General features: G+C 57.3%; 50 protein-coding genes (2 of these 50 only partly in view). 35 read left to right on the plus strand and 15 right to left on the minus strand.

Annotated features, from left to right (window positions below):
• A protein-coding gene (locus tag ACQCLF_RS10355) for a mechanosensitive ion channel domain-containing protein (RefSeq protein ID WP_426986938.1) crosses the window boundary here: on the plus strand, positions 1-87 show its 3' portion. It extends 822 nt beyond the left edge of the window; 87 of the gene's 909 nt are visible here — the last part of the coding sequence; its start codon lies off the left edge, out of view; the stop codon is at positions 85-87.
• A gap of 16 nt (positions 88-103) precedes the next feature.
• Here the strand turns inward: ACQCLF_RS10355 and mtnN are convergent, their stop codons facing one another.
• On the minus strand, positions 104-946 hold the full coding sequence (gene mtnN / locus ACQCLF_RS10360; RefSeq protein ID WP_426986939.1) for a 5'-methylthioadenosine/S-adenosylhomocysteine nucleosidase: 843 nt from the start codon (positions 944-946) through the stop codon (positions 104-106).
• 362 nt (positions 947-1308) lie between these two features.
• Between mtnN and ACQCLF_RS10365 the strand changes: the two genes are divergently transcribed.
• Positions 1309-2352 carry a purine nucleoside permease gene (locus tag ACQCLF_RS10365; protein ID WP_426986941.1) on the plus strand — a complete coding sequence of 348 codons (1044 nt, stop codon included), beginning with the start codon at positions 1309-1311 and terminating at the stop codon, positions 2350-2352.
• A 22-nt stretch (positions 2353-2374) separates the two neighbouring features.
• Here ACQCLF_RS10365 and ACQCLF_RS10370 read toward each other — a convergent pair whose 3' ends face one another.
• The 6 genes from ACQCLF_RS10370 to ACQCLF_RS10395 are packed head-to-tail and all read right to left on the minus strand — an operon-like array spanning position 2375 to position 9250.
• Positions 2375-3742 (minus strand): 8-oxoguanine deaminase, encoded by a 1368-nt coding sequence (locus ACQCLF_RS10370; protein ID WP_426986943.1) that lies wholly within the window; start codon positions 3740-3742, stop codon positions 2375-2377.
• Positions 3739-4455: a TetR/AcrR family transcriptional regulator gene (locus ACQCLF_RS10375; protein ID WP_426986945.1), complete on the minus strand. Its 717-nt coding sequence runs from the start codon at positions 4453-4455 to the stop codon at positions 3739-3741. The genes ACQCLF_RS10370 and ACQCLF_RS10375 overlap by 4 nt, the downstream gene beginning before the upstream one ends.
• 18 nt (positions 4456-4473) lie before the next feature.
• Positions 4474-5583: a BMP family ABC transporter substrate-binding protein gene (locus tag ACQCLF_RS10380; RefSeq protein WP_426986947.1), complete on the minus strand. Its 1110-nt coding sequence runs from the start codon at positions 5581-5583 to the stop codon at positions 4474-4476.
• 46 nt (positions 5584-5629) lie between these two features.
• Positions 5630-6556, minus strand: coding sequence for an ABC transporter permease (locus ACQCLF_RS10385; protein ID WP_426986949.1), 927 nt, complete (start codon positions 6554-6556; stop codon positions 5630-5632).
• A 41-nt stretch (positions 6557-6597) separates the two neighbouring features.
• Positions 6598-7680 (minus strand): ABC transporter permease, encoded by a 1083-nt coding sequence (locus ACQCLF_RS10390; RefSeq protein WP_426986951.1) that lies wholly within the window; start codon positions 7678-7680, stop codon positions 6598-6600.
• A complete protein-coding gene (locus tag ACQCLF_RS10395) occupies positions 7670-9250 on the minus strand; it encodes an ABC transporter ATP-binding protein (protein WP_426986953.1) in 1581 nt (526 codons plus the stop codon). Before ACQCLF_RS10395 ends, ACQCLF_RS10390 begins: the two co-directional genes overlap by 11 nt.
• Positions 9251-9431: 181 nt before the next feature.
• Here ACQCLF_RS10395 and xdhA point away from each other — a divergent pair, with 181 nt between their 5' ends.
• The 10 genes from xdhA (at position 9432) to ACQCLF_RS10445 (ending at position 22390) form a co-directional block, all read left to right on the plus strand.
• Positions 9432-10892: a xanthine dehydrogenase small subunit gene (gene xdhA / locus ACQCLF_RS10400; protein ID WP_426986955.1), complete on the plus strand. Its 1461-nt coding sequence runs from the start codon at positions 9432-9434 to the stop codon at positions 10890-10892.
• The gene (xdhB, locus tag ACQCLF_RS10405) at positions 10885-13248 is read left to right on the plus strand and encodes a xanthine dehydrogenase molybdopterin binding subunit (protein WP_426986956.1); all 2364 of its coding nucleotides are present in this window, start codon (positions 10885-10887) and stop codon (positions 13246-13248) included. Before xdhA ends, xdhB begins: the two co-directional genes overlap by 8 nt.
• Positions 13245-14177 carry a xanthine dehydrogenase accessory protein XdhC gene (gene xdhC / locus ACQCLF_RS10410; protein WP_426986958.1) on the plus strand — a complete coding sequence of 311 codons (933 nt, stop codon included), beginning with the start codon at positions 13245-13247 and terminating at the stop codon, positions 14175-14177. The genes xdhB and xdhC overlap by 4 nt, the downstream gene beginning before the upstream one ends.
• Positions 14174-14737 (plus strand): 2-oxo-4-hydroxy-4-carboxy-5-ureidoimidazoline decarboxylase, encoded by a 564-nt coding sequence (gene uraD / locus ACQCLF_RS10415; protein WP_426986960.1) that lies wholly within the window; start codon positions 14174-14176, stop codon positions 14735-14737. The genes xdhC and uraD overlap by 4 nt, the downstream gene beginning before the upstream one ends.
• Positions 14734-15072 (plus strand): hydroxyisourate hydrolase, encoded by a 339-nt coding sequence (gene uraH, locus ACQCLF_RS10420; RefSeq protein ID WP_426986962.1) that lies wholly within the window; start codon positions 14734-14736, stop codon positions 15070-15072. Before uraD ends, uraH begins: the two co-directional genes overlap by 4 nt.
• Positions 15073-15089: 17 nt before the next feature.
• Positions 15090-16445 (plus strand): guanine deaminase, encoded by a 1356-nt coding sequence (gene guaD / locus ACQCLF_RS10425; protein ID WP_426986964.1) that lies wholly within the window; start codon positions 15090-15092, stop codon positions 16443-16445.
• Positions 16442-17635 carry a urate hydroxylase PuuD gene (locus ACQCLF_RS10430; protein ID WP_426986966.1) on the plus strand — a complete coding sequence of 398 codons (1194 nt, stop codon included), beginning with the start codon at positions 16442-16444 and terminating at the stop codon, positions 17633-17635. Before guaD ends, ACQCLF_RS10430 begins: the two co-directional genes overlap by 4 nt.
• Positions 17636-17639: 4 nt before the next feature.
• On the plus strand, positions 17640-17948 hold the full coding sequence (locus tag ACQCLF_RS10435; RefSeq protein ID WP_426986968.1) for a DUF1330 domain-containing protein: 309 nt from the start codon (positions 17640-17642) through the stop codon (positions 17946-17948).
• A gap of 156 nt (positions 17949-18104) precedes the next feature.
• Positions 18105-21494 carry an ammonium transporter gene (gene amt, locus ACQCLF_RS10440; RefSeq protein WP_426986970.1) on the plus strand — a complete coding sequence of 1130 codons (3390 nt, stop codon included), beginning with the start codon at positions 18105-18107 and terminating at the stop codon, positions 21492-21494.
• 95 nt (positions 21495-21589) lie between these two features.
• Entirely contained in the window at positions 21590-22390 is an 801-nt protein-coding gene (locus tag ACQCLF_RS10445; protein ID WP_426986972.1) for an ATP-grasp domain-containing protein, read from the plus strand.
• A 39-nt stretch (positions 22391-22429) separates the two neighbouring features.
• On the opposite strand, the gene ACQCLF_RS10450 is transcribed toward ACQCLF_RS10445, so the two are convergent.
• The gene (locus ACQCLF_RS10450) at positions 22430-23053 is read right to left on the minus strand and encodes a cupin domain-containing protein (protein WP_426986974.1); all 624 of its coding nucleotides are present in this window, start codon (positions 23051-23053) and stop codon (positions 22430-22432) included.
• A gap of 100 nt (positions 23054-23153) precedes the next feature.
• Complete coding sequence (gene puuE, locus ACQCLF_RS10455; RefSeq protein ID WP_426986976.1) at positions 23154-24062, minus strand: allantoinase PuuE; 909 nt, start codon at positions 24060-24062, stop codon at positions 23154-23156.
• Between the two features lie 296 nt (positions 24063-24358).
• Between puuE and ACQCLF_RS10460 the strand changes: the two genes are divergently transcribed.
• The 16 genes from ACQCLF_RS10460 to ACQCLF_RS10535 all read left to right on the plus strand — a co-directional run bounded on the left by ACQCLF_RS10460 (position 24359) and on the right by ACQCLF_RS10535 (position 43284).
• Positions 24359-25813 (plus strand): adenosine deaminase family protein, encoded by a 1455-nt coding sequence (locus ACQCLF_RS10460; RefSeq protein ID WP_426986978.1) that lies wholly within the window; start codon positions 24359-24361, stop codon positions 25811-25813.
• A 471-nt stretch (positions 25814-26284) separates the two neighbouring features.
• Positions 26285-28711: a TonB-dependent siderophore receptor gene (locus ACQCLF_RS10465; RefSeq protein ID WP_426986980.1), complete on the plus strand. Its 2427-nt coding sequence runs from the start codon at positions 26285-26287 to the stop codon at positions 28709-28711.
• Positions 28712-28780: 69 nt separating this feature from the next.
• A complete protein-coding gene (locus ACQCLF_RS10470; protein WP_426986982.1) occupies positions 28781-29536 on the plus strand; it encodes a DUF3450 domain-containing protein in 756 nt (251 codons plus the stop codon).
• Between the two features lie 10 nt (positions 29537-29546).
• Positions 29547-30920, plus strand: coding sequence for a MotA/TolQ/ExbB proton channel family protein (locus ACQCLF_RS10475; protein ID WP_426986984.1), 1374 nt, complete (start codon positions 29547-29549; stop codon positions 30918-30920).
• 12 nt (positions 30921-30932) lie between these two features.
• Positions 30933-31448 carry a MotA/TolQ/ExbB proton channel family protein gene (locus ACQCLF_RS10480; RefSeq protein ID WP_426986986.1) on the plus strand — a complete coding sequence of 172 codons (516 nt, stop codon included), beginning with the start codon at positions 30933-30935 and terminating at the stop codon, positions 31446-31448.
• A gap of 21 nt (positions 31449-31469) precedes the next feature.
• Positions 31470-31877 carry an ExbD/TolR family protein gene (locus ACQCLF_RS10485; protein ID WP_426986988.1) on the plus strand — a complete coding sequence of 136 codons (408 nt, stop codon included), beginning with the start codon at positions 31470-31472 and terminating at the stop codon, positions 31875-31877.
• Positions 31877-32521 (plus strand): energy transducer TonB, encoded by a 645-nt coding sequence (locus ACQCLF_RS10490; RefSeq protein ID WP_426986990.1) that lies wholly within the window; start codon positions 31877-31879, stop codon positions 32519-32521. The genes ACQCLF_RS10485 and ACQCLF_RS10490 overlap by 1 nt, the downstream gene beginning before the upstream one ends.
• Before the next feature lie 5 nt (positions 32522-32526).
• Complete coding sequence (locus ACQCLF_RS10495) at positions 32527-33774, plus strand: tetratricopeptide repeat protein (protein ID WP_426986992.1); 1248 nt, start codon at positions 32527-32529, stop codon at positions 33772-33774.
• A 29-nt stretch (positions 33775-33803) separates the two neighbouring features.
• Positions 33804-34745 (plus strand): hypothetical protein, encoded by a 942-nt coding sequence (locus tag ACQCLF_RS10500; RefSeq protein ID WP_426986994.1) that lies wholly within the window; start codon positions 33804-33806, stop codon positions 34743-34745.
• Between the two features lie 51 nt (positions 34746-34796).
• Complete coding sequence (locus ACQCLF_RS10505) at positions 34797-35876, plus strand: purine nucleoside permease (RefSeq protein WP_426986996.1); 1080 nt, start codon at positions 34797-34799, stop codon at positions 35874-35876.
• A gap of 8 nt (positions 35877-35884) precedes the next feature.
• The gene (locus ACQCLF_RS10510) at positions 35885-37069 is read left to right on the plus strand and encodes an amidase (protein WP_426986998.1); all 1185 of its coding nucleotides are present in this window, start codon (positions 35885-35887) and stop codon (positions 37067-37069) included.
• Complete coding sequence (locus tag ACQCLF_RS10515; protein ID WP_426987000.1) at positions 37066-38646, plus strand: gamma-glutamyltransferase family protein; 1581 nt, start codon at positions 37066-37068, stop codon at positions 38644-38646. Before ACQCLF_RS10510 ends, ACQCLF_RS10515 begins: the two co-directional genes overlap by 4 nt.
• Positions 38643-39467, plus strand: a complete 825-nt coding sequence (locus tag ACQCLF_RS10520) for a sulfite exporter TauE/SafE family protein (RefSeq protein WP_426987002.1) — start codon at positions 38643-38645, stop codon at positions 39465-39467. The genes ACQCLF_RS10515 and ACQCLF_RS10520 overlap by 4 nt, the downstream gene beginning before the upstream one ends.
• A gap of 1 nt (position 39468) precedes the next feature.
• Positions 39469-40725, plus strand: coding sequence for a pyridoxal-phosphate-dependent aminotransferase family protein (locus tag ACQCLF_RS10525; RefSeq protein WP_426987004.1), 1257 nt, complete (start codon positions 39469-39471; stop codon positions 40723-40725).
• Positions 40722-41990, plus strand: a complete 1269-nt coding sequence (locus ACQCLF_RS10530) for an allantoate amidohydrolase (protein ID WP_426987006.1) — start codon at positions 40722-40724, stop codon at positions 41988-41990. The genes ACQCLF_RS10525 and ACQCLF_RS10530 overlap by 4 nt, the downstream gene beginning before the upstream one ends.
• A gap of 412 nt (positions 41991-42402) precedes the next feature.
• Positions 42403-43284, plus strand: a complete 882-nt coding sequence (locus ACQCLF_RS10535; RefSeq protein WP_426987008.1) for a lytic polysaccharide monooxygenase auxiliary activity family 9 protein — start codon at positions 42403-42405, stop codon at positions 43282-43284.
• Between the two features lie 122 nt (positions 43285-43406).
• Here ACQCLF_RS10535 and ACQCLF_RS10540 read toward each other — a convergent pair whose 3' ends face one another.
• A complete protein-coding gene (locus ACQCLF_RS10540; protein ID WP_426987010.1) occupies positions 43407-44738 on the minus strand; it encodes a methyl-accepting chemotaxis protein in 1332 nt (443 codons plus the stop codon).
• 456 nt (positions 44739-45194) lie between these two features.
• Between ACQCLF_RS10540 and ACQCLF_RS10545 the strand changes: the two genes are divergently transcribed.
• Complete coding sequence (locus tag ACQCLF_RS10545) at positions 45195-46322, plus strand: glycoside hydrolase family 19 protein (protein WP_426987012.1); 1128 nt, start codon at positions 45195-45197, stop codon at positions 46320-46322.
• A 62-nt stretch (positions 46323-46384) separates the two neighbouring features.
• Here ACQCLF_RS10545 and ACQCLF_RS10550 read toward each other — a convergent pair whose 3' ends face one another.
• Together ACQCLF_RS10550 and ACQCLF_RS10555 are read right to left on the minus strand one after the other, a co-directional pair.
• Positions 46385-46837 carry a hypothetical protein gene (locus ACQCLF_RS10550; RefSeq protein ID WP_426987014.1) on the minus strand — a complete coding sequence of 151 codons (453 nt, stop codon included), beginning with the start codon at positions 46835-46837 and terminating at the stop codon, positions 46385-46387.
• A 196-nt stretch (positions 46838-47033) separates the two neighbouring features.
• Positions 47034-48203, minus strand: coding sequence for a helix-turn-helix domain-containing protein (locus ACQCLF_RS10555; RefSeq protein WP_426987016.1), 1170 nt, complete (start codon positions 48201-48203; stop codon positions 47034-47036).
• A 246-nt stretch (positions 48204-48449) separates the two neighbouring features.
• Here ACQCLF_RS10555 and ACQCLF_RS10560 point away from each other — a divergent pair, with 246 nt between their 5' ends.
• Positions 48450-49652 (plus strand): YbfB/YjiJ family MFS transporter, encoded by a 1203-nt coding sequence (locus ACQCLF_RS10560; RefSeq protein WP_426987018.1) that lies wholly within the window; start codon positions 48450-48452, stop codon positions 49650-49652.
• 29 nt (positions 49653-49681) lie between these two features.
• On the opposite strand, the gene ACQCLF_RS10565 is transcribed toward ACQCLF_RS10560, so the two are convergent.
• On the minus strand, positions 49682-49903 hold the full coding sequence (locus ACQCLF_RS10565) for a hypothetical protein (protein ID WP_426987020.1): 222 nt from the start codon (positions 49901-49903) through the stop codon (positions 49682-49684).
• A gap of 189 nt (positions 49904-50092) precedes the next feature.
• A complete protein-coding gene (nudE, locus tag ACQCLF_RS10570) occupies positions 50093-50641 on the minus strand; it encodes an ADP compounds hydrolase NudE (protein WP_426987022.1) in 549 nt (182 codons plus the stop codon).
• A gap of 39 nt (positions 50642-50680) precedes the next feature.
• Between nudE and yrfG the strand changes: the two genes are divergently transcribed.
• From yrfG to ACQCLF_RS10590, 4 genes are all read left to right on the plus strand, one after another.
• Positions 50681-51331 carry a GMP/IMP nucleotidase gene (yrfG, locus tag ACQCLF_RS10575; protein ID WP_426987024.1) on the plus strand — a complete coding sequence of 217 codons (651 nt, stop codon included), beginning with the start codon at positions 50681-50683 and terminating at the stop codon, positions 51329-51331.
• Between the two features lie 12 nt (positions 51332-51343).
• Entirely contained in the window at positions 51344-51736 is a 393-nt protein-coding gene (locus ACQCLF_RS10580) for an RNA-binding S4 domain-containing protein (RefSeq protein ID WP_426987083.1), read from the plus strand.
• Positions 51737-51821: 85 nt separating this feature from the next.
• Complete coding sequence (gene hslO / locus ACQCLF_RS10585; RefSeq protein ID WP_426987025.1) at positions 51822-52697, plus strand: Hsp33 family molecular chaperone HslO; 876 nt, start codon at positions 51822-51824, stop codon at positions 52695-52697.
• A gap of 675 nt (positions 52698-53372) precedes the next feature.
• Positions 53373-54518: an AGE family epimerase/isomerase gene (locus ACQCLF_RS10590; RefSeq protein WP_426987027.1), complete on the plus strand. Its 1146-nt coding sequence runs from the start codon at positions 53373-53375 to the stop codon at positions 54516-54518.
• 25 nt (positions 54519-54543) lie between these two features.
• Here the strand turns inward: ACQCLF_RS10590 and ACQCLF_RS10595 are convergent, their stop codons facing one another.
• Positions 54544-55566, minus strand: coding sequence for a LacI family DNA-binding transcriptional regulator (locus tag ACQCLF_RS10595; RefSeq protein ID WP_426987029.1), 1023 nt, complete (start codon positions 55564-55566; stop codon positions 54544-54546).
• Between the two features lie 392 nt (positions 55567-55958).
• Here ACQCLF_RS10595 and ACQCLF_RS10600 point away from each other — a divergent pair, with 392 nt between their 5' ends.
• On the plus strand, positions 55959-57671 hold the 5' portion of the coding sequence (locus ACQCLF_RS10600; RefSeq protein ID WP_426987031.1) for a sodium:solute symporter family protein. Its footprint extends 159 nt past the window's final position; 1713 of the gene's 1872 nt are visible here — the first part of the coding sequence; its start codon is at positions 55959-55961; its stop codon lies beyond the right edge, outside the window.

Here is a 57671-nt window from a genome sequence, read left to right on the forward strand (position 1 = left end):
GCGGACGGAGATTACGCACCGGCCAAATCCGAAGGCTCGGAGGGCACATCGCTGCCCCTGTCTTCCGAGCCTTCAGCGTTATCCTAGATCATTCGATTGCCGCTTACAGGTATTGCAGTAAGTGTAATGAGAACTTCGCCGCTTCTTTGGCGGCGATGGGGCCCAGGCGAAGATAGTCGTCGTTTGGCGCTTCCTGCGCCTGGTTACTGCCGGAACGGACTATCAGATAAGGTACGCCAAAACTCTCGCACACATGGCCAAAAGGGCCGGACTCCATCTCCATAATGTCCGCTTTAAAACGATTACGCAGCGTATCGAGACGCTGCGCGGTGACACCAAACAAATCGGATGATGCCACCACACCCAGGCGTACGTGGTTCTGATAGGTTTTGCCATCGGCCTCAATGGTTTGCGCGGGATAGCGCTTCATGGCCTGCTCGGCCTTGGCGAGTAATTCCGGGGTGGGCGTAAATTCGTTTTCCACCTCATTACCGTCGTCAGGGCCGTTCATGGGGCGATAGACCATGCCTTCGGCGGTCAGGCTGCCGTAGTCGTGCTCGTAGGTGTGAGTGGCTACCACGACGTCGCCGGTTTTCAACTCAGGATTGACCCGCGCGCCCGTGCCGGTCATCAGTGCCAGGCGCGGCTGGAATTCCCGCAGGAACAGCGTCGTCGTCATCCCCGTATAGGTTTTGCCGATACCGGTAATGGCAATAACAACGGGCTTACCGTGCAGTTTGCCCTTCCAATACGGTACTCCCCAGAGATTTCCCGTTTCTGCCTCTTCCAGCGCATCCACCAGTACGGGTATTTCCTGGGGCACCGCGCCGAGGATCACAATGGTGTCGGTGGGCTGGTAGACCGGTTCACTGGCCTGGGCACCCAACCCGGTCAGACAAACGGCGAGCAAAATCAACACTGTCTGTAGAAATGAAAGGTTCCGCATAAGGACGTTTCCTGTGTTGGAGGATGGGGGCACGGGTAACGAAGGCGCTCCGTTGCCCAGGGCAGTAGGCGTAGCAGCAATATTTGTACCTGCTTTTCTATTTCCTGACTTTTAAGACAGGAAATGGAGGGCGGGGTGGCTAGAAAGAAAAAATCCCACGATAAAATGACCTAAAACAGGCTCTTTTCTCTGACAATGCTCTTTATTTGTGCGAATTATTTACAAACTTTACCCCTTGGTAAACGGAGGGCATCGTGACGGGCGCGGTTTAGCTAAGTTGTCCAGTTGGACAATATTTTGCATGGAGGAGTGTGAAATGTTCTTACGCTGTTAAACCCATCAATGACGAAACGAGGTAAATCGTGTTGAAACGACTGTTGCAAACCGGCCTGATATTGGCTCTTTTTAGTGTGGCCCTGGGGGCTAACGCGGCCACACCGATTAAAACGGTGGTGGTCACCATGTTCGAAAATGGCGAGGTGACCGGTGATCGGCCAGGTGAACTTCAGTTCTGGGTGGAACGCCTGGAACTGAAAAAAGTGGATTTCCCGCTGGGGGTTCACGACCTGTACACCAATGAGGATGGTCTCCTGGTCATCTGTACGGGCGGCGGCGTTACCAACGCGACGGCCTCCATTATGGCGCTCGGTATGGACGAGCGTTTCGATTTGTCCAAATCCTACTGGGTGATTGCCGGTATTGGCGGGGGTGATCCTGAGGATGTATCGCTGGGAACGGCGGTCTGGGCCAAACACGTCGTGGACGGCGACCTGTTGTATGAAATTGATGGCCGCGAAATTCCGGACAGCTGGGAATATGGTTTGATCCCGCTGGGCGCGAAAGAACCCAATCAGGAGTCCACCGGCTGGACCGTGGATACGATTGTGTATGACCTGAACCCGTCGCTGGTTGAGTGGGCGTATGAGCTGACCAAGGATCATCCCACGCAGGACACGCCGGCGCTCAAGGAATTCCGGTCGCATTACGAAGGTTATCCCAATGCCCAGAAAGCGCCCTTCGTGACCATCGGTGATACGCTCGGTTCAAGCACCTACTGGCACGGTGACCTGTTGAACAAGTGGGCGAACGACTGGGTAAAACTGCACGCGGGCGAGCAGGCCAATATGATGACCACCAATATGGAAGATAACGGTACGCTCACAGCGTTGCACCGTATGGCCAAGGTGGGACTGGTGGATACGGACCGGGTTTTGGTACTGCGCACCGTGAGTAACTATAGCGCACCACCCCCCGGAAAAACGGCCGCGTGGAGCACTACCGCTCCGTATCCGGATCAGGGTGGGCCCGCATTTGAAGCCGCGTTTGAACTGGGCAATCGTGTGGTGAAAACGATCAACGGTAACTGGAAGACATTTGAGAACACCATTCCGGGTGATGCTCAGTAGATAGCGAGAGTGCGAATTCGTTCTAGCGGGAATGCGTATTCCAGCGTTCCCGCAGGCGTTTAGCCTGTACACCATGGCGCGCCATAATGTCCTGGATATCCTGATCAACCATCGTCCCGTGGCGGACTTTCCAGTTGCCGCCCACCATCACGAAATCCGCACGGTGTGCTCCGCACAATAACAAGGCGGCCAACGGATCATCGTGTCCGGAAAAGCGTGGTTCATCCAGTTTGAACAGTGCCAAGTCGGCCTGCTGCCCGACGCCGAGGCTGCCCAGCTCCGGTCGGTGCAATAAGTCGGCACCGCCGCGTGTGGCCAGTGATAATGCATCGATATGGCTGCATTGATCCGAGCCGTACGTCAGCTTCTGCATCAGCATGGCCTGTCGGGCTTCCTGAATCATATTGGAGCCGTCGTTGGAAGCCGAGCCATCCACACCCAAACCGACGCGGACGCCCGCCCGGTTTAATTCCAGCGCGCGGCATTGTCCGGAGCCGAGCAGCATATTGGAGCTCGGGCAGTGGCACACGCCCACTTTTCCCCTGACCAGCTGTTCGATTTCCGCGTCATTAAAATGAATGCCGTGGGCCAGCCACACGCGTTCGTCCATCCAGCCCACCTCGGCCAGGTATTCCACAGGCCGTTGCCCGAACCGTTTCAGGCAGAAGTCGGTCTCGTCGGCGGTTTCCGCCAGATGGGTGTGCAGCAATACCTGTTCGCTGGCCGCCAGCCGGGCGCTTTCTTTCATTAATTCGGGCGTTACCGAAAAGGGCGAACAGGGGGCCAGGGCGATTTGGCAGAAGGACTCGGGAGACGCATCGTGGTAGTCGCGAATCAGGCGCTGGCTTTCCGAGAGGATGAGCGCTTCGGGCTCCACCACCGAATCCGGCGGGAGCCCGCCGGCGGACTCCCCTAAACTCATGGAGCCTCGAGTCAGCGTTACCCGGTTGCCGATGGTGCGTGCGGCCTCTACCTGAACATCAATGGCGCGGGGCAGAAGGTGACTGAACACGTAATGGTGATCGGCCGCCGTGGTACAGCCGGACAGTAACAGTTCGCTCAGCGCCAGCTGCGTGGACGCGTATATGGCTTCGTCATCCAGGTTTGCCCATACCGGATAGAGTGCCTGCAACCACGGAAACAGCGCCTTGTTCAGCGCTGGCTTCAACGCCCGGGTCAGTGTTTGATAAAAATGGTGATGGCCGTTAATCAGGCCGGGAATGAGCACATGGGCCGAGGCGTCGAACGTCTGATCACAGTCGGTGGCTGGAGTGTGACCGTGAGGCACTAGCTCGACCACGCGTGCGCCGTCAATCACGATGCCGTTGTCGGCATCCTCCCCAGTGCCGGTCCAGCAGGCGAGTGGGTGCCGCAGCCAGAGTCGGCTCATGCCGAAACGCCGTGTTCTGGCTGGCGGGAGCGTTCAGGCGGTTCCAGTCCACAACCGCGAAGAATGATCTGGCTGAGAAAGTTGGAGATGTCTTCAATCATATCCGGCTCGTACTCCGCCCGGTTCATGATGGTGAGCACCTGAACATCGAAGTCCGCGTAGTGTTGGGTAGACGACCAGATGAGAAAGATCAGTTGCACCGGGTCTACCGGTTTCATGCGGCCTTGTTGAATCCAGGTGTTGAGCACCGCCGCCTTGCGGCGCACCCATTGTCGCATCTCCGTCCGGATGTAATCTTTCAGGTGAGGCGCGCCCTGAATAATTTCCATGGCGAACAATTTTGACGCCCGGGGGTGAGTGTAAGACAGCTCCACTTTTTTGCGAATGAACTCATCGAGGACCACCGCCGGGTCGTCCCGCTCGGTGATCTCGTCAAAAAAGTTGTTCCACAGATGGATGAGGTTATCCAGCACGGCGATGTACAGGTTCGATTTACTCTTGAAATAGTAATGTACATTCGCTTTGGGGATCTGTGCACGGTCTGCAATCGCTTGAATGCTGGTGCCCCGATAGCCGTGTTGCACAAACTCTTCTTCGGCGGCTTTAATGATGTTAGTCAGATTCCGATCCCGGATTTTTCCCGCCCGGTATTTGCCGGTCGGGGTTTCATTGGGATCGAAATCGATAGCGTGTTCCAGTACTTTGCTAACCATTGTTATTACTATCTCCGGTTATGGGTTCAGTTTTCCGTCCACCCCATTGACAAACCATTCCTGCTCCAGAAGATCGCTATCGCTCAATGCATCGCCTTCCGCCACGACCTGTTCTCCGGCCTGGTTATAGAGGGGGCCCTGAAAAACCTGTCGGGTGCCTTCAATGATCTCCATTTTATACGCCGTAACTTTTTCAACAACCTCTTGTGGCACGACTTCATTAAACGGGGAGAGGTCCACCACCCCTTCCTTGAGACCGTGCCAGATCGCGGTTGATTCCCAGTTGCCGTCAAGCACGGCCTGAATCTTGTCGTGGTAAATGCTCTCCCAATGCATGGTAACCGCCGTCAAATGTGCATTGGGGCCATAGTGGCTCATGTCGGAGTTGAATCCCACCGCGTACACATTACGCGCCTCGGCCGCCTGAATGACAGCGGGCGAGTCGGAGTGCATGGTCAGCACATCGGCGCCTTGCAAAATCAGGCTGTCGGCCGCCTCCCGCTCGCGGGCGGGATCGTGCCAGGTGTTGATCCATACCACGCTGACCCGTGCGTCGGGATTGGTGGTTTGTACGCCCAGAGTGAATGCGTTGATGCCGCGAATGACCTCGGGAATGGGGAAGGCGGCCACATAGCCGATACGGCCGCTTTCGCTCATGGCGCCAGCGGTCATTCCCGCCAGGTAACGGCCCTGATAGGCCCGTGCCTGGTAATTGCCCACGTTGCGCGCGGTTTTATAGCCTGTGGCGTGTTCGTACTTCACGTTGGGAAAACGTCGGGCCACTTTGAGGGTCGGGTTCATATAGCCGAAGGAGGTGGTAAAGATCAGATCGTGTCCGCGCGCGGACAGGTTGCGGATCACCCGTTCGGAATCCGAGCCTTCCGCGACGCTTTCCACATAAGATGTCTCAATCTTATCTCCGAATTCTTCGGCAACGATTTGTCGCGCCTGGTCGTGCATGTAGGTCCAGCCCGCATCGCCGATCGGGCTGACGTACACAAATCCGACTTTCAGTGGTTCGTCGGTATAAGGCTCGTCCGCCTGGGTTGCCAGGCTACAACCGAGCAAAGCGAGCGCGGTGGCGGCAATGCGTTTTTTTAAAGCCATTAGCGCGTCATCTAAAGCCATTAGCGTGTCCTCTTCTGCGTATAATCAAATAGTTGAACCGCTTCGCTTACTGCGGTGGATAATAAGGCTGGCCCAGCGAGCGAGGCGCGAACAAACCGCGTGCGCCCTTGCGGCTCATCATGAAAACCAGTACGACGATGGTGATCGCGTAGGGCAGCATGGCCAGCAGGTTCGATGGCACGTCGTAGCCAAAACCCTGCAACAGCAGGTGCAGAATACTGGCGAAGCCAAACAGCCAGGCACCCAGCAGGATCCGCTCGGTACGCCAGCTGGCAAACACGACCAGTGCCAGTGCAATCCAGCCCCGACCGGCGGAAATGCCCTCGGCCCACATCGGGGTATAGGCCAGCGACAGGTAAGCACCTGCCAGCCCTGCCATGGCGCCGCCAAACACGACCGTGGCGTAGCGCACCAGCAGCACCTTGTAACCGAGAGCGTGTGCTACCTCGGGGTTTTCGCCGACGGCGCGAACAATCAGGCCCAGACGGGTGGAACGGAATACCCAAAAGACCAGGGCGAACAACACAAAACTCAAGTAGACCAGCGCATCCTGCCCGAACAGTGCCGGGCCGATCAGCGGGATATCACTCAGCAGGGGAATGGGCAGGCGGCCGAGCCCCGAAATGGACTGGCCTACATAATCGGCGCCCACAAATGCGCTTAGGCCCGTGCCGAAAATCGTCAGGGCCAAACCAGTGGCCACCTGATTGGAAATTAACGACAGGGCCACAAACGCGAATATCAGCGAAACCAGGCCGCCGGATAACACACCAATCATTACGCCGATGAGCATTGAATCGCTGAGGTAGGCCGCGATGAAAGCAAACGCCGCACCCACGAGAATCATCCCTTCTTGGCCCAGATTCAGGACACCGGAGCGCTCGGAAACCATGGCTCCGAGTGCCACCAGTAACAGCGGTGTACCGGTGCGTACCATGGCGAACAAAATATTTTCAATCAGTGCGAGATCCATACTTGTGTTTTACCTACAAACTCGGGTACAAAAACAGTCCGTCAGGCATTGGTCGCTGCCGTTGGGTTGAGGTGCTGGGTGAAGACCAGCCTGTAGTGAATCAACAGGTCGCAACCCAGCAGGAAAAACAGCAACATGCCTTGAAACAATCCGGTAATGGACTTCGGAAGCGAAAGATCCATTTGTGCCATCTCCCCGCCCAGATAAGTCAGTCCGAGCAACAGGCTGGCGAGCACAATACCAAACGGATGCATCCGTCCCATGAACACCACAATGATGGCGGCGTACCCGTAGCCGAGCGACAGCGTTGGGATCAACTGACCAACCGGCCCGTTGGTTTCTGAAACGCCGGCCAGGCCTGCCATGGCACCGCTGAATAGCAGCATGAACCAGATAATCCGTTTACCGTTGAATCCCGAGGTGTGAGCGGCGTTTCGGTTTTCACCCATGACGCGCAGTTGAAAACCGAGCAGTGAGCGGCTGAGCAACACCCAGATCACCACTGCCATGAACAACGCAATAAACAAGGCAATAGTGACCCGGTAATCGGGAGAAAGCAGCGGGAGCAACGTTTGCTCCGAAAACAGGGCGGACTCGGGGAAGTTAAATCCCGCCGGATCTTTCAGTGGGCCATGCACGCCCCACAATAAAAGATTCACGGCAATGTAATTGAGCATGATGGTGGTTAGAATTTCGTTGGTGTTAAAACGGGTTAACAACAGGGCGGCAATGCCCGCCCAACACAGACCCGCCATTGCACCGCTCAACAACACCAGTGGAATCACCCAAAAACCGTCGGCATCACTCAGTTGCAGGGAAACGGCACCGCCGATCAGAGCCGCGAAGACAAACTGTCCTTCGGCACCAATGTTCCAGATCTTTGCCTTGAAGCACAGCGTTAACCCGGTGGCACACAACAGCAACGGCGTAACTTTGACGGCCAGCTCTGATAAACCGTACAGATCACTGATCGGAGCGATAAAAAAGGTGTGCAGGCTGGATAGTGGCGCATGCCCCAGTGCCGCGAACAGCAGACCGCCGGCGATCAATGTCAGTATCAGTGCCAGCACGGGTGACAGATACAGCATGGCACGGGAAGGCTCCAGCCGTTTTTCAAGACGCATGATGAACCTCCGCGCGATTTGGGTGGGCTTCAGGGGCAGTATCTTCAGGGCCAGTATCGATAAAACTGCCCGCCATCCACTCGCCGAGCTGTTCCAGTGGCACTGCATCACGAGCGTTCAGCGGCGATAACCGGCCAGCGCAGATCGCACCCAAACGGTCGCTCAATAGATACAGTTCATCCAGGTCTTCGCTGATCACCAGAATAGCGGTGCCGTTGTCACGCAAGGCAATCAATGCCTGATGAATTTTGTTGGCGGCACCCACATCCACACCCCAGGTCGGGTGAAAACAGACAAGGACGCGTGGAGCTTGTTCGATCTCCCGACCGATAATAAATTTTTGCAAATTGCCGCCAGAAAGGCTGCGTGCCGAATCATCCGGACCTCCGGCTTTCACGCCGTAGCGTTGAATGATACGGCCGGCGCGTTCGCGCACCGCTTTCCAGCTCACCAGCCCCCGGTTGACGCCGTGGGTGACATAGCCAGTCAGTAACTGGTTTTCTGTCAAACTCATGGCGCCGACCGATCCGCGCCCCATCCGGTCGGCGGGAACAACGCCAAGCCCGCGCTGGCGACGACGAACGATAGACGTATTCGCCATGGCGGCGCCATCGAGAAGCAGCTCGCCCTCGTCAGCCGATAGTTCACCGCTGATAAGATCGACCAGTTCATCCTGTCCGTTGCCCGCGACGCCGGCCAGGCCGACGATTTCCCCGGCCTGCACCGTCAAGTTGATGTTATGCAGGTGAATCGCGAAGGGGCTGGCAGGCTTGACACCGATTCCGCTCAGGCTCAGACGTGTCTCGGCGGGGCTGCCCGCCGAAAAGTTGCTTTCCATCTCAAGATCATCGCCGAGCATGAGCCGGGCCATATCACTGGCGGAGGTTTCTGAAGGGATGCAAGAACCCGTTACTTTGCCCCCGCGTAAAATAGTGGCCTGGTCACACAATGCGTTCACTTCGTGCAATTTGTGGGAAATAAATAAAATGCTGCACCCTTTCCGGGCAAGCTGCTTTAGCACACCGATCAGTTGCTCCACTTCCGGCGGTGTTAACACCGCCGTGGGTTCGTCCAGAATCAGCAGTTGAATGTCCTGGAGCAGGCACCGAATGATTTCCACCCGCTGTTGCTCGCCGACTGACAGCGTATGCACCATCCGGTCCGGATGAATGGCCAGGCCGTATTCATCGCCGACCGACTGGATGCGTGCGCGCAGGTTATTCATAGACCCGTATTCGGACGGGCTCAGGTACAGGGCAATGTTTTCCGTCACGGTCAGCGTTTCAAAGAGTGAAAAGTGCTGGAACACCATGCCCATGCCCAGCGCTCTCGCCTGGGCGGGCCCCTCAATGCTGACTTCTTTATCGTTCCACAGCACCTGCCCGGCATCGGGCTTTACGACACCGTAGATGATTTTCATCAAGGTGCTTTTCCCGGCGCCGTTCTCTCCCAGCAGGGCGTGAATTTCCCCGGGAGAGACACGCAAGTTGATGGCATCGTTGGCCACGCAGCCGGGATAGGCTTTGGTAATTCCGATTAACTCTAACCGGTTTGGGTTGCGCTTCGACATAAACCTGACTGTTTAGACAAAAATGATAGAAACGCTAAAGCAAGGAGTATGCCACCGTCTGCATTGACGCCCCTTTTGGCTCGCCACTAAAAAAATTGTCTGACTGGCCAGATTTTTGCTTTGTTGAAGTTAGGTTATAGAACGGCTCTCGGGCCGAGACGTTATTGTGGGAGGTGAAAACGTGCAATTGGTGGTAAATGGCAGCCTGCGGGAAACGGGCGAGCTGGCACCGGACACAACGCTGCTGCACTACCTGCGCCGCCACTGTGGCTTGACGGGTACTAAAGAGGGGTGTGCGTCGGGCGACTGCGGCGCCTGTACGGTCATGATAGAAGAAGGTAATGCGGCTGATCGGCGCTATCGTTCGGTGAACAGCTGCATATGCCCCCTGGGCAGCCTGGAAAACCAGAAAGTCGTGACGGTTGAGGGGCTGTCGGGGGAAGCGGCCACGCACCCGGTGCAGGCAGCAATGGTGGCTTGCCATGGTTCGCAGTGTGGTTTTTGTACACCGGGGTTCGTGATGTCTCTGGCGGCGCTGCACGGGCAGCGGAACCCGCTTCTGGCGGTGGACGACAAGGCTCGACGCGCCGCTGTGCTGGATGCCATTTCTGGTAATTTATGTCGTTGCACCGGTTATCGCCCTATTGTAGAAGCCGGTTTGCAGGCGCTGGAAAAACCTGCCCATTTAGACAATTTTGTTCAAGAAGAGGGCGCAAGTGCACCGTTAACGGGCATTCGGGCGGATGTTCCAATACCCGGCTATTGGCAACCCCGGCAGGAAGAGCAATTGCAGGCCCTGCTGAGAGAACACCCTGAGGCGCGTCTGATCGCCGGTGGAACCGATCTGATGCTGGAAGTCACCCAGCGTTACGTGACGCTGCCAAAACTCATTGATCTCAACGCGGTGGAGAGTTTGCGTCGCATTCACTGGAACGCCGAGGACGTAGAGGTGGGCGCGGCTGTGACCTATACCGAACTGGAGCGCGAGCTGGGCGCACAATCACCGCCTTTATTGGCATTGCTCCACCGCCTGGGTTCGCGTCAAATCCGCAACCGGGGCACGCTCGGCGGCAATATCGGTAATGCGTCTCCGATTGCCGATACCCCGCCCTGGCTGCTGAGCCTGGATGCGTCGTTGTGTATTCGCAACGGTTCGGGAGAAAGCCGTTATGAAAAGCTGACCGATTTTTATCGGGGCTACAAACACACCTCTTTACAGCCCGGCGAGTACATCGCCCAAATCGTCATTCGCCGCACAGCGCTGGCCGATCCGTTGCGTTTGTACAAACTCAGCAAGCGGTATGAGGATGACATTTCCGCCGTCATGGGCGCCTTTCGATGGGACGCGAACGGGGCGTTGTGGATTGCCTACGGCGGCATGGCCGCCACGCCCAAACGGGCGACCAAAACGGAAGCCTTTCTCAATCAATCGATCTGGCATCGCGAAGGCGGTGTGGACGAGGGTGTGCTGGATCAGGCGTGTGAGTGCCTGGACACCGAATTTTCTCCCATGACCGATGTGCGCGCGTCCGCCCGTTATCGCTTGGCCATGGCGAAGAATATGTTGCGCAAGGCGTGCCGCAGTCTGGCCGCTGAACGGTCGGGCCGCGTCTGCGAGCCGGGAGTCTTTGAACATGCGTAAGTTGACTGAGCCGCGCCCCGCGTCGGGTGTGCCCCAAACGCCAGGACAGGCTTTGCCTCATGAGTCGGCGCATAAACATGTGTCCGGCGCGGCGACGTACATTGACGATAGCCCGGCGTTGCCGGATACGGTTTATATCGCCACCGGTCAGTCCACTGAAGCCCACGCCCGTATTCGCCGACTTGACCTGGAACAGGTGCGCGTAGCGCCCGGTGTCGTGGATGTGATCGTGCAGTCCGATATTCCGGGGAAAACCGATGTGGGGCCAGTGTATGGGGGTGATCCTTTATTGGTGGGCGATGAAACCGAGTATGTGGGCCAGCCATTGTTTGCTGTAGCCGCCACCAGTCAGGAAGCCGCGCTGCGCGCGGTGGAACTGGCGGTGGTGGAGTATGAGGCACTGCCCGCCCAGTTAACGGTGGAAGAATCCATGGCCGCCGACAGTTACGTCCTCCCGGAGCACCGCTTGTTGATGGGCGACCCGGAAGCGGCGCTGGGCTGTGCTCCTCATCGAACGGAGGGCGAACTGTATGTTCGCGGCCAGGAACATTTTTATCTGGAAGGCCAGATAGCCGAGGCGCACGCCACCGAAGATGGCGGCGTGCATGTGGTGACTTCGACCCAGCATCCCTCCGAAGTGCAAAAGCTGGTGGCCGAAGTGCTGGATGTGCCCTTTCACCGGGTGGTTGCCGAAGTGCGCCGCATGGGAGGCGGTTTCGGCGGCAAGGAAACCCAGGGCGCACCGCTGGCTTGTCTGGCGGCGATATTCGCCCGGCGCCTGCGTCGCACAGCGCGTTACCGCATGCCCCGACGGGACGATATGGTGCAGACCGGAAAACGGCACGATTTTCTCAACCGTTGGCGTGTGGGCTTTGACAGCGATGGTCGCATTCAGGCGGCGGATATGGTGTTGGCGGGCAAGTGCGGTTTTTCACCGGACCTTTCCGAGGGCATTGTCGACCGCGCCATGTTTCATGCCGATAACGCCTACTTTCTCGATAACGCTGCCATTGTGGGGTTGCGTTGTAAAACGCACACCGTTTCCAATACGGCGTTTCGGGGCTTTGGCGGTCCTCAGGGCATGATGGCTATCGAGGCGATTGTCGAGGATATTGCGCGCTGTCTCGGCAAAGACCCGCTGGATGTACGCAAAACCAATTTGTATCGCCCCGGCCGGAATGAAACCCCCTACGGTCAGCAGGTCTCGCAACTGATTCTGGAAGACCTGATTGAAACACTGGAAAAAACGTCCGGCTACCGTGAGCGCCGTCGCGAAATAACCGCGTTCAACCGTGAACACCACACATTGAAAAAAGGTCTGGCGCTCACGCCAGTGAAGTTCGGTATTTCCTTTACGGCCAAGCATCTTAACCAGGCCGGTGCGCTGTTGCAGATTTATACCGATGGCAGCCTGATGATCAATCACGGCGGCACGGAAATGGGGCAAGGCCTGTACACCAAAATTCAACAGATCGTGGCTCGTGCGTTCGGTGTCTCGGCTAGCCGCGTGCAGGTGACGTCAACGCGCACGGATAAAGTGCCCAACACCTCGCCGACCGCGGCTTCCTCCGGCAGTGATCTCAACGGTATGGCGGCACTGGATGCGTGTGAACGGGTTAAAGCGGCGCTGGCTGCGTTTGTGGCCGAGCACTTTTCCGTGTCGGAGCATTCGGTTCGCTTCGAAGAGGAGCGTGTGCACTGGGGGGGTGAACAGCATTTACCCTTTGAGAGTCTGATCCAGTTGGCGTACCTGAACCGTGTACCACTGTTCGCGACCGGGCATTATCGCACCCCGAAAATTCACTACGACCGGGAAACGGCCAAGGGCCAGCCATTTTTGTATTTTGCGCACGGCGCGGCGGTCTCTGAAGTGACCATCGATACCGAGACCGGAGAGTATCGGGTCAATCGGGTAGACATCCTGCACGATGTCGGTGAGTCCCTAAATCCGGCCATCGATATTGGGCAGATTGAGGGCGGCTTTGTACAGGGCATGGGTTGGCTGACCACGGAAGAGCTGCTTTGGGACGATAAGGGACGGGTGCTGTCCAACAGCCCGGCTAACTACAAGATCCCCACCGCGTTTGATGTCCCCGAGCGGTTTAACGTCGCGCTGTACCACTGCCCTAACAGCGAAGAAACGGTCTATCGATCCAAAGCCGTTGGCGAGCCGCCGTTGATGCTGGCGATCTCGGTTTGGTCGGCACTGCGCGATGCCTGCGCGAGCCTCACTGATTATCGATTCAGCCCGCGCCTCGATACACCGGCCACCCCCGAGCGGGTTTACTGGGCGTTGCAGGAATGCCGCACGTTCAATCGCAAGCACCGGCCGTCGCCGGAGGTGGTGACGTCATGAGTCGTTTTATGAACTGGCAGGAAGCGATTGTCCTCTGTACGCGACAGGGGCGCGGCTATGTGATCGCCACGGTGGTCGGTACTCAAGGGTCCACGCCGCGTGATGGCGGTAGCAAAATGGTGATCACTGATGAGGCGACTTACGACACACTGGGTGGCGGGCAACTGGAGTTTTTGATCGTTCAGCAGGCGCGGGAACTGTTGGTGACGAACCAGACCTGCCAGGTGTTAAAACCCTTTCCGCTAGCCGCCGAAGCCGCCCAGTGTTGCGGTGGCCACGTGACGGTGATGATGGAGTGTTTTGCGGCCTGTGACTGGCCGATCGTTTTGTTTGGAGCCGGTCACGTCAGCCGCGCCTTGACGACGGTACTCGGCGGCCTGCCCTGCCGCGTAGAGGTAGTGGATAATCGCCAGGAATTGATGGACCAGGCTTTGCGAGAACAGGCTTTGCAAGAACAGGCCCTGCCGGACAACGTTCACTATCGTTACTGCGAACATCCGGAACAGTGGGTGACCAGCATGCCGGACAGTGCCTGGGTGGTAGTGTTTACGCACGACCATGCGCTGGACTTTCGCCTGTGCGAGCAGTTGCTGTCTGACCCGCGCTGGCGTTTTTTCGGCCTGATTGGATCGCAAACCAAAGCGCTACGGTTTCGCAAGCGCCTTGAGCAGTCAGGGCACGACTCGGCACTAATTGATCGTATGGTCAGTCCGGTGGGGCTGCCCGAGGTCAAAGGCAAACGACCAATGGAAGTGGCGGTGTCCATTGCCGCGCAACTGCAAAGCCTTTACTACTCCCAGAAAACGGCGTCGGATAAACCCGTCACCACCTGGCGAGAAATCAAAACCCTGTTGAAGAATAATCCCGTGCTTGCCCCCATCCCGTCACCACAAGCCCCCGTGTTGGAAAAAAAGGAAACCAACGGATGAAGAACACCGATACGAATTCCAGCACTCCAGCAGGCCACGATACATCGATGAGCCTCGAGCGCTTAAACACCTTGCCCGACAAGGCGGCATTTGCGCTGTTCCTCGAATGTTGTCATTCCCGTCGCTGGGCTGACGCAATGGTTGCAGCCAGACCTTTCACAAGTGAGCGTGCGCTGTTGGCCGAGGCCGATCGCCTGTGGGAAAACCCTTCGGAGGCCGATATTCTGGAGGCATTTTCCGGGCACGCCCGCATCGGTGATATCGAGTTGTTGCGCTCGAAATTTGCCGGGCGAGCCATGGGTGAGCAGGGGCAAGTGCTGGAGACTGACGAATCAGTGCTGCGCGAGTTGCGGGATCTCAATATCGACTACGAGCAGCGCCACGGTTTTATTTTTATTGTTTGTGCCAGTGGAAAACCGGCGGAGACCATGCTGGATTTACTCAAGGCACGAATCCATAACACGCGCGAGACGGAGTTGCGTCTTGGAGCCCGCGAGCAAGGTGCTATTACCCGCTTGCGATTGAAACAACTGATACAGGAAGGTGAGCCAAACGCATGAGTCGATCCCCCATCACTACCCATGTTCTGAATCTGGACAGTGGCCGTCCCGCCGAGGACGTTGCTGTTACTCTGTTCCGCCTGCCCTCCGATACACCTTTGGCCAGTGCGCGTACAGACAGCGATGGTCGTGTCGTCCAGTGGTCGACACCGCTTGCCTTGCAGGAAGGCACCTACCGCCTGCAGTTCGACACCGGGGCGTGGTTCGAGGCGCAAGGCAAGCACTCCTTTTATCCGGGCGTTGTCATTGATTTCGCGGTGACGGCAACCGATGAACACTATCACGTGCCGCTGCTGCTGAACGCGCACGGCTATTCCACTTACCGGGGGAGCTGAAGCAGGTGTCGTTTTCCATGAATGATGTGAAAGGCTACCGGGGGCAATTGCTGCATTTTACCGGTGAGCCCAAGCCGACAGACAAGCGCAGTCCGACAAATAAGAAGGATGGCGATGACCACTACGTGTATCACGAGGACGGCGTTCTTCTGGTGTCGGGCAGTGGCCACGTGGTGGCGGCGGACAGCGCCGAGGCCCTGGCGGCTGAAGGGCTGGATCTGACACGCTGTGAGCACTTTCCCGGCCATTTAATTATGCCGGGCATGGTGGATACCCATATTCACTACCCGCAAACCGGCGTGATCGCCTCCTATGGCGAGCAGTTGATCGACTGGCTGAATCAGTACACCTTTCCGGAAGAGCAGCGTTTCGCTGACCTGGAGTTTGCTGCGTCACAGGCCGAACAGTTTCTGAATCTTTTAATGGATCACGGTACGACCACGGCGATGGTGTACACCACGGTGCACCCTCAATCCACGGAGGCGTTTTTTTCGGCCGCCCAACAGCGCGGCGCACGCATGATTGCCGGCAAAGTCATGATGGACCGCAACGCGCCGCCAGCCTTTCTCGACACCCCGAAAAGCAGCGAGCTTGATTGTCGCCAATTGATTGAGCGCTGGCACGGGACTGACCGTTTGCATTATGCCTTGACGCCGCGCTTCGCGCCGACGAGTACCGCCGAGCAACTGGCCGTGGCCGGAACCTTGTTGCGCGAGTACGAGGGCTTGTATCTGCAAACTCACATTTCCGAAAACAAGGCGGAAATGGCCTGGGTGGCCGAACTGTTTCCCGATGCACGGGATTACCTTGATGTGTATGACCGGTACGGTTTGCTCAATGAGCGCAGCGTGTTGGGACACGGTATTTATCTGAACGACAGAGAGCGACAGCGGCTGGCAGAAACCGGCGCGCGCGTGGCGTTCTGCCCGACCTCCAACCTGTTTCTCGGCAGTGGCTTACTGGATCGTCGTGCTCTGGCGGATGCGGGCGTGGATGTCTGTCTGGCGACGGATGTGGGGGGCGGTACCAGCTTCTCCATGCTGCGCACCTTATCGGAAGCCTACAAAGTGATGCAGCTGCAGCATCAGTCGTTGCACCCGCTGGAGGCACTTTACTGGGTGACGCTGGGCAACGCCCGAAGCCTCGGTCTCGATCATCGCATCGGTAATTTTGCGAAAGGCAAAGAAGCGGATTTCATCGTACTGGATTTGAACGCTGACGCTTTGCAGGGTTATCGGCAAAGCCGGGCTGTGACGCTATCGGAAAAACTGTTCGCCCTGATGACGTTGGGCGATCGTCACAACGTTGTGCAGACGTATTTGATGGGGCATCGGCAGGCAGGATACCAAACCGTAAAAGGGGACGCGCGTTGAGCACCGTATTGATTGAGTGGTTGAATCTGGGGTTACGCTGGTTCCATGTGGTGGCGGGTATCGCATGGATTGGTGCGTCGTTCTATTTTATCTGGCTCGACTTGAACTTGCGCGAACCTCCGCGCTGGAAAAAAGATCAGGGCATCAAAGGCGACCTCTGGGCTATTCACGGGGGAGGCATTTACGAAATCGGTAAATATCAGCTACGGCCGAAAAAGATGCCCGAGCGCCTGCACTGGTTCAAGTGGGAAGCCTACAGCACCTGGCTTAGTGGCACGCTGCTACTGATCGCGTTCTATTATGTGCAGGCGCGCTCCTACCTTGTGGGGCCGGACAGCTGGGTGTCCACGCCGGAAATGGCCATCGTGGCGAGTATTGCGTTCATTGTCGGTGGGCAACTGCTCTACGAAATGTTGTTGCGTACCGCCCTGGTGCGCCGCGGTCTTTGGTTTGCGGTGGTGCTGGTCGGGGTGATTGCGCTGGCGAGCTGGTTGGCGCAACAGTTGTTTTCGGGGCGTGCCGCGTTTTTGCATGTCGGAGCCCTGATCGCCACCTGGATGGCGGGCAACGTGTTCTGGGGCATTATTCCCGCGCAGAAAAAATTTATTGCCGCTGTCAGTGACGGGCGTGAACCGGACCCGGCGCCCGCGGTGTTTGCCAAATTGCGCTCCACGCACAACAATTACCTGACCCTGCCCGTTATTTTTTGCATGATCAGTAATCACTATCCGTTTTTGTACGGCAGCGAATACTCCTGGTTGCTGTTATTGGCGATCGGGGTGCTGCTCGCCTGGGGGCGGCACTTTTTTAATCTGAAACATCAAGGCATTGTGCGCCCCGGAATTCTGGTCAGCAGCGGCCTGGGTCTGGTGTTGGTCGCTGTAGTGGCGTCGTGGGCCGCGAGCCACTCCAGTATGGACGAGGACGCGGTTGGTACGAAAATGTCTGCCACCGATATTGATGTGCTGATCGACCAGCACTGCACGAATTGCCATTCGCCCTCCCCGACACAACCCGGCTTTCAAGCGCCGCCCGCGGGGTTGGTGATTACCGATACGGACAGTCTTCTGACGTACCGGACCAAGGCACTTCCCGCTCTGCATTCGCACTACATGCCACTGGGAAATATGACGGGAATGAGCGATGAACAGCGCTCGGCGATGGTGCACTGGCTGGAGCAGCAGGAGTGATGGTATGAGCGCTTACATTATTGTGGATATCGATGTGCATGACCCGGATACCTATCGCGATTACCTGACGAAAATCACACCCACCGTCGCGGCCTGTGGCGGGCGTTATCGGGTGCGCGGCGCCGACTCGGAAACACTGTATGGCCACTGGCAACCAAAACGGATCGTCGTGATGGAATTTCCCGATTGGGCGCAAGCACACCACTGGGCTACCAGCGAAGAGTATCGACCCATTCACCAGCTTCGCCAGAGCAGCGCCACGGTCAATATGGTGCTGGTGGATGGCACCGTGGAGACTGTGCTTTCTTCCTGAGCCTGGTTTGATCCTGTCTCGAGTTGGTGTGGGTTGCGACCGTGCCGGGTTTTTGGCGCGAAAATTGCCTGAACCTCTATCAAAAGCTTTTCAGTGTGTCGAGAGCCTTCCTCAGGCATCACCATCGGCACGCTGTTATTGATGAGAGAGTGTTTTATGGCCGGTTCCCTGCTCGATGTGTTGTGGCTGGTATTGTGTTCGGCGTTGGTGTTTAACATGCAACTCGGATTTCTGTGCCTGGAGTCCGGACTGACCCGTAGCAAGAACGCCATTAATGTGGCCTTGAAGAACATTACCGACTTTGCTCTCGCGGTGGTGCTGTATTGGCTTTTTGGTTTTGGCCTGATGTTTGGGGCCAGCGCGGCCGGTTGGCTGGGCACTAGCGACTTTTTGCCGTCGGCGTTGCTGGACGATGCCTGGTACGCCGCCCTCTTTCTGTTCCAGGCCATGTTCTGCGCCACCGCCGTCACGATCATTTCCGGAGCGTCGGCGGAGCGCCTGCGCTTCGCCGCTTATGTCCTTATTGGCTTTCTGGTGGCGGGGCTGATTTATCCGGTGTTCGGTCACTGGGCCTGGGCGGGTGTTCATGCGGACGGTTTGGGCTGGCTGGCCCGACTCGGTTTTGTGGACTTCGCCGGCTCTACGGTGGTGCACAGCGTAGGTGGCTGGGTAGCGCTGGCTGTCTTGCTGATCATTGGTCCCCGACAGGGACGGTTCGAGCGCGAGGAGCGAGCCATTCCGGGTTCCAACCTGCCACTGGCCATGCTAGGTGCTCTGCTGCTGTTCTTTGGCTGGTTCGGCTTTAACGGCGGCAGCACGCTGGCCGCCACCCGCGAAATTCCCGCGATTGTCGTCAACACCTTGCTCGGCGGCGTGGCTGGTGTACTGGGAGTGCTGGTCGTTAACTGGCGTCTTAAAGGCTACACCGACGCGGTGCAGCCAGTGAACGGGTTGCTGGCGGGGCTGGTGTCGGTGACTGCCGGGGCTCACACCCTCTCCACTCTGGATGCATTACTGGTCGGCGCGGTGGGTGGTGTCGTGATGATGGTTGCGGATAACCTGCTGGCGCGACGGCGCATTGACGATGCGGTAGGCGCTGTGCCCGTGCATTTGGCGGCGGGCATTTGGGGCACGCTGGCGGTGGCATTGTTTGGCGATAACGAGCTGGGGCGACTGCAGCAGTTCGGGGTGCAATTGACCGGCATACTGGCTTGTGCGATCTGGAGTTTTGGCGTGGCGTATCTGTTGCTGCGGATCCTCAACACCGTGTTTCCCCTGCGAGTGAGTGCGGAGGCGGAGCGACTGGGTTTGAATGTGGCCGAACACGGCACTCGCACCGAACTGATTGAATTGCTGGAAGCGATGGAGGGCGATGCCCGTGCGGGGGATTTTCACGGGGAAGTCCCGGTGGAGCCGTTTACCGAAGTCGGGCAAATCGCCTTTCAGTACAACAAAGTAATTCGTGCGCTGAGCCGCGCGGTGCAAACCACTCAGGCCATTGTGCGCGATATTCGCGATGGTATTTTAACCTTTACTGCCGAAGGGCGATTGACCAGCTTTAACCCCGGGTCGCGCAAGATGTTTGCGTTGGCCTCCGATCATCCGGGGCTGTCTTTACGGGAGCTTTTGGACGAGGAGGACTGGCGGCCGGAGTTATGGCTGCCGTCTCCCGGGGGAGAAATCAAGCGGGAAGTAAAGTGTCGGCGAGGCGACGGCAGTCATTTTCTGGCGGAAATGACCATCAGTCGTGATGCGCTTTCCGGTGGCGATCACTACACTGGAATCGTGCGGGATATCACGGAGCGGCGCCGAATGGAGGAACAGCTCTACCACGAAAAAACACTGGCCCAGGTGACCCTGGCCTCTATTGGCGACGGGGTGATTACCACCGACAGTGCCGGCTGTGTGCAATACCTGAACCCCGTCGCCGAGGAGCTTACCGGTTGGTCATTGGCGGAAATGAATGGCCGTTTGTTCACCGAAATCTATCAGTTGGTCGACGAAGTCAGCGGCGCGCCGTTGCCTAACTCAATTGAACAGATTCTGCGCAAACCCTATCGGCCCAAAGGCCGGGACGATGGCGCCCATCGTGCACTGAAACGGCGAGACGGACGCACAATTCCGGTGCAGGATTCGGTGGCACCCATCCGCGATCCGGAGGGACGTTTGCTGGGTGTGGTACTGACGTTCAGCGACGTATCGGTGACCCGGGAGCTGGCCAGGGAGTTGACGCATCAGGCGGCACACGACGCGCTGACCGGTTTGATCAACCGGGCCGAATTTGAACGGCGTCTGGAGCGGCTGCTGAGCGACGGGGGTGAAGGCGAGCATGTGCTGTGTTACCTGGACCTGGATCAGTTCAAAGTGGTGAACGACACCTGTGGCCATATTGCCGGTGACGAACTGCTGAGGCAGCTTTCTGTGCTGTTTCAAAGTCGAGTGCGCGACTCCGATGTGCTGGCCAGGCTCGGTGGTGATGAATTCGGTATCGTGTTGCATCGGTGCGGTGTGGAAGAAGCGTTGCGAGTGGCGGAGAGCATTCGTGAGCTGGTGGAGGATTTCCGGTTTTCCTGGGAGAGCAAAACTTTTGCGGTGGGCGTGAGTATCGGACTGGTGCCGATTGCGCCATACGACCACGGCTTGAGTCCCTTGCTGGGCGCCGCTGATGCGGCCTGCTATGCGGCCAAAGATTCGGGCCGTAACCGCGTGCATCTGTATGAGCCCGACGACCAGGTATTGCTGGAACGACAGGGCGAAATGCAGTGGGTGAACCGTTTGCGACGGGCGCTGGACGAAGACCGGTTGCGGCTGTTCGTGCAGCCGATTGTGCCGCTTAAAGTCGATAGCGCAGACCCGGCTGATAAGCCGGTGCCAAGCTACGAGGTGCTGGTGCGCATGCTGGATGAGCGCGGTGGCCTGATTCCGCCGGGCGCCTTTATGCCGGCGGCTGAGCGCTACAGCGTGGCGGCGGGCATCGATCGTTGGGTGGTGGAGAATACGCTGGCCTGGGTCGGGGATGATTTCCGCCGCAGCGGCCGCCTGCCAGGCTACTACAGTATTAACATCAGTGCCGACTCGATTACCGACCCGGATTTTTTAAACTTTGTGCTGGCCGGACTGGAGTCCTCAGGGGTTCCCCCGGAAAGTATTTGCTTTGAAATTACGGAAACCAGTGCCATCGCTAATCTATCCAGTGCCGTGCGCTTTATCGAACGGCTGAAATCCATCGGTTGTCGCTTTGCGTTGGATGACTTTGGCTCAGGCGTATCGTCGTTTGGTTATCTGAAAAACCTGCCTGTTGATTTTATCAAGATTGACGGGAGTTTCGTGAAGGATATCTGTCGTGACTCCACAGCCCATGTGATGGTAGCGTCCATCAATAATATTGGTCAGGAAATGGGCCTCAAGACCGTGGCGGAGTTCGTAGAATCCGAGGAAATCCTGATGGCCTTGCAGGCATTGGGCGTGGATTACGCCCAGGGTTATTTCCTCGGGAGACCCGAGCCACTGGATAGCCGCTGGGAGGTTCGGATGATGCCGCGCTGAGTAGCCGTGGAGCGATAAATAATGCTTGCCAGAGGCGCGGGTGCAGCGCAAAATTCGCGCTTCCGGCGCAGGCCGTTTTCGTGAGTCGCTGTCCTATGAATCTGGTTAGTTTTGACCCCTTCCGTACCTTGGGTTTTCCCAATACCCGGGTTATTAAACCCGAACACTGGATGCGCCATCAGGCGGAATTGACTGCTGCGGATTGGGTGTTGTTTCCCGAGTATTGGCAGATCAACACGCTGGTATACGGCCTGGGTTGCCGCATCTTCCCGAGCCAGTCCAGTTATTTAATTGGCCACAATAAAGTAGAAATGAGCCGGGTGTTTGAAGCGGTGGCGCCCCGACATGTGCCCACCACTCACATTTTGGCGAACACACCCGAGAACGCCGAACTTCTATGGGAACGTATGTCTCCGCCCTTTGTGGCGAAGCGCCCCAAAAGCAGCATGGGGGAAGGCGTCTGGTTGATTGAGGACCGCGAGCAATGGTGTCAGTACCTGACGCGTACCGAGACCTTATACGTTCAGGAGTGGCTTCCCATCGACCGGGATATTCGCGTAGTGGTTGTGGGCCGTAGGGTTCTGGCGGCCTATTGGCGCCTGCAGTCCAGTTACAGTTTCCACAATAATATTGCGCGAGGCGGACAGGTGGATGAAGCGCCAGTGCCTGAAGCGGCCCTGGCGCTTGCGTTGCGGGTGGCGCATCGCTTGCAGGTAGACCACGCGGGTTTTGATATTGCCATGCTCGGCACTCATCCCGTCCTGATTGAATTCAATCGCCTGTTCGGACATCAAGGCATTGCCGGAGGAGCGGCACACTTGCGCGAGGCGGTGCTCGGTTATCTGAGTGAAGCGCTCAGCCCCGGGGACGATCCCGACCACCCCATTGCCGCCTGACGAGGCGAACACTTACCGGGAATAGGCGGGTAAGGCCGCTTATTCCCGAGTGAGTTGTCGAATGGCCTCGGCATGTTGTGGAAATTGCGATAGCAATGGTTGGCGCTCGCCCAGTGTCATATCTGCAAAGTCAAAACCGGGCGATACCGCCTCGCTGATCAGTCCATATCCCATGCGGCCTGGCAGTACACGCGAGGCTTTCCAGACGCCGCCCTTTACCGTCATTTGTAAACGTTGGCCGTTGACCACATCGGGGCCCATGACCAGCGTTTCCAGGCTCCCATCCGGGTAAATCAGGGTGTACTCAATGGGATCACCCATATGATAGTAGTGCACGATATCGGAGCGGTTCAGATGGAAATGGCCGATAGGTGATTTTGCGGTTAACAGATAAAAAATCGAAGTCATGGTGTAGCGTTCACCATGACGGGTCATGATGGGGCCGCGGTCATCGGCCTGAAAGGTCCGACGGTAAAAACCGCCCTCCACGTGACCCTCCAGGTTCAACGCCTTGATCACCGCGCGGGCACTGTCCGGCACATTCGTCATAGGGTGTTCTGCCTCACGGGATTGGGGTGTGAGCTGACAGCCGGCCAGAAGTGCTGAAGCCAGGCAGGGTGCCATGATCCGTTTTAATAAAGGGTTGCAGACAGGTTTTATCATAGCGGCTCTTTCATTATGTAAAAGCAATCATTGTTTAAAAGCATTGTTGTGCTGTCTCTACCGACGGCGGCGTTGTCCGTGCGGTGTTTTTCGATGTCCGTTAAGCGGGATGGTTTTGTCGCCAGTGGTGTGCGATATCCGCCCGACGACACAGCCAGACATCGTTGTGGCGCCGTACATAATGCAAAAACCGTTGCAGCGCCTGGAATCGACCCGGGCGACCGATAATGCGGCAGTGCAGCCCGACGCTCATCATCTTGGGCGCATAGGCCCCTTCGGCGTACAACGTATCGAAACTGTCCTTCAGGTAGGTGTAGAACTGGTCGCCGCAGTTGAACCCCTGGGGCGCCGCGAAGCGCATATCGTTGTTGTCCAGCGTGTAGGGAATGATCAGGTGTGGATCGTGTTGCTCGCTGTAATGCCAGTAAGGCAGATCGTCGGCGTAGGAATCCGAGTCGTAGAGAAACCCGCCTTGCTCCAGAATCAAGTGACGGGTATTTGGGCTGTCTCGGCCCGTATACCAGCCCAGCGGTCGTTCGCCCGTGACCCGGGTGTGGATGTCGATGGCCTGCTCAATATGAGCGCGCTCTTCGTTGATGGGCATAAACTGGTGGTCAATCCAGCGGTAGGCGTGGCTGGCAATTTCCCACTCGGCGGCCTGCATGGCTTCTACGGCGCGGGGGTTGCGCTCCAAGGCCATCGCTACTCCGTAAACGGTGACCGGGACACCGAGTTCGGTGAACAGCCGGTGCAATCGCCAGAAACCGGCGCGGCTTCCATATTCGTACATGGACTCCATGCTCATATGGCGAGCGGGGTAGGGTTTGGCACCGATAATCTCCGAAAGAAATGTTTCGGAATAGGTATCACCATGTACCACGGCGTTCTCCGCGCCTTCTTCATAGTTAATCACAAACTGCACCGCCAGACGGGCGCTGCCGGGCCAGCGTACCCGGGGCGGGTGGCCCGCGTAGCCGATCAGGTCCCGGGGGTAATGGTTCTGGGTCATGTGGGCCTCGCTTAAAACCCGTGGGTAGACCCTGGACTAATCAAAAATTATGCCATCAGACAAGGTATTCCGAGTGGCTATTTGTACGTGGTGGCGCTGTATTTCGGGGCACTTTTTATAAACTTGCACCACATGAAAACAAATCTCGACCGTTTGGACAGGTTATTGCCTGCGCTGGCTAGGCACGGTACGGGGCGTTAAAAGTGGTATCACTATTGCATTGGTCAGTTCACCGATGTGGACCCACCTATTGGTCCGCTTGCTGAGTGGTACCCTAACCCGAACGGAACAACGCCATGAGTTTTACCCCTCTTTCCAAACCCCTGACGGCGGCCTGGTGCGTCGCGGTTTTCTGGCTGGTGCTCGGTGCTATGCAAGCCCGGGCGGACGATGCATGGTTCGAAGCCTTTAAGGCCGAAGCCAGTGACCGCGAGCTGTACACCTTCCTGTACGCGATGCCTAAAGGGGGGGATCTGCACAACCATATGAGCGGCTCGGGTATGTCCGAGTGGTGGTACGAGCTGGCGCTGGCGCAAAAAGCGCATGGCTACGAGTTCTACACCAAAGTGCGTATCGACAACTGCAAGCCTTTTGGTCACAACGAATATGGACGCTCTCCTTACTTATTGATGTTTCACAACATACGGGCCTCTACCTACGAGACATTGCCGGCGTGTGAAAAAGGTGAGTACAAAAAGCTCTCGGAGCTGAACGAAGAGGAACGCCAGGGCTGGCTGGATAGCCTTCGTCTTAATCACGATCATGAAGGTCGGGACGAGTTTTTCTCCACGCACTGGCAGCGCTTTGACGAGCTGCTTTCCAGCCCGTACCTGATGATGGAAATCCTGTATAGGAATATGGAGGCTTTCGGTAAAGAGGGGCTCATCTACCTGGAGGCCATGATGGGCGCCAAGGGCTTTCGCAAGCCGGACGGATCGCCTATTCCGGCCGAGACGGTCGTGCAAATGTACAAGGATCGCCTGGCTCAGAAAGATGCAAAAGATACGGGCGTGACGGTGCGCTTTCAGGAGTCTATTCTGCGCTTTGCTCCCAATGCGGAGCAGCAGCTGATCGACGCTTACGAATTCGTTTCCGAGAACAGCGATTTGTATTTGGCGGTAAATATGGTGGGCCGTGAGGACAACGACAAGGGCTATCCGATGCGTTTCAAGGATACCCTGCGGGAACTGCGTCGCACCTATAATAACGTTCGTTTGTCGATTCACGCGGGTGAACTGGATGAACCCAACCGCCACGTCCGGGATACCCTGATGCTGGGGGCGGATCGTATCGGACACGGGATTCAGGTAATTAATGATGAAGATTTGTTGCGGCAAATGCGCCACGGTCCTTACCTGATCGAGATTAACCTGATTTCCAATCTGCTGCTGGAGTATGTGGATGACTACAGTCAGCACCCGTTCCCGGAATATCTGCGCATTGGTGTACCGGTAGCGCTCTCCACGGATGATCGCGGCATGTGGGATTCCAACATCACGGACGAATTTTTTGTAGCGGTCAAGGAGTACAACCTATCCTGGAGTGAGTTGAAGCAACTGAGCAGAAACTCCCTGGCTTACTCGTTTGTGGACGACGAGACGAAGGAGGCGTTGCTGAAAACATTCGAACAGCGCATTAAAGGATTTGAAACGGCGTTCCGCAAGCGTGGCGTCAGAGTGCTGGAGGATGTGGAGCCGGTTAGCTACAGCTTCACCTGTCGTTTCTACGACCTGTGTGACTGGGGACGCTAAGGCTCCGTTCGTCGCTGACCGGAGAAACACATTTGCAGGCATTGATTGGGAAACCCCGATCAATGCTTTTTTCTTTTCGATGATCGCTCAGGGCTGACCACCTGATCGCTCAAGGCTGATCACCTGATCGCTCAGGGCTGACCACCTGATCGCTCAGGGCTGATCACCTGATCGCTCAGGGCTGACAACCGACCGCTCAAGGCTGGCGGGTGTTGTGCCCCATTTGGTGCATGCGTTCCGGGAGTGCCTCAGGAATGATCGCTCTGGCCCGTACAGGGCGTGAGTGGTGACCAATCGCCGCCAATAATAATCGACTGTATCAAGTTTCTCCCCTCATAACTCCATGATTTATCTGAAATATTATCGGATTTCCTAAAATCGTAACCATTTGGACAGGAAATGGCATGGCGCTTGCAAACACTCTGAATAGCTGTTCAGGCAATCACAAAACAGAAGTTTGGAGTGCATATCATGACCACGAAAACCCGCTTTAAATACAAAGAGCTTGCCATAGCCATCGGTTTGGGCTGCGGCTTGGCCAGCGCTGGTGCGATGGCTCAGGGAGAGCTGGAAGAGGAAGCTGTGGAACTCGGCACCTACACCACCGAAGGCGCTGTTGAAGACACAATGGGCATTATGCCCACCGAGCCGGTGGAATCGGTGTTCGGCTTTGGGAAAACGGCTCTGGAGACGCCCCGCGGTGTGACATCAGTCAGCGCCGAGATGATGGAAAACTTCAATATCACCGATATCGATGACCTGGTATTGATCGCGCCCGGTTCATTTACGCAATCCTTCTTTGGTGTCGCCGGTTCGCTCGATGTGCGCGGTACGCCGGGAGAAGTGTACTTTCGCGGCATGCGCCGTGTGAACAACCCGGGCAACTACCCCACGCCGATCGGCGCTTCCGATCGTGTGGATGTGGTGCGGGGGCCTGCCAGTCCGATCTACGGCCCGTCCAAAATCGGCGGTTTCCTGAACTTTGAGCCGAAGTCGGCTCGTGCGGAAACCGGACAGTATCTGACTGAGCCCACCGGCGCCCTTTCGGTTACCCGGGGCAGCTGGGAGAAAAACGTACTGACGGCGGAAGTCGGTGGTCCCGCGAGCATTGGCGACAAACCGCTGGGTTACTACATTTATGCGGAAACCGAGAACTCCGGCAGCTATTACGAGAACAGTAAAACCGATCAGAACATTTTTCAGGCTTCCTTCAACATGGACCTCACGGCTGATACTCGCATCGAGTTTGGCGGTATGTACCATGAATACGATGGTAACCAGATCGCGGGCTGGAACCGTGTTACCCAGGACCTGATCGACAACGGTACCTACATTACCGGAACGGCGCAGCCCGTGGACACCAATGGCGATGGTTACAATTCACCGGATGAATACGACGCGTGGAAAGGCACCTTCGTTAACCCGAACAACTTCTTTGTTCCGGCGTCCTCGGCGACTGATGCCGACATGGATCCCGCCTGGGCGTTGGAGAATTCCGGGACTACTCAGCTGGATGGCAGTCAGGTACTGGTCGGCCCTGAAGACCAGCTGACCACCGATGTGGAAACCTTTTATTTCGATTTGATTCATCGGGTGAATGACAACTTTACCATCACCAACAAAACCTTCTATGAGGGTGTCGACAACTTCAACGAAAACGCCTACGGGTTCAGCGCCAAGTTCAACACCTACGCGATTGAGAACCAGACGATTTTTGCGTTTGACTCGCAACACAGCGACTGGCTGCACGGCAGCTATCAAATCTCCCCCAGCATTCGCTACACCGATTTCGAGCACGGTGAAGAGTTCGATTATGAGTATTTTGATCGGCGCGATCTGAGCCAGCCGATTGCCGGCATGGATCGTATGCTCCTGGCCACCATGACCGATTCCGATTACTCCAGTTATAAGGTGGGTGATTTCACAGACTACGGCCTGGCGTTCCTGGCGGACTACGACATTGGCGAAAATCTCGATGTTATGTTGGGCGCACGCTACGACAGCGTTAAGTTCAATACCGACGTAGTGACCGAGAAAGTGCGTGTCGTGCCGGAAGTGACATCAGCGTCTGAAACCGAAGACGGTGTTTCCTGGACGGCCAGCGTGTCCTACAAGCTGCCCTTTGGGCTTATTCCCTACGCCACCGTTTCTGAGCAGGCCACCATCATCATGGGCCAGGGCTCCGAGATCAGCCCGGACCTGGTCGCCAGTGGTGATGTTATGGCCGACTCCGAGCTGAAAGAAGTGGGTGTCAAAGGCAGCTTCCTGGATGATCGTCTGTACCTGTCGGCTGCCTGGTTCGAACAGTCGCGCACCAACTACAGCGCGCAGGACATGGTCAGTAACGCCACCACGGAAAGTGAGGGTTACGAACTGGAAGCGCGTTTCCTGGTGACCGACAACTTCACCTTGACCGCCGCCATGACTCACGTGGAAGTCACTAACCTGACCGCGCTGGAAGACAGCGGCAGCCAGTTTGGTTTCCAGGGCGCCGGTGACCTGACGGGCGTCAGCGATCCCGCTCTGTTCTACGGTTATGTCATGCAGGGTTTGACTCTGGTGGGCTCTGAAGAGGAAGCGCGCAAAGTGGGTATTCCGGAAAACATGTACAGCGTGACCGGTGCCTATGAGTTCGCTGACGCTTGGCGCTTCACGGCCAGTGCGGTGCATGCCGACTCCACGTTCAGTGGCTTCTCCCGTGGCGTAAAACTGCCCTCCTATACATTGCTGAATGCAGGACTGAGTTATACCACGGACGACTGGACGCTCAGTTTCCAGGGTAAGAACCTGACGGATGAAACGTACTTCCGTGCCAACTTCCCGGATTTGTTTGGCGGCACCATTGTGTTGCCGGAGCTGCCGCGGCACTACTCCGTCAGCCTGGCCTACCGGTTCTGATAATGGGTCAGCACCATCAGCACAACTGGGGCCGGCCGTGCCGGCCCCGAATTTTGATAGAGGTTAACTATGCGACTTCGTAAACCCCTGCTTTTTGTCGCCTGTGGTCTGCTGATGGCGAATGCGTCGGCGCAAACCGTGGACGACAGTCTGTCCCGTCAGGAGCAAATGGACCGCGACGGTGCCGCCAGCCAGGCCCGGATTGACCGGTTGGACGATCAGGCCAAAAGCGATTTCCAGGAATTTCGGACGGTCTCCCGTCGGTTGGAAAGCCTGAAGATCTACAACCAGCAAATGGACCGCCTGATTCAATCCCAGAATCAGGAAATGGACAGTATTCAAAACCAGATTGAAACCATTGACGACATCGAAACCGGCGCGCTGCCACTGATGTTGGAAATGACGGAAACGCTCGATGAGATCGTGGAAGCCGACGTGCCTTTCCTGCTGGATGAGCGGCAGGACCGCGTGGCCAGCCTCAAGGAGCTTATTGACCGTGCCGACGTGAGCGCCGGTGAAAAATACCGCCGTATTCTCGAAGCCTATCAGGTTGAGGTGGAGTACGGCCGAACCATTGAAGCCTATCGCGGCGAGCTGGTTATGGACGGCGAAGCGCGCAAAGTGGAATTCCTTCGTGTCGGTCGTGTGGGTTTGTATTACCAGACACTGGATGGCAGTCGCATAGGCCGCTGGAACAGCAGTCGCAGCGATTGGGAAGCGCTGGATGCCGGCTACCGAAACAGCATTCGTGACGGGTTGCGCGTTGCGCGTAAACAAGCGCCACCTGAATTGTTGAAGCTTCCTATCAACGCGCCGGAGCAGTGAGGACCACCCTATGAATTTGATCAATCGCCCGCTTAAAGGGCTGGCACTGGCCGCGCTGGGTTTCGCATTAGCGAGCCCTGTAATGGCGCAACAAACCCTGGACGCTCTCTATCAGAAAGTCAGTGCGGATGCGCGGGCTGAGTCGGCGTACAACAGTGAGCGCGAAGCGGAGTTTCTGTCTCGCGCCAACGAACGTGAGCAGATGCTGGAGACGGTGAAGTCGCAACTGGCCGAGCAAGAGCAACGTCGCGAAACGATGAAGGGCATGTTCGATGAGAACGAAGCCGTGCTATCGGAACTGACCGAACAGCTGGATCGGCGCACCGGCAACCTCGGCGAACTGTTTGGTGTTTTCCGGCAGGTGTCGGGTGATATGCAGTCCATTTTCTTTGACTCGATAGTCAGTGCGGAATTTCCCGAACGGCTCGAAACCATTGAAACGCTGGCGGATGCGTCCGAGGTGCCGACCATCCCGGAGATGCAACAGCTGTGGTCCGTGATGATGCAGGAGATTGCCGAGTCCGGTCACGTCAGCCGCTTTGACAGTGAAATCGTGCTCGCCTCGGGTGAAACCTACGAGGCCCCGGTGGTGCGTGTGGGGACCTTCAACGTGGTTTCAGGGGATACCTACCTGAATTACGAATCCTCCACCCAGGAGCTGGTGGAACTGCCCCGTCAACCGTCGGGATCGGTGCGCTCCACGGCCGGTGCTCTGTACGATGCCGGCGCCGGTGAAGCGGTGGCCTTTGCGCTGGACCCCTCGCGCGGTTCCCTGCTGAGTCTGCTGGTGCAGTCGCCCAGCCTCGGAGAGCGGGTGCAGCAGGGCAAGGAGGTGGGCTATGCCATTCTGTTTATCGGTTTTATCGGCCTGCTAATTGTGATCGAACGCTTGATAAAGTTGTCCCGCGTGTCGCAACGCATGCGCCGCCAGCTTAAAGATATGGATCACGCCGAGTCGGACAACCCGCTGGGCCGGATGATGCTGGCTTACTACGAAAATCGTCACCTGAACGACCTCGATGCACTGAGCAAAAAACTCGACGAAGTCATCTTCAAGGATCTCGCCGAGCTGCGTCGCGGGCTGTCGGTTATCAAGGTGCTCGCGGCCATCGCACCGCTGATGGGCCTGCTCGGTACGGTGACCGGCATGATCGGCACCTTCCAGGCGATTACCTTGTTCGGCACGGGCGATCCCAAACTGATGGCGGGCGGTATTTCCCAGGCATTGATTACGACGGTGCTGGGCCTGGTGGTTGCGATTCCGCTGTTGCTGTCCAGCAGTTTGTTGAGCAGTCGCGTTCAGCAATTGAGCAAGATGATTGGTGAGCAAGCGACCGGTCTGGTCGCTGACAAGGCGGTCGATATTGCGAAGACCAAAGCGTAAGCGGAGGCACCGATGAACCTTCTGTCCCGTTTTAACGACTTTCTCAGCGCCGGTGGTGATGTTTTGTGGTTAATCCTCGCCGTCACTATCTGGCTCTGGTGTCTGATTGTGGAGCGTTACTGGTTCTTCCTGCGTGAGTATCCCTCCAGCCGGGAGGAACAAGTGCGCCGCTGGGAGCGTGTGGCGGAACCCGCGTCCTGGGGTGCGCAGCGCAAACGCCAGCAATGGTTTTCCGAAGTGGATTGCCAGATGCTGCGCAACCTGAAATTGATTACCGCGCTGATTGCGCTGCTGCCCATGCTCGGGCTGCTGGGCACAGTAACCGGGATGATTCAGGTGTTCGATGTCATGGCGTTCATGGGATCGGGTAATCCACGTGCCATGGCGGATGGTGTCAGCGCCGCCACCATCCCGACCATGGCGGGCATGGTGGTCGCCATTCTGGCGATTCCGTTTGCTACAGAACTCAACCGTCGTTATCAGCGGGAACGCCGTCGCTTGCACAGCGCGTTGTCCCGCCACGAGTAAGGCTCCGCCTACGAGGAAGCTATGAGTGATCAACAGTTTTTTATGAATGAAGACGACGATAACGATATCGACATGACACCCATGCTGGATGTGGTGTTCATCATGCTGATCTTTTTTATCGTCACCTCCACGTTTGTGAAAGAAGCCGGGGTTGATGTTACCCGCCCGCAGGCCGACACCGCGATGGCGGCCGAAGCCAACAGTATCCAGGTTGGCATTGATGCCAGCAATCAGGTGTACATGGATAAGCGGCAGATCGATAAGCGCGCCATACGTGCGAATGTGGAGCGCGGTCTGGCCGAAAGTCCCGGCGCGGCCATTATTATTGTCGCTGATCGTGATTCCAATACGGACACCCTGATACAGGTTATGGATCAGGCGCGGTTGGCCGGTGCGGAATCGATCTCGGTGGCTTCGGAGAATAACTGATGTGGGTGAAATATGCGGTGAGTCTCGGTGCGGCGGTGGTGCTGGGTCTGCTGATGTTTCTGATCATGCAGACAATGATCGCCACTGACGGTCGCTTTTCCGATTCGGGTGCAGAGTCGCCGGCGCTGAACTTTGTGCGCGTGGATACCACGCAGGACCGTCTGGAAACCAAAGATCGGCGCACGCCGGATGAACCTCCCGAGCCGGAGACGCCACCGGAAACGCCCGATGTGAGTGTCCAGAACGATCAAGTGCAGAACCAGACGGCCCTGGCGATGGATATGCCCAGCATGGATATGCCGTTGCAGACTGGCAGTGGCCCCAATATGGCGGGCTTAAGTGGCGGCGGTGGTGCCAGCCTGGGTGGGTTCGATTCCGATGTGATTCCCACGGTGAAGGTGCCGCCCAATTATCCGCAGCGGGCGCGGCAGGCCAAACTGGAAGGGTACGTCACGATGGAGGTGTCCATTCGGGCAGACGGCACAGTGTCGGACGTAACAGTGGTGGACGCCAAACCTCCGCGTTTGTTTGATCAGGCGGCGGTCCAGGCCATGCAGCGTTGGCGCTTTCGGCCGAAGATGGTGAACGGTGAAGCTCAGCCACAGCAGGCTCGCCAGACCATTGAATTCAAGTTGGGGGAATAAGGCGCATGAAAGTTGAGATGATTCGCCGTTTTCGCTGGCTGCGTGCATCACTGCTCTTGTTGCTGTTGTCGTCAGCCGGTTCAGTGCTGGCTCAAGGTGAGTCCCTGAGTGGCAAGACCTACAACACGTTGACCGACGTCCAGGAGATGATGGCGGAGGACCGACTCGGAGACGCGTTCAATGAGTTGAGTGAACTGCGTGACGAAGTGGACCCCGACACGATGGATGAAGCCATGGTGTTACAGATGCTCGGCTATGTGGAAATGTCCCGGGATAACTACCCCGAGGCGCTGCAATACATGCGGGCGAGCCTGGATATTGGCAAGCTGCCAGAGCAAATGAAAGTAGAACTGGGATACATGGTGGCGCAGCTGTATGCCATGCAGGAACAGTACGATGAAGCGATCACGTTTGCGCTGGAGTGGTTTGAAACCCTGGAAGATCCGAAACCGCCGCAATTAATGTTCATGGCAAACCTGATGGCACAGACCGACCGTTACGCCGAAGCGCTGCCCTATGCCGAGCGCGCTGTCGAGATCAGTGAAAAACCGCAGGAGAGCTGGTATCAGCTGTTAATTGCTTCGAGCTTTCAAATAGAAGACTACCAGAAGTCCGCCCGCTATTTGCGCGCCGTCGTCAGCGGCTGGCCGGACAACGCCCAGTACTGGGAGCAACTGGCGAGCGTTTACATGATGCTCGACGACCAGCAAAAAGCCCTGGCCACCTTGCAACTGGCGTGGCGACACAGCGTGCTGGAAAAAGAGAACTCCATTCGTTCGCTCGTGCAACTGGCGATCACCGAAGGTATCCCGGACCGGGGCGGCCGCTTCCTGGAGCGTGCGCTGGAGGACGATTTAGTGCCCTCTGATGAGTCGTATCTAAGTTTGCTCGTCAACGCCTGGAGCACCGCGCGGGAATACGACAAAGCCGTGTCCGCGTTGCAGGCGTTGGCGCAGGAGACCGGTCAGGGAGACCCCTATCTGCGTATCGCCGGCATCCGGGTTGAACAGGCGCGCTGGAATGAGGCGGTAAGCGCATTGCGCAATGCTCAGTCCATGCCCGTCGAACAACCGGGACAAGTGTGGCTGACGCTGGGTATTGCATTGACCGAGCAGGAAAACTTTGAAGACGGCCTGGAGGCCTTGCGCAAAGCGCGCGCCTATGACGACACCCGGGAGCAGGCGTCCGGTTGGCTGAAATACGCCGAAAGTCTGCGTCGCCAGCAACGCTGGCAGAGCCGCAATAACAGTTGATTTTACTTCGCATTTTTTTAGGAGTCGTAATGAAAGTCTTTCCGTTACGTTGGTACCGTTTTCGATCCCTTCGCGTGATCGTCACCGTGTTCTTCCTGTTGGCCGCCGGTATGGTCGAGGCCGCGCCGAATGTTCCCAAGGCGCGCATCGCTGTGCTTGGCGGCACTTTTTTGAACGATATTATTTTTCACCGGGACGGGCTGATTCAATCGGAGTTCACCATCGACACCAAAGTGGGAAAATCTCCTACCATTTATTACGCCGAGTATGAAGGGCTGCCGTTTTACTACGTGGATTCTCACGGTGGTGGCAAGTGGTTGGAAACCTGGGTGGCGCTGTATGACCTCGGTGTTGAAGAAGCGGTGGGCGGGGCGACCGCCGGCGCGATCAATCGCAGCATGAACGTGTACGACTACGTGATTCCGGATGACTTTATCGATTTGAACATCGATCGCCCGATTCGTATCCCTCACGAGGTGTATCGCGATCCGGACGCTATTCCGCTGCCGCGCTTCGTGCCCGCCGTGGATACCGATATTCGGGACATTCTGTTGGATGAAACGCGCAAGGCGATTCTCGACAATAAAAAGTACGAAGACATTAGCATTCACGATGGTGGTGTGATCATTCAAAGCCGGGGCGGCCGATTTGAAACCGTCGCTGAAGTGGAAATGATGGCGCGCATGGGCGGCGATGTGGTGACCATGAGCGTGGGCACCGAGATGGCGTACTCGCGAATGCTGGGGATTAACTACGCCAATATTATCGTGATTTCCAACCCCGCGGAGGGGCGCAACCAGTGGGATTTCTCCCTCATGGAAGAGCTTTATCCGAGGGTCAATCCTCTCAGCCTGGATATTGTTCTGGCCGCGTTGCCTCGTATCGCCGGGCTGGAAGGAAAGCCGCGCGTTTCGGACGGTTTGATCAACCACCCGGAGATGACCTCTCAGCCGACTGACAAGAAGCACTAGGTTTTATTTTCTATCGTTACTGTTTTTATCCTTTCTGGAGTACACCTGATTATGTTACACATCATTCAGCGTTCTATTGTCGGGCTGGCCGCGGCGGTGGCCCTGGCCAGCTGCGCGACCACAACGCCTAAACAGCCGGAACCGATTCCCATTAAATTTGTGGTGGTCTCCATGTTTGAGATCGGTGATGTCGAAGGCGACCAGCCAGGCGAATTCCAGTTGTGGAAAGAGCGCCGGGGGCTCGATACCGTGTTGCCCTTTAAAAACTCTCCGCATGATATTTACCTCAATGAAGAGACCGGGGTGCTGGGCATTATTACCGGTATCGGCACGGCCTATTCCGCCAGTACGGCCATGGCGCTGGGTCTGGACCCGCGCTTTGATCTGACCGAAGCCTACTGGATGGTGGCGGGTATCGCCGGTATTGATCCGGAAGACGCCTCCATTGGTTCGGCCGCCTGGGCCGAATACCTGGTGGATGGTGACCTCATGCATCATATCGATGCACGGGAAATTCCCGACGACTGGGAAATTGGCCTGTTCGCACGACACACGGAAAAGCCTTATGATCCCAACCGACCCGAACCCTCGTTTGAAGTGTTGCAGTTGAATGCCGGTTTGACGGACTGGGCTTACGCGTTGACCAAAGATGTTGAGCTGCCGGATTTTGAAGGATTGGATGAAGTGCGTTCGCAGTACACCGATCACCCCAACGCGCAAAAACCACCCGTGGTCATGAAGGGGGATCAACTGGCTGCCATGCGTTTCTGGCACGGTGAAATTCTCAACGACTGGGCCAACAAGTGGGTGGACTATTGGACCGATGGCAAAGGTAAGTTTGTCACCTCTGCGATGGAAGACACCGGCACCTTTTTGTCCTTGAGCCTGCTGGATAACCTGGGCAAAGTGGACAAGGACCGCGTGATGGTTCTGCGCACTGGCAGTAACTTCACTATGCCGCCTCCCGGTGTCACGGCCGTGGACAATTTGCTGGCCGAGAACGAGGGCTATGCGGGCCTGGACGCGTCATTGGAAAGTGCCTATATCGTCGGTTCCAAAGTAATGGACGAAATTCTCGACAACTGGGACACCTACAAGGACCGCATCCCTTCCGTGGATGACTTACCCTAAGAGCTGACATGGATTCACGTGCCTACACCTGGCGGCCGGACTCGGCCGTCTCTTCCGAGCGGCGCGGCCCCTTGCAAGGGCTGCGCCTTGTGGTTAAAGACCTGTTTGATATGGCCGGGCTGCCGACTACGGCTGGCAATCCGGACTGGGCTGCCAGCCATTCTATCCCGACGGTAACCTCCCCACTGGTGCAGCAACTGCTCGATGCCGGAGCCGTATTCAGTGGCAAGACGTTAACGGATGAGCTGGCTTACAGTTTGAACGGCCAGAACATCCACTACGGCACGCCCGATAATCCTCGCGCACCGGGACGATTGCCTGGAGGCTCAAGCAGCGGCTCAGCGGTTGCCGTCGCCGCCGGTGAGGCCGATATCGGTTTGGGAACTGACACCGGAGGCTCCATTCGAGTGCCTTCAAGCTACAACGGTCTGTTCGGCCTGCGCCCGACACACGGTGTTTTATCGTTGGCCAACACGGTGCCGCTGGCGCCGCGTTTTGATACCGCCGGTTGGATGTGTCGCGATGCACAAACGCTCTGGCGAGTGGGGGACACGTTGCTGCCGCCAAGCGAGCACAGCGAAGTGAGTGCCGGAACGATTCGGTTGGCGGTGCTCATGCCCGAGCGTGATGGACCCTTGTGGCAAGACGTCCATGAGCAATGGCTGTCTGGCTTGCAGGATGTGGAGGTGGTGCGACGCCTGAGCGTGTCCAGTGAATGGCTTGATAGTGCCAGTGAGTGCTTTCGTATATTGCAGGGCCGGGATTTGTGGCGCACCCACGGTGAATGGATTACCCGGCAGCGTCCACGGTTTGCACCGGATATTCAGGGGCGTTTTGAATGGGCCAAATCTCTCAGCGCCGCCCAAGAGGCTGAGGCTGAAGAAGCGTGCTCTTCGCTGTGTCGCACAATAACCGGTTGGCTCGATGGTGTTGACGCGGTGGTGCTGCCCACCACCCCGGGTCCCGCGCCTTTGCTCAATGCATCGGCTGAATGGATGGCCATTTATCGCTCGCAATTGATGGGGCTGACGGCGCCTGCTGGCCTGGGTGGTTTACCGCAGTTGCACTTGCCGGTGTTGATGCAGAACCAGGCCCCCATGGGGATATCGCTGTTGGGGGGCCGGGGTAAAGATCGCGTGTTACTGCAAATGGCCCGGACCTTAAGTTCGGTGTCGGGAGTGATTGATCGATGAGTGGCGTAGCCTTTAGTGCACCTCACAAAGAGGCCGCCGAAATCGGCTTGAAGGTGTTAGAGAAGGGCGGCAATGCGGTGGACGCGATGATCGCCGCAGCGGCGGCCATCAGTGTGCTTTACCCTCATATGAACAGCCTGGGCGGCGACGGTTTTTGGCTGATCCACCGCCCCGGCGAGGCACCCCAGGCCATCGACGCCTGTGGCACCGCCGCCGAGCGGGCGACCGTAGCGTTCTATCGTGATCGGGGGCTGGAAGCGATACCGTCCCGCGGCGCTCTGTCGGCGCTGACGTTGGGCGGGACCGTATCGGGGTGGTCGCGCGCGCGCGCGCTGGCTGGCCAGTACGATCCATTAACGCCGCTGACACAGTTGTTGAAACCGGCGGTGGATCTAGCCCGTAATGGCATTAATGTCACTGAAAGCCTGGCCGCAGCCAGCGCCAAAGTGGCGAGCGAACTCGAGTCGGAAGGCGAGTACCGCAACGTGTTTACCCGCGACGGTGTGCCGTTGCGTGAAGGCGAAACGTTGCGCAATCCCGAGCTGGCGGACTTTTTGACACAGTTGGCGGATCAGGGGCTGGAGAGCTTTTACCGTGGCGATATCGCACGCCATCTGGCCGCCGAACTCGAAACACTGGGAAGCCCGTTGCGGCTGAGTGATTTTGAGCAGTTTCACGCTCGGCGCGTCGCACCCTTGTCTGTGGCCACTCGGTTCGGTCGCGCTTATAATCTGCCAGCGCCAACCCAGGGTCTGGCTTCATTGATGATTCTCGGGTTATACGATCGTGTGTACCAGCCACATTGGAGTGAAGCCCAGCGGGTGCACGCTCTGGTTGAAGCCACCAAACTGGCGTTTGAGGTGCGCGACCGGGAAGTGGCTGACCCGCGTTATATGGAAACATTGAGTCAACGGTGGTTGGATGATGAACGGCTCGATACGTTGGCATTGCGTATGACCGATACCGCTGCGCCCTGGCCTCGCCCTGCGGAGCCCGGCGATACCGTCTGGATGGGCTGCGTGGACCGCAACGGCGTTTTGGTGAGTTTTATCCAGAGTATCTACTGGGAATTTGGCTCCGGGGTAGTGATTCCCGGTACCGGGCTGGTGTGGAACAATCGCGGCGTAAGCTTTCGGCTGGATGAGTCGCACCACAATGTGTTGCGCCCCGGCGCCCGCCCCTTCCATACCCTGAACCCGGCCATGATATTGCTCGATGATGGCCGCCGTTTGAGTTACGGCACTATGGGTGGAGAGGGCCAGCCCCAGACGCAGTCGGCGCTGCTGACACGTTACCTTTATGATGGTATTCCTCTGGATGAGTCGATCCGCCGGGGCCGCTGGCTTCTGGGTCGCACCTGGGGAGATGCCGATGACGATCTTAAGCTCGAAGCCGACCTTGCCGAACATATTGGCGCGGCTTTGGTCGCTAAAGGTCACCGATTAAAAACACTGCCGGAACACAGCGAACTGATGGGACATGCGGGCGCCGTATTGAGCTTGTCGACCGGTGTGGTTTCGGCAGTCAGCGACCCACGCAGTGACGGCGCGGGTCTGACAGGACGATACGATTCATGAGTGAGACAGTAATAACCTGGTTGCCGTTGATCGCGGCGATGTTGGTCACGGGTGCATTTGCCGGCGTTCTGGCCGGGCTGTTGGGTGTTGGCGGTGGCATTGTCATCGTGCCGGTGTTGTATTTTGTATTGCAGGGTATGGGGATCGACCCCGATGTGGCCATTCGTGTGGCCACGGGCACATCGTTACTGGTGATCGTGCCTACTAGCCTTTCCTCGGTGCGCTCGCACCACCGCCGCGGCAATGTGGATTGGGCGCTGATCCGTCGCTGGTGGCCCTTTATGGTGGTCGGCGTGATTCTCGGCAGCCTGACCGCACTGAAAGTTCACGGCAATGTCATCGGCGGTATTTTTGGTGTGATCGCGCTGCTGGTGGCGGCCAATATGTTGCTTCGCCCGAAAGCACCACCGCTGACGCAGCAACTGCCGGGCTTGCCCGGGCAGGGGCTGATGGCCGGCGGCATCGGGTATTTTTCGGTGATGATCGGTATCGGCGGGGGCACGCTGGGCGTGCCGATGCTGACCGCCTGTAACTACCCTCCGCATCGGGCGGTAGGCACCGCTGCGTTCTTTGGTTTACTGATTGCCCTGCCGGGTGCCACAGCCATGTTGCTGGCTTCTACGCCGGAGGGGGCTCCCGACGGCATGGTCGGCCTGGTCAACCTGGCGGGCTTTGCGGCCATTGTGCCGTTGACTGTATTACTGGCACCGGTCGGTGCCTGGCTGGGTTCGAAATTGAACGCGCTGTGGCTCAAACGCGTGTTCGCTGTGTTTTTGTGCATCAGCGGCGGCCGTATGCTGATGCAGCTGTTGGGGGTTTGATATGACCGATCACTTGCAGGCGGCGTCGCCGCTGATGCGTCCTTTTTCGCCGCCGCCGCGGCTGTTGATGGGGCCCGGGCCGATTACCGTTGATCCGCGTGTGCTGCGCGCCATGTCCGCGCAACTGGTGGGCCAGTACGACCCGGCCATGACGCAGTGCATGAACGAGACCATGGCGCTGTATCGCGCGGTGTTCGAGACCGACAATGAATGGACATTGCTGGTGGACGGTACGTCCCGAGCGGGTATTGAAGCGGTACTGGTGTCCCTGCTGGAACCGGGTGACAAAGTGCTGGTTCCGATTTTTGGACGCTTTGGCCATTTGTTAACGGAAATTGCCGAGCGCTGTGGCGCCGAGGTGCATCGCTTGGAAAAAAACTGGGGCGAGGTGTTTACCCCGGAAGAAATTGAAACGGCGGTACGCGAAATACGGCCCAAAGTATTGGCGGTGGTCCAGGGCGATACCTCCACCACCATGTTGCAGCCGCTTGAGGAGCTGAGCGCTATTTGTAAGCAATACGACGCGCTGCTCTATTCCGATGCAACGGCCTCTATTGGTGGCAACGCCTTAAAAGTCGACGAGTGGCAGCTCGACGCGGTATCGGTCGGTTTGCAGAAATGCCTGTGTGGTCCCTCTGGCAGTGCCCCGGTTACGCTCAGTGCCAAAGCGGTGGACGTTATTCGGCGGCGCAAACACATCGAAGCGGGGATTCGCAGTGAACATCATCGTGAAGGACGGGGCCAACGTATCGGGTCCAATTATTTCGACCTCGGCATGATTATGGATTACTGGGGCGAAGAGCGGCTCAATCACCACACCGAAGCCACCACGATGCTGTATGGCGCGCGCGAGTGTGCCCGCATCTTGCTCGAGGAAGGGCTGCCGAACGCGATTGACCGTCACCGCCTGCACGGTCGTGCGATGACCGAAGGGCTGGCGGCTATGAACCTGAAACTGTTCGGTGACCTGAAACACAAAATGCACAATGTGGTCGGGGTTTACATTCCCGATGGAATTGCGGGTGAGTCGGTCCGGCAATCCATGTTGCAAGACTATGGCATCGAGATAGGCACATCGTTCGGGCCATTGCACGGCAGGATCTGGCGCATCGGCACCATGGGTTATAACGCCCGTAAAGACGCCGTTCTGCAAACGCTCGTTGCACTGGAAGCCGTGCTCAGGCGAGGAGGTCATTCACTGACGGCTGGGGCCGGAACCGATACCGCGTTGAACATCTATCGCGAGGAGGGGCTGTGAGCAGTCGTACATTGGAGGACATGGCCCGGCAGGTATGGGACTGGTGTGAAACACTGGCAACGTTCAGCTCCGATGAGGCGGCTCTGAGCCGGTTTTATCTGACCGCTGAGCATCGCCAGGCCAACGATCAGGTGGCGAAGTGGATGCAGGCCTCCGGCATGAGTACACGTGAAGACGCCGCCGGTAATTTATGGGGACACTATCCGGCCGCACCGGATGCGCCGACCCCCGTCAAACGGCTGGTGCTTGGCTCGCACCTGGACACCGTGCCCAATGCAGGTCGTTACGACGGTATGCTGGGCGTGATGCTGGCGACCGCCGCCGTGGGTTTGCTGAATGAAGAAGGCATACAGCTGCCCTTCTCTATTGATGTGGTCGGGTTTGGTGATGAAGAAGGCGTGCGCTTTGGGACAACGCTTTTGGGAAGCCGCGCCGTGGCGGGCACCTGGCAGGACGACTGGTGGGCGTTGCAGGACCGGGACGGGGTGACACTGGCCGAGGCGTTCAAAGCGTTCGGCCTGGACCCGGCCCGCATTGGCGAGGCGGCGCTTGCACCGGAGGATGTGCTCGGTTATCTCGAAGTGCATATTGAACAGGGGCCGGTTCTGGAGGAACGAGGATTGCCGCTGGGTATTGTAAGCGGTATTGCGGGGGCGCGGCGTTTTCATGTGGACTTCACCGGCTTTGCCGGCCACGCCGGGACTGTTCCGATGGCAATGCGTCGCGACGCCATGGCGGGCGCTGCTGAATGGCTGTTGGCCGTGGAGCAAGTGGCTCGCGACGTCGATGTGGTTGCGACGGTGGGTCAGGTGGATTGTCGGCCCGGCGGCGTCAATGTGATTCCCGGCCAGGCGCGCCTTTCTCTGGATATTCGGTCTGGAGACGATGCGCGTCGTGATAGCGCCGTCGAACGTTTAAAAGCCTTGGCCTCTGAGATTGCGCATCGCCGAAATCTGTCGGTGGCGTGGCAATCGATTCACTCAGCGCCTGCGGTTGCCTGCGCGCCGTGGTGGCAGAATTTGCAAACCGAGGTTTTGAAAACGTTAGGGCACGAACCGCTGAGCGTGATGAGCGGCGCGGGTCACGATGCCATGGCGATGGCGCATGTGGCCGACTGCGCCATGTATTTTGTGCGCTGTGAAGCGGGAATCAGTCATCATCCGGCGGAGGCGATCAGCCGGGACGATATTGCACCGGCCTTGGCGGCGCTGAAGGAAACACTGTTGCAACTCAGTGGTTACAACTCAGCGTCTCGGTGTCACTGAACCCGGTATAGACAACTTGATAGAAAGTGATCCTTGCTCATCGAGTGAGGAACATCGAGGGCTTACCGGGCACCTTTATCATCCTTTCGAATAATAAACCCATTCTTATTAACAATTAGTCTATTTGTTTTTAATGTTTTTTTTAAATAAAAGAATTTTTTTTATTCAATAAAGACATTTAAAACACTGCTTTTGTGCAGTACGTCTCAGTAAGCCTCTTTAAACGGGCAGTAAATGTGATAATCGTCTTTGTTAATAACTAACATTTAAATCTTAGTTATTTGAAAGTAACTATCCGGTGTGCTTCTATCTCATGACCCGCTAAGGAAAAGCCGCAAGGTTTGGCCTCGGTGGGCTTGCGTCTATTTTTCCAACCAACGAATTACCACGAATCACGAAAGGGGTAATAACAATGAAGAGTAAGTGGTTTAGCAGTCTCCTGATAAAAGGCTTCGGCCTCGGATGTCTGGCAATGGCCAGCCTTTCGGTGCCGCAACTGGCCAGCGCTCACGGCACCATCGAAACGCCGGCGAGCCGGGTTTGGAATTGTTACCAGGAAGGCGGCAACCCGACATCGGCTGCGTGCCAGGCGGCGGCCTCGGTAAGCGGCAGCTACATTTATGACTGGAACGGCATTCGTCAGGGTAATGCCGACGGTGACCATCAGAATGTCGTACCCGATGGTCAGCTGTGTAGTGGCGGTGATCCCGGTACTTTCGGCGCTATGGATCTGGTTCGCGATGATTGGGTAGCGACCAGCGTTTCACAGGGTCCTCAGACTTTCACCTGGTATAACTCAGCGCCGCACAAGTCGCAGTACTATCGCTACTACATCACCAACAACAGCTACAATCCTAACCAGGCGTTGGGCTGGGGCGATTTGACCCAGATTTACCAAAGCCAGCCGAGAGATGGTGAAGTGAATCCCTCGCACACGGTGAATCTGCCCGCTCGCAGTGGCCGTCATGTGGTCTACGCCGTATGGCAGCGTTCCGACAGCCCGGAGGCGTTCTATGCCTGCGTGGATGTTGTGTTTGATGGTGACAACAGTTCCAGCTCTTCTTCCAGTTCCAGCAGCTCTTCCTCCAGCAGCTCCAGCTCATCCTCAGCACCGGGTAACGCCTGTGTGGGTGTTCCGAACTGGGACGCGGATGCGGTTTATCTGAATGGCGATCAGGTTCGTTTCAACGATACCCGCTATGAAGCCAAGTGGTGGACCCGCAACGAAAACCCGGCTCAGAACAGTTCTGAGTGGGCCGTGTGGATCGACCAGGGTGCGTGCTCCGGTTCCTGATCAGGAGCGACGATACCATTGAAACAGTCAGGGCCAGGGAGGGCTCTTTGTGAAAACCCCGCTTCATGCCATGATTGGTGGAAGCGGGGTTTTTTATTGAAAGGTGCCGGTCTTGAAGAGGTTCAATACGTGGCGCGCTTTTGATGGGTGGTGCGGTGATCCCCGCCCAGTTGTGCAACAGTCGTGGAGACTTCGCGGGCACCTTTCCCGATTTCCTCAATAACAGTTACCGTTTCCCGGTTCATCTGATCGCCCCGCGCGACGGCTTCGGAAACGCTGTCGATCTGTACCGTCATGCGCTGAGTCAGTTCCCGGTTATTTCGAACGAGGTCGTCTATTTCGCCAGTGGACTGAGTGGTGCGTAGAGCCAGCTGTCGCACTTCGTCGGCCACCACAGAAAAACCCCGGCCCGAATCCCCCGCCCGTGCGGCTTCAATGGCAGCATTAAGGGCGAGCAGGTTGGTTTGTTCGGCGATGGCATTGATGGTGGAAACAATGGAGGCAATATTCTGAGACTGTTCTGTCAATGTTTTGGTCAGGGCGACCGTGTTGGCCACCCGCTCGTTAATGTCGGTGAAATTTTGCAGCGATTGTGTCAGTAGCTTCACACCCTCTTCAGAAACGTTATGCGTTTTCAGGGCGGTATCGCGAGCCAGTTCCGCCGCCTGAGCCACTCGTTGTTCCTGCGCCATCTGCTCGGTAATATTGGCCGCGAACTTGATTACTTTATAAACCGTTCCCTGATCGTTGAGGACGGGGTTATAGCTGGCTTCCAGCCAAATAATGTCGCCTTGGGCATTACGCCGCTCGAACCGACCGGTTTTGAACTCCCCTCTGGCCAGGGTTGTCCAGAAGTCTGGATGGCGCTGATAGAAATCTTCCAAACAGAGAATTTTGTGGTGTTTGCCCTGCAGGCTCTCCAGTGAGTAACCCACCGTTTGCAGAAACAGCGGGTTCGCCGTGAGTATGGTGCCGTCCGGGGTGAATTCGATAATGGCCTGTGAGCAGTCCAGGGCGGCGGCCACGGCGGCGTGCTCGTTCAGGCGTTGCCAGCCGGAGGTGATGTCTGAGGCGATAGCCACCACTCGAGTGACCTTGCCCTGCTGTTGAACAGGAAAGTAGAGAGTGTGCAGCCAGAACCGATCTCCGGTTGCGTTTATGTGCTCGATGGTGTCATTGACGCTTTGTCCGCTGCGCAGCGCTTTCCACAATCTGTCGTAGGACGGGCTGTGCGCGTAATCACGAGCGCATAATAGTCGGTAAGGCTGCCCCACGAGTTGTTCACTCCGGTGGCCGGTGATAGCCAGAAACGGGTCGTTGACTTCGGCCACGGTGCCCTCGGGCAGCAACTCAATACACGGCACATGGGTTTTTAACGCAGAGAGCCAGGCCTGCTGTATTTCATGCGTTTGGCTTAGCTCTCGCCATTGTTGTTTCAGAGTGCGATTAAACATAGATACCTTGAACGATAAAGAGATAAAAACAAGGCACATCGAAGCGAGATCGGGGCCGGTTGTCGTACGGAACGGCGCGGTGAATCCGGCCGAAAGGTCCATGTGGTGCCGGTACGGGAACGGCTCACAATGTTGATTAATACGTCGTTTTAGCGGGTATGGATCATGGGGTGTGATCGGGGCGGGTTTGTATAAGTGTGATCCCAGTCCTATTTTCCTCTCGTTTCTCACCTTTTGTTTTGACAACGTTGTCCAGTGCGTCTAGCTTTTCGTTGTAGCATTGAAAAATGTGGGGCGATTGTTGTGGTCCCCGTGTCCTATTTTTCATCCTGTAGAGCCGTACACCCTCGCGGCGTTTTAGCCGTGATTCCACGATCCGCTGCAGTATCGCGGTGCGAACAGCCCGTTCAGGGCAACGTATGCATTGGCAACCAAAACAACTCAAAGGATCCTATTATGAATTACACAAAAATGATGGCGGGGTTTGTCCTGCTGTTGCTGTCCTCGGCGCACGCGCTGGCTTATGACTGCTCCGGTGTTCCTCAGTATTCAGATGGCAGCGCCTACAGTAACGGCGCGATTGTCCGGAACAATGGCTCGGCGTTCGAGTGCACGGTGGGCGGCTGGTGTTCGGTCGGTGGCCCCTATGCCCCGGGCGATGGCTGGGCCTGGGGGGATGCCTGGAATGGCCTGGGTGCTTGTGACGGTTCACCCGGTGGGCCATCGAGTTCAAGCTCCAGTTCCAGCAGTTCCTCGACGCCAGGAGCGGGTAACGGTTCCTGCCCGGCGTGGTCGTCCAGTAATACGTATTATGCGGGCGATGTGGTGGAATACGGCGGGTATTACTATATCGCCGAGCACGATAATCCGGGTTATGACCCGACCATCAGCACCTGGTTCTGGGAGCCGATTGCCTCCTGTCCCGGCGGCAGCAGTAGCAGTAGCTCTTCGTCCTCAACGGGTAATGGCTTTTCCGCGATTGTGAGCCAGGCCCAGTTCAATCAGATGTTTCCCAATCGCAACAGCTTCTACACCTACAATGGACTGGTGAATGCCGCAGCGACCTTCCCTGGCTTTGCGAATACCGGTGATCTGACCACTCGCAAGCGGGAGGCGGCTGCTGCGTTGGCGAACTTTTCCCACGAAACCGGAGGGCTGGTCTACATCAATGAAATTGCCCAGGGTGAATACTGCTCGGGCGGGGCAACGCCCTGCGGTGTGTGCGCACCGGGTAAACGCTATTATGGTCGCGGCCCGATTCAGTTGAGCTGGAATTACAACTACTGCGCGGCGGGTCAGGCACTGGGGCTGGATCTGTGGGCCAACCCGGATCAGGTCGCCAATAATGCGACGACCGCCTGGCGTACCGCGCTGTGGTTCTGGATGACCCAAAACGGTGCGGGCTATCGGCCGGCACACAGTTCAATGGTTAATGGGTTTGGCTTTGGGGAAACCATCCGCACCATTAACGGATCGCTGGAGTGCAATGGCGGTAATCCGGGGCAGGTGCAAAGCCGCATCAATACCTATAGTTCGTTCGTTCAGATTCTTGGGACGACCACGGGCAGTAATCTGGGTTGCTAGTCAGGGCGTTAGCCTGAAAAACCCGCGCTTTGTCCAAAGCGCGGGTTTTTTGTCTTCACGCTTCACTCTGCAGCGATGGAGAGCGTACCTTGCGAGTCGGCGACCCACACGTAGCGCTTGTTCTCCAGGGCGTGAACGTCACAGTGGAAGGTGGCGCAGTCAGCGTGCGCGTCGATAATTCGTGCGGTCACCAGCAGGGTGTTGCCGGGGATGGCCCGGTGGGAGCGCAGTTCGCTTTCTACGAGTTCGCACTGGCCCAGTACGGGCTGGGCGGCCAGGCGAGCCGCGTGATCCACGATGCAGCCGAGTGCGCCGCCGAGCACGTTGCCGGAGCCCGGGTTGGGGTGGCGCCACTTCAGACTCAGGGTAACGCTCAGGTTACCTACGTCCAGGACTTTGACGGTAAAAAGCGAGCGCACCGGGTGGTAGCGGGTCAACTCGTCCAAGGGGAGTTGAGAAGGTAACGTTGCTTCGGGTTGTGTCTCGATATGTGCTTGAGCAGTTATTATTCTCATGACAGGCCTCTGTGTTGCCAGTGAACCAGCGGGTTGAGCTAATCTGTGTCCAGATTATGCAAATCGGGGCCTGCGTGTTATCGCTTTTCTAAAAAAGCTTTGTGGTTGACGAAAACTGTTAGTTTTTTTGTAAAAAGTTGAAGCGTGGGAGAGCACTTCCAAAGCCCTTTCATCGGCCTCAGGGGTGCGTTAGTGCTTACTTGCTATGAAGCGACGCTTTGTCATAGATTCCTTTAAAAGCCTTGGGGGTGCAGCCGTATTCGTCCTTAAACAGCTTGTTGAAATAGGAGACATTCTTATACCCGACCGAGTACGCAATTTCGGCGACATTGGTCCCGCTGACTTCCACCAGCAGGCGGGCCGCTTCGGTCAAACGGATTTTGTTCAAGTAGCCGGAGAAGGTAAACCCCAGTTCGGCTTTTAAAATGTCGTTGATCTTGGTGCGGCTGATGCCCACGGCGCTGACCATGGTATCCAGCGTTAATTCCGGGTTGGCGTACTCGGTGGCCATGTAGTGGAGAATTGTCCCTTTGTCTTTATCCCGGCGTGGCTCCACGGAGATCTGCTGGTAGGCAACCAGGGGCCTGTCCTGTTGTATCTTGTCCCGCAGGTCGTGGATGAGCGCCCGCGTGTGCTGGCGGAAGAGCCAGATGCCAGCCAGCCCCCACATCAGCAGCAAAGTCCCTACCAGCAGGTACACATAGCGCCAGTCCCGTCCGGTCAATTGCAGGCTGGTGATCTGGATGCGTGTGGGCTGGTTCATCGGGCTCTGGTAGGAGGAGGCAAACAGTAGCCGGGGCACCTGATCCCGCCGATAATCCCGCATGGAAATCTTGAGGTCGAACATGTCAATCCACCACCGCGGTACTTCCAGGCGGGTCAGGTCCAGAGAAATGCGACGCCACTGATCATCACAGGAAAAAAAGGTGATAGGCCCGCGGTAGGTGACATACTCGTCCGGCTTGGTAATGGTGTCGTCGACGGTGTAAAGGGTAAAGTTGAGGATGTTGGCCGGGCTGCACTTGACGTTGAAGGTCATGCCGCTGAAGCGGGTCAGGTCCACCAGGCGCCGTTCGCCGTTTTCGTCGTGGAACAGCAGGGAAACTGACGCATAAGGTGTTTCAACGACATCGGACACGTTCATTTCCACATCCAGGCTGAAACGTTCATCCAGTAATTTGATGGTGGACTGACCTTCAAAGTGATTATCCGTTTCGGTCAGTGCGTGCCACGGCAGCCCACTTTCATCCTGGGGGAGCAGGGGCAGTTCCAGGAAGGTTCGGTCAAACGCCAGGTAGGCGGCCGCGAGGCTCAGGATAATCAACCCGGCCGTCAACAGGGCGGCTTTTTTGTAGAAGCTCAGCATTGGACAGTGTGCGGGCCTTGTTATCGGGAGTGATCGGCTCGAGCGCTTATTATTTCCCGGCAAAGCAACAGCGTCAATGACAATCTCCGACGGTGCATGCTCCCGCCGTACATGTTTTGCGCTAAATGGCTTGCATTACCTGGGATGCATTACAATGCCGCGGCGATGGCGTGCAGGGAACAGGGATACGTCGGTTGCGCTGAGCCTGTCACCCCCTCTTTTTGTGCAGTTTGAGGAACGCCGGTTATGTCTCCCTCTATGTCTCCTTCCCATGGAAATCCCGCTCTGCGAGCGATGCCCTGGGCTGCCGTTCTGGCCGGTCTGTGCGCCAGTCTGGTGGGAATTGGTCTGGCGCGATTTGCCTACACTCCCCTCCTGACGCCGCTGATTGACGAAGGGTGGTTTGCGGCAGATCAGGTGGTTTATCTGAGTGCGGCCAACCTGGGCGGGTATTTGCTGGGCGCAGTGCTGGCCCGGGCTGTGGGGCGACGCTTTGGGCCGGTGCGGGTACTCAAAGTGACGATGTTGCTCACGGCACTTTCGTTTTTTGCGTGCGCCTTTCCGCTGTCGAACAGCTGGTTTTTCTTGTGGCGCCTGCTTTCCGGGGTGACCGGTGGGATCATTATGATTCTGGTAGCCGCTACGCTAATGCCGCATATTCCGCCCCGACGTCGTGGCCTGGCCAGCGGAGCGATCTTTCTTGGCCTGGGCCTGGGCATTGCCGGCTCCGGTACGCTGGTGCCGTTGTTGTTGCACTGGGGGCTGCAAGCCACGTGGTTGGGGCTGGGTGCAGTGGCGCTGGCACTGGTGGGGCTGAGCTGGTCCGGGTGGCCTCGCGAGGGCGGGCTACCGGCCTCTCCCCCGCCGGTCACGGCGATACCGGCCAAGCCCGGAAAAGCGTTAACCGTGCTTTATATCCAGTACGGCCTGATGGCGGTGGGGCTCGTGCCCGCCATGATGTTTCTCGCGGACTTTGTGGCCCGGGGGCTTGGGCAGGGGGTCCACATCGGCTCAATGTTCTGGGTGTTATACGGTGGGGGTGCCCTACTGGGTCCGATGCTGTATGGCCAGCTGGGCGATAAGCTCGGCACCGGACGCGCCTTGCGCTGGCTGGTGGCCGTTCAGGCGCTGATGCTGGGAACGTTGCTGTTGACGCATTCTCTCTGGTGGGTGGCGGTGGTCAGCGTGGTGCTTGGCACCTTTCCGCCGGGTATGGTGCCTCTGGTGCTGAATCGTGTGCACGATTTATTGCCGGGAGACCACGGAGCCCAAGCAGCGGCCTGGAGCCGGGCCACGGCGACGTTTGCGCTGCTCCAGGCGTTGGCGGGGTATGGCTATTCGTTTTTGTTTACGGCGTCCGGGAACAATTACTGGCTACTGTTTGCCTGTAGCAGCGGCGCCCTGGTCGGTGCATTGGCCGTGGAGGCGGCGAGCCTTCTGAAGCGGTAAGCCTTCTTCAACGGTAAGTTTGACTGAGGTCAAAACGCAGGTGGCAGTTGGTCCAGCATTTCCCGGCGGGAGTGAATAAGCTCCTTGTAGGTTTGCATCATGCCGAAGTCCACCGGCTGTTCACTGCCTTTCAGGGCGTTCAGCTGGCGCTCGAAGCGGGTGATTTCCCCGAGCAGCTTCTCTCTCAACGGGCCGGTTTTCTCGAAGTTGGTGTCAACGTGATTGCCGGGAATAAACGTGGTGCGGCTCATAACGATCTCCTTGCGTAATGGCTTACCTGGGGTGGCTTAAGTGGTCGCTATCTTGGGAGCGCCCGCTTACTTGGTGGACTCCCGCTTAGGATAGTTCACTTTTATCCGGTTTCTTCATGGATTTTTAGACTGTTTGGTTACCAGGAAGCGGGGCTAAAGACCGTCATGACCGCGGTGGGTTATAAGACCTCAACCGTGCCGCTCCAGCCAGGCCCGCGCGTAAAAAAGCGCGGCGATGGTGCGGCCTTCGCACACCTCGTCCATGGCGGTCAGGCTCAGCAGGTCGTCAAAATCCATGGGAACCACTTCGATAGGTTCGGGCTCGTCGCCTTCCAGCCGCTCGGGGTATAACCCTCGGGCCAGCACCACGTGAATGCCGTGCTCCATGTAGGCCGGCGACAGGTGTATATGTTTGAGCAGTTGCAGATCCCGGGCGCCGTAACCAATTTCCTCTTTCAGTTCGCGATCGGCGGCTTCCAGCAGGGTTTCCCCCCGATCCACGGCGCCTTTGGGCAGGCCGAGGTGGTAATCGTGAATGCCGGCCGCGTACTCGCGAATCATCACGACGCGCCCGTCATCCAAGACCGGCACCATCAGCACCGCACCGGGGCCACCGGCGCAGAGTTTTTCGTACACACGCTCCTCGCCGTTGCTGAAGCGCAACAGCAGTTCATCGGTGCGGAACAGTCGACTGCGAGCCACGGTGTGCTGCTTTAATATCTCGGGCTTTCTGGGCATACTGGGCATTGAACTCCGTGGTAAAGGCTGTTCCCGGCAATGATCAACTGGCAAGCGATCGATACCGTACTTCTGGATATGGATGGTACCCTGCTGGACCTCCATTTCGACACCTATTTTTGGCTCGACCATCTCCCCAGGCGTTACGCCGAGATTCATGCACTGGATCAGGCAGCGGCTCGTGAGGCGTTGCTGGCGCAGATTGACGCCCGGCAGGGGACACTGGAGTGGTATTGCCTGGAGTACTGGTCGCGCTCACTCAGTGTGGACATCCGCGCTCTAAAAGAGGAAATCCGCTACAAGATCCAGATTCGTCCCCATGTGGAAACCTTTCTGGACCGCTTGCAGGCGCAGGGCAAGCGTCGATTGCTGGTGACCAACGCCCACCCGTTGAGCCTGTCCCTCAAGCTGGAAGAAACCGCCATTGATCGCTGGCTCGATGGTATCATTTCCTCCCATGAGTTGAGCGAGCCGAAAGAGTCCCAGGCGTTCTGGGAACGGCTCAATGAGCGCGAGCCTTTCGACCCCGAACGCACGCTGTTCGTGGACGATACGCCGCGAGTGCTTGAAGCGGCCGCGCGCTATGGCATCCGCCATCTGCTGTGTATCCACCAGCCGGACAGTCAGGTGGAGCGGTGGATTGACGAATACCCGGCCATTCACCATTTTGATGAGATTACACCGTCATAGATGAGCACGACGCTGGAAAAAGTCCGTATCGACAAGTGGCTCTGGGCCGCCCGTTTTTTCAAGACCCGCAACCTCGCCAAACAGGCGATTGAAGGTGGAAAAGTGCAATGTGAGGGGCAGCGGGTCAAGGCCAGCAAAGACATCACGACCGGTCTGACACTCACGATTCGCCAGGGTTATGACGACAAAACGGTGGTCGTGAAAGCCCTGTCCGATCAGCGTCGTGGCGCGCCGCAAGCGCAGGCGCTTTACGAGGAAACCGCCGAAAGCCTGGTGAAACGGGAGGAGCGAGCGGCGCAGCGCAAAGCCGGTGGGCTGGCGGGGCAGTTAATCAGCGATCATCGGCCCAACAAGAAAGAGCGTCGCCAGATTCACCGTTTCCAACGGCAGCAGCAGGACTCATGACGAAGGCCGAGCGGGGCTGCCAGGCCTTCTACATCATTCTAGGCTTTCTACATCATTAGTGACTCAACCACCACAGCGAGATCCCATGTCCGAAAACGATGTACTGCACCGCTTCTTGTTCGATGAATGTGACGTGCGGGGCGAGATAGTGACCCTGGGCGACAGTTATCAGGAAGTGATGAACAACAACCCCTATCCAGGGGGCGTGCGCGAACTGCTTGGAGAGTGTCTCGCGGCCGCCTCTTTGCTGTCGACCACCTTGAAATTCAATGGCCTGATCAGTCTTCAGGCGCAGGGGGATGGGCCGGTGAGCATGGTGATGGCGGAGTGCAATCACCACCAGGACCTGCGCGGGATTGTGCGCCTGGCGAACCCCAATGACCGGCCCCAGGGGCGCGGTGTGGGGGAGTTGCTGGGCAAGGGCGTAATGGCGATTACCATCGAGCCGGAAAAGGGCGAGCGCTATCAGGGCGTGGTGCCAATGGACAGCGACAGCCTGGCGCATTGCCTGGAGCATTACTTTTTCCAGTCTGAGCAATTGAAAACCCGGCTGTGGTTCGCCAGCGATGGGCGGGCCTGTACCGGGTTAATGTTGCAGGCGCTTCCTACGCCGCGCCACGCGGATGCGGACGCCAATGCGGAGCACTGGGAAACGCTCGGCACTCTGGCGGGTACAGTAACCCCGGAGGAGCTATTGGCACTGTCGCACGCCGAACTGCTGTATCGGCTGTTCAATGAATACCGGCTGAGACTGTTCGATCCGGCGCCGCTGCGCTTTGCCTGCGGCTGCTCCCGGGAGCGAAGTGCCAACGCCCTGTTGTCCCTGGGGCGGGAGGAGTTGTTGGCGCTGTTGCAGGAGCAAGGCGGGAAAATTGGGATTGACTGTCAGTTCTGCAATCAGCATTACGCCTTCAATGCCGCCGATATCGACGCCATGACTGGCGGGCAAGCGCTTCACTAGGAGGCGTCAGGCGGCCTTTTATTGTCACCTTGACAATATCAAAATGCTGTCTTATGATCATAAATACCATAAGCGAGGACGATGGTGTCCGGGGCCTCTCCCCTTTCAAGGCCTCGGTTGGAGCGCGCCGAAAGGCGTCACTGTTGGTCAGCGCTATGTGTCTTGGTAGACGTTGTTTTGGTTGTATCGTTTGTTCTCTCCATGTTTTGCCGGGCTGCCTTTGCAGCCCGGTTTTTTATGTCCGCGAGCAGCGCGGTTGATCATCCCCTTTTCTTGTGTTGTCTCGCCCGCTATTGCCGATAGGGCGCGGCCTCCCGGCCGTATTAGGATCCCAATCGGGCGGGTTGAGTGCCGCTCGCGGTGTCAGAGGTGACGTTAAATGTTGAAACCGGTTACAAAATGTTGCAATATGCGCGTCAGGTTGAGGCGTGAACAGCTGGTTTTCGAAAGTTTACCGGTTACATCTGGCTCCTCCTCTCCGCTGCGCGCGCCTCTCGGATAGAGGCGGCGCTCAGTGAGCTTTTACCCAAGCTGTTGTACCCTTTCGCCCCGGCTGTTTCGGCAGCCGGGGCGCTTTGTTTGTAAGAAGCGGGTGCTGTAAAAACGGGCACCGGGTAAACTGCTCGGTTTCCCGTCTGAGATTCGAAGGTGAGTACAAGAGTGGATAGCGTTGTTATGAAGAGCACGATTGTGGAAGCCGCCGGGCGCCTGGAGCGCTGGATGACTGAAGAGGCTCTGCCGCTCTGGCAGGAAAGAGGGTTGAGTCCGGAAGGTGGGCATTGGGAGGCGCTCAATGCAGACGGTTCGGTGGACGAGCAGGCCAATATTCGGGTGCGGGTCCTGGCCCGGCAGGCATTCTCCTTTGCATTTGGCACGGCCCGTCAGTGGTGCCATGGCGAAGCCATGGCCCGGCAACTCATGGCATTTGTTACCGAGCGTGCTGCGCATCCTTCGGCCGGTGGCGGTTTTACTCACCTGATGAATCCGGCCTTTGAGGTGATTGATACTCGCCAGGATCTCTACGACCATGCGTTCTTTCTGTTGGCCTATTCCTGGTGTTATCGCGCTTTCGGGGATGACTCATTCCTGAAAGGGGCCGAGGCGTTAATGGCCCATCTCGACCACCGGTTCGGCTCGGTGTATGGCGGTTGGACCGAGGGGGATTACGCGTACACCCAGCGCCGTCAGAACCCCCATATGCATTTGTTCGAGGCCATGATGAGCTTGCACGAAGCCACGGGTGACGCCAAATGGCTGGCCCGGGCGGGTGAGCTGTTCGCCCTGTTCCAGAGTCGCTATTTTGATCCTGAACGGGAAGTGCTGTTTGAATTTTTCGAAGACGACTGGACGCTGAAGCACGCTCCGAACGAGGCACCCATTGAGCCAGGTCACATGTTTGAGTGGGTGTGGCTGCTGGACTGGTATCGTCGCCTGACCGGCCAGTCGGTCACTCGCTACACCGAAGCGCTATACCGCAAGGCGATGGACATTGGCCAGGTGGCCTCCGGGCTGGTGTGGGACGAGGTGCGCCTTGATGGCACACCGCTCAAATACACCAAGCGCTGCTGGGGGCTGACAGAGTTCATCAAGGCGAGTCTGGTGCGAGCGCGCGAAGGCGACGCTCAGGCAGAAGCTCGTGCGGTGGAGGCCATTGATACGCTTTTTACTTACTATCTGACCGCCCAGACGCCGGGGGCGTATGTGGATCAGCGGGGAGCGGACGATGAGGTTCTGATCGACAAAGCCCCCGCGAGCACTCTGTATCACCTGGTGGTGCTAACGGCGGAAGTGTCGGATTACGTGCGTCGACGCCACGGTTAATGAACAGCGGCCTGTCTCGTGTCGGTCACGAGGCAGGCACCGCTTTGGGCGAGTGGTTGGGCACCGGTGCGGTGCTTTTGCGAATAATAAACTCGGTGGGTAACACACACTCGGTTTGAGAAAGTGGCTCGCCTTCGATCACCTTCAGCAGCATATCCATCGCCATCTTCCCCATCTCCTCGGCGGGCTGGGACATGGTCGTCAGGCTCGGGTCGCAGTATTTGGCGTAGGCGATATCATCGAAGCCGGTCACGGAAATATCCTCCGGCACACGAATGCCCTGGGACTTCAGGGTCTGGATCGCGCCGATGGCCATTTCGTCGTTCATACAGAAGATAGCGGTGGGCCGTTCCTTCATGTGGCAAAACTGAAACGCGCTGTTCAGGCCCGACCACATGGTGAAATCGCCCTCGGCCACCAGTTCCGGATCAAACGGTATTCCGTGCTCGGCGAGGCATTCCTTGAAGCCTTTCATGCGGTCGACGGCGTGGGGGTTATCCTTCAGGCCGGAAATGACGCCGATGCGGCGGTGCCCCAGCGAGATCAGGTAATTGGCCATGGTCTTGGCGGCGCCCCGGTTATCGATTCGAACCGAGGGGCCAGTGGTGTATTCGCAGCCACAGGCGTTGACGGTGGCAATATCCGGCGGGATGACGTTGTGGGCTTTTTCGGAGTGCGGGCGCAATTGCAGAAGGCCGTCTGCCAAGCGGGTTTCTACCCGGCGGATGTACTCCAGCTCGCGCTCTGGCGTGCCGCGGGTATCCCCCAGAAGCACGGCATAGCCTTTTTGTTGCGCCCGGTCCTCGATAGCGCGGATGACCAGCGAGTAAAAAGGGTTGGCAATATCGGGCACCAGAACCACAATGGCATAAGAACGCGCAGAGCGAAAATTCCGGGCCAGCATGTTGGGCCGGTAACCGACCTTATCAATGGCCCGATGAACTTTGGCCATGCTCTCTTCGGACACTTTTTCAGGGTTGCTGAGCGCCCGGGAAACGGTCGCGACAGACACGCCCGCTTCGCGGGCGACATCTCGAATACTGGACATAGGCAGTGATTCCGGGTGGTTGAATCCACCATGTTATTGCGAGTTCAGCGCAAAATTTACTATATCGGCGCCATACTGGCTACCCCAACAGCTTGTAACCGATTACAATGCGGAGTAAACTGCCGCCCAATCGCGCCGGAGGGACGGGTATTGTGCCAGACTTATAGTCTTGTTGAACACCTTGGCTGGGCATGGCATGATTTCTGGCGGCTGGCCGCCGGGCACAATCATCGGACACAATCATAAATATGCCCACCGGCCCTGGGTGCCTGCCTACCGCTAATCCGGCAGGCTCCACAACCAGTCGGGCTCGCGCCGGGTCGGAATGATTCGGTCCGAGTGGAATTCGGTCTCTCGCTACGGGACGCCCTCATAATAACCGGGACTCAAGCATGCAACTCAACCTGGCCGCTTTGGACATCGCCATTATCGCGCTTTATGTGCTGGCGACGCTGTTTATCGGATTCTGGATCTCAAAACGGGCCTCCAGCAATATCCGCAGCTACTTTCTGGGGGGCAACAAACTGCCCTATTGGACTCTGGGTATATCCAACGCCTCCGGCATGTTCGATATCAGCGGCACCATGTGGTTGGTGTATCTGCTGTTTATCTACGGCCTGACCAGTATTTATATCCCCTGGCTCTGGCCGGTCTTCAACCAGGTGTTCATGATGGTGTTTCTCTCCATCTGGTTGCGGCGTTCGGGAGTGATGACCGGGGCCGAGTGGATCAACTTCCGGTTCGGGGATGGTCTGGGAGCGCGACTGTCCCACATGGTGGTGGTGGTCTTTGCGTTGATCAGCGTCATGAGCTTTCTGGCTTACGGGTTTATCGGCATCGGCAAGTTCGCCACGGTGTTCCTGCCCTGGGAGCTGCACTCGGACCCCTATTGGAACGAAGTGTTTTACGGCCTGATTATTACGGCCATTACCACGGTGTACGTGGTGAAGGGCGGGATGTTCAGCGTGGTCTTCACCGAAGTGCTGCAATTTTTCATTATGACCATTGCTTGTGTGGCCGTTGGCATTATTGCCATGCAGCAGGTTTCCCCCGAGGTACTTAGTGCCATTATCCCCGATGGCTGGACCAGCGTCGGTCTGCACTGGAGTCTGGATATTGACTGGTCCGCGCAGCTCGAGGCTGCGAATGCCAAAATCAGTGCCGATGGCTACGAGCTGTTTGGCATTTTCTTTATGTTGATGCTGCTCAAGGGTATTTTGGTGAGCTTGGCGGGGCCGGCGCCGAATTACGATATGCAGCGGGTGCTGTCCGCCCAGTCTCCGATTGAGGCAGCCAAAGTCAGTTGGTTTGTGAATGTCGTGCTGATTTTTCCGCGCTATATGCTGATCGCCGGTCTCACCGTGCTCGCGCTGGCCTTCTTTATGGACGACCTGCGGGCGATGGGCGATGCGGTCGACTTTGAGCAAATTCTGCCGATGGCCATGAAGCACTACGTACCCACCGGTTTGCTGGGGCTATTGATTGCCGGGTTGCTGGCGGCGTTTATGTCGACCTTCGCGGCCACCACTAATGCCGCGCCGGCCTATGTGGTTAACGATATTTACAAGCGCTACATCAACGACAATGCCGACCCGAAAACCTACGTTTACTTAAGCTACATTGTGTCGGTGGTTTTCGTAGTCATTGGTGTATGCATCGGGCTGTTTATCCCGACGTTGAACGACGTCATTCAATGGATCGTCAGTGCGCTTTTCGGTGCCTACACCGCTTCCAATGTGCTTAAGTGGTACTGGTGGCGGTTCAATGGTTTCGGTTACTTCTGGGGTATGGTCATCGGTATTGGCATTGCGCTGCCGTTGGTGTTTACCGATATCAATCCGCTGCACGCTTTCCCGTTTATGTTGCTGGCTTGCCTGGTGGTGTGTGTGGTGGCCTCGTTGCTCACCAAGCCGGACGATATGGAAGTGCTGAAGCGCTTTTATGTAAAAGTGCGCCCCTGGGGTTTCTGGGGGCCGGTGCGGCGCGCCGTCCAAGAAGAGTATCCGGACGTGAAGGCCAACCCGCACTTCTGGCGCGATACGGTGAACGTGGTGGTCGGTGTGGTGTGGCAAACGGCTTTGGTTGCGGCACCCATCTTCATGGTG

The organism is Marinimicrobium sp. ARAG 43.8 (genome assembly GCF_050113635.1).
Classification (GTDB): Bacteria; Pseudomonadota; Gammaproteobacteria; order Pseudomonadales; family Cellvibrionaceae; genus Marinimicrobium.

Coding starts and splice junctions, on each gene's coding strand:
- mtnN (WP_426986939.1), bottom strand. CDS start 946: ATGCGGAACCTTTCATTTCTACAGACAGTGTTGATTTTGCTCGCCGTT.
- ACQCLF_RS10370 (WP_426986943.1), bottom strand. CDS start 3,742: ATGAGCCGACTCTGGCTGCGGCACCCACTCGCCTGCTGGACCGGCACT.
- ACQCLF_RS10375 (WP_426986945.1), bottom strand. CDS start 4,455: ATGGTTAGCAAAGTACTGGAACACGCTATCGATTTCGATCCCAATGAA.
- ACQCLF_RS10380 (WP_426986947.1), bottom strand. CDS start 5,583: ATGGCTTTAGATGACGCGCTAATGGCTTTAAAAAAACGCATTGCCGCC.
- ACQCLF_RS10385 (WP_426986949.1), bottom strand. CDS start 6,556: ATGGATCTCGCACTGATTGAAAATATTTTGTTCGCCATGGTACGCACC.
- ACQCLF_RS10390 (WP_426986951.1), bottom strand. CDS start 7,680: ATGCGTCTTGAAAAACGGCTGGAGCCTTCCCGTGCCATGCTGTATCTG.
- ACQCLF_RS10395 (WP_426986953.1), bottom strand. CDS start 9,250: ATGTCGAAGCGCAACCCAAACCGGTTAGAGTTAATCGGAATTACCAAA.
- xdhB (WP_426986956.1), top strand. CDS start 10,885: ATGCGTAAGTTGACTGAGCCGCGCCCCGCGTCGGGTGTGCCCCAAACG.
- xdhC (WP_426986958.1), top strand. CDS start 13,245: ATGAGTCGTTTTATGAACTGGCAGGAAGCGATTGTCCTCTGTACGCGA.
- uraD (WP_426986960.1), top strand. CDS start 14,174: ATGAAGAACACCGATACGAATTCCAGCACTCCAGCAGGCCACGATACA.
- uraH (WP_426986962.1), top strand. CDS start 14,734: ATGAGTCGATCCCCCATCACTACCCATGTTCTGAATCTGGACAGTGGC.
- guaD (WP_426986964.1), top strand. CDS start 15,090: ATGAATGATGTGAAAGGCTACCGGGGGCAATTGCTGCATTTTACCGGT.
- ACQCLF_RS10435 (WP_426986968.1), top strand. CDS start 17,640: ATGAGCGCTTACATTATTGTGGATATCGATGTGCATGACCCGGATACC.
- amt (WP_426986970.1), top strand. CDS start 18,105: ATGGCCGGTTCCCTGCTCGATGTGTTGTGGCTGGTATTGTGTTCGGCG.
- ACQCLF_RS10445 (WP_426986972.1), top strand. CDS start 21,590: ATGAATCTGGTTAGTTTTGACCCCTTCCGTACCTTGGGTTTTCCCAAT.
- ACQCLF_RS10450 (WP_426986974.1), bottom strand. CDS start 23,053: ATGATAAAACCTGTCTGCAACCCTTTATTAAAACGGATCATGGCACCC.
- puuE (WP_426986976.1), bottom strand. CDS start 24,062: ATGACCCAGAACCATTACCCCCGGGACCTGATCGGCTACGCGGGCCAC.
- ACQCLF_RS10460 (WP_426986978.1), top strand. CDS start 24,359: ATGAGTTTTACCCCTCTTTCCAAACCCCTGACGGCGGCCTGGTGCGTC.
- ACQCLF_RS10465 (WP_426986980.1), top strand. CDS start 26,285: ATGACCACGAAAACCCGCTTTAAATACAAAGAGCTTGCCATAGCCATC.
- ACQCLF_RS10470 (WP_426986982.1), top strand. CDS start 28,781: ATGCGACTTCGTAAACCCCTGCTTTTTGTCGCCTGTGGTCTGCTGATG.
- ACQCLF_RS10475 (WP_426986984.1), top strand. CDS start 29,547: ATGAATTTGATCAATCGCCCGCTTAAAGGGCTGGCACTGGCCGCGCTG.
- ACQCLF_RS10480 (WP_426986986.1), top strand. CDS start 30,933: ATGAACCTTCTGTCCCGTTTTAACGACTTTCTCAGCGCCGGTGGTGAT.
- ACQCLF_RS10485 (WP_426986988.1), top strand. CDS start 31,470: ATGAGTGATCAACAGTTTTTTATGAATGAAGACGACGATAACGATATC.
- ACQCLF_RS10490 (WP_426986990.1), top strand. CDS start 31,877: ATGTGGGTGAAATATGCGGTGAGTCTCGGTGCGGCGGTGGTGCTGGGT.
- ACQCLF_RS10495 (WP_426986992.1), top strand. CDS start 32,527: ATGAAAGTTGAGATGATTCGCCGTTTTCGCTGGCTGCGTGCATCACTG.
- ACQCLF_RS10500 (WP_426986994.1), top strand. CDS start 33,804: ATGAAAGTCTTTCCGTTACGTTGGTACCGTTTTCGATCCCTTCGCGTG.
- ACQCLF_RS10505 (WP_426986996.1), top strand. CDS start 34,797: ATGTTACACATCATTCAGCGTTCTATTGTCGGGCTGGCCGCGGCGGTG.
- ACQCLF_RS10510 (WP_426986998.1), top strand. CDS start 35,885: ATGGATTCACGTGCCTACACCTGGCGGCCGGACTCGGCCGTCTCTTCC.
- ACQCLF_RS10515 (WP_426987000.1), top strand. CDS start 37,066: ATGAGTGGCGTAGCCTTTAGTGCACCTCACAAAGAGGCCGCCGAAATC.
- ACQCLF_RS10520 (WP_426987002.1), top strand. CDS start 38,643: ATGAGTGAGACAGTAATAACCTGGTTGCCGTTGATCGCGGCGATGTTG.
- ACQCLF_RS10525 (WP_426987004.1), top strand. CDS start 39,469: ATGACCGATCACTTGCAGGCGGCGTCGCCGCTGATGCGTCCTTTTTCG.
- ACQCLF_RS10535 (WP_426987008.1), top strand. CDS start 42,403: ATGAAGAGTAAGTGGTTTAGCAGTCTCCTGATAAAAGGCTTCGGCCTC.
- ACQCLF_RS10540 (WP_426987010.1), bottom strand. CDS start 44,738: ATGTTTAATCGCACTCTGAAACAACAATGGCGAGAGCTAAGCCAAACG.
- ACQCLF_RS10545 (WP_426987012.1), top strand. CDS start 45,195: ATGAATTACACAAAAATGATGGCGGGGTTTGTCCTGCTGTTGCTGTCC.
- ACQCLF_RS10550 (WP_426987014.1), bottom strand. CDS start 46,837: ATGAGAATAATAACTGCTCAAGCACATATCGAGACACAACCCGAAGCA.
- ACQCLF_RS10555 (WP_426987016.1), bottom strand. CDS start 48,203: ATGCTGAGCTTCTACAAAAAAGCCGCCCTGTTGACGGCCGGGTTGATT.
- ACQCLF_RS10560 (WP_426987018.1), top strand. CDS start 48,450: ATGTCTCCCTCTATGTCTCCTTCCCATGGAAATCCCGCTCTGCGAGCG.
- ACQCLF_RS10565 (WP_426987020.1), bottom strand. CDS start 49,903: ATGAGCCGCACCACGTTTATTCCCGGCAATCACGTTGACACCAACTTC.
- nudE (WP_426987022.1), bottom strand. CDS start 50,641: ATGCCCAGAAAGCCCGAGATATTAAAGCAGCACACCGTGGCTCGCAGT.
- yrfG (WP_426987024.1), top strand. CDS start 50,681: ATGATCAACTGGCAAGCGATCGATACCGTACTTCTGGATATGGATGGT.
- hslO (WP_426987025.1), top strand. CDS start 51,822: ATGTCCGAAAACGATGTACTGCACCGCTTCTTGTTCGATGAATGTGAC.
- ACQCLF_RS10590 (WP_426987027.1), top strand. CDS start 53,373: ATGAAGAGCACGATTGTGGAAGCCGCCGGGCGCCTGGAGCGCTGGATG.
- ACQCLF_RS10595 (WP_426987029.1), bottom strand. CDS start 55,566: ATGTCCAGTATTCGAGATGTCGCCCGCGAAGCGGGCGTGTCTGTCGCG.